The organism is Bacillus sp. AFS015802, assembly GCF_002561455.1.
Taxonomy (GTDB): Bacteria; Bacillota; Bacilli; order Bacillales; family Bacillaceae_B; genus Rossellomorea.
In genome coordinates, this window is sequence record NZ_NTUP01000068.1 from 1 (window position 1) to 57,468 (window position 57,468).

Annotated in this window: 62 protein-coding genes, 1 tRNA gene, 3 pseudogenes and 2 riboswitches; of the genes and pseudogenes, 10 read left to right on the forward strand and 56 right to left on the reverse strand. The window is 43.9% G+C overall.

Features of this window, described 5'->3' with window-relative positions; all coding sequences use genetic code 11:
- Positions 1-245: 245 nt before the first annotated feature.
- The 15 genes from CN378_RS20470 to CN378_RS20540 all read right to left on the reverse strand — a co-directional run bounded on the left by CN378_RS20470 (position 246) and on the right by CN378_RS20540 (position 11,022).
- Positions 246-656, reverse strand: a complete 411-nt coding sequence (locus tag CN378_RS20470) for an Asp23/Gls24 family envelope stress response protein (RefSeq protein ID WP_098354353.1) — start codon at positions 654-656, stop codon at positions 246-248.
- A 23-nt stretch (positions 657-679) separates the two neighbouring features.
- The gene (gene accC / locus CN378_RS20475; RefSeq protein ID WP_098354354.1) at positions 680-2,032 is read right to left on the reverse strand and encodes an acetyl-CoA carboxylase biotin carboxylase subunit; all 1,353 of its coding nucleotides are present in this window, start codon (positions 2,030-2,032) and stop codon (positions 680-682) included.
- Positions 2,033-2,047: 15 nt separating this feature from the next.
- Positions 2,048-2,551 carry an acetyl-CoA carboxylase biotin carboxyl carrier protein gene (gene accB, locus CN378_RS20480; protein ID WP_098354355.1) on the reverse strand — a complete coding sequence of 168 codons (504 nt, stop codon included), beginning with the start codon at positions 2,549-2,551 and terminating at the stop codon, positions 2,048-2,050.
- A 253-nt stretch (positions 2,552-2,804) separates the two neighbouring features.
- Positions 2,805-3,359: a SpoIIIAH-like family protein gene (locus CN378_RS20485; protein ID WP_098354356.1), complete on the reverse strand. Its 555-nt coding sequence runs from the start codon at positions 3,357-3,359 to the stop codon at positions 2,805-2,807.
- A gap of 14 nt (positions 3,360-3,373) precedes the next feature.
- Entirely contained in the window at positions 3,374-4,027 is a 654-nt protein-coding gene (gene spoIIIAG / locus CN378_RS20490) for a stage III sporulation protein AG (protein WP_098354357.1), read from the reverse strand.
- Complete coding sequence (spoIIIAF, locus tag CN378_RS20495) at positions 4,017-4,646, reverse strand: stage III sporulation protein AF (protein ID WP_098354358.1); 630 nt, start codon at positions 4,644-4,646, stop codon at positions 4,017-4,019. The genes spoIIIAG and spoIIIAF overlap by 11 nt, the downstream gene beginning before the upstream one ends.
- A gap of 14 nt (positions 4,647-4,660) precedes the next feature.
- Positions 4,661-5,860, reverse strand: coding sequence for a stage III sporulation protein AE (spoIIIAE, locus tag CN378_RS20500; RefSeq protein WP_098354359.1), 1,200 nt, complete (start codon positions 5,858-5,860; stop codon positions 4,661-4,663).
- Between the two features lie 24 nt (positions 5,861-5,884).
- On the reverse strand, positions 5,885-6,277 hold the full coding sequence (gene spoIIIAD, locus CN378_RS20505) for a stage III sporulation protein AD (RefSeq protein WP_098354360.1): 393 nt from the start codon (positions 6,275-6,277) through the stop codon (positions 5,885-5,887).
- 14 nt (positions 6,278-6,291) lie between these two features.
- Entirely contained in the window at positions 6,292-6,498 is a 207-nt protein-coding gene (gene spoIIIAC / locus CN378_RS20510) for a stage III sporulation protein AC (RefSeq protein ID WP_034758004.1), read from the reverse strand.
- A gap of 54 nt (positions 6,499-6,552) precedes the next feature.
- A complete protein-coding gene (gene spoIIIAB / locus CN378_RS20515) occupies positions 6,553-7,068 on the reverse strand; it encodes a stage III sporulation protein SpoIIIAB (protein WP_098354361.1) in 516 nt (171 codons plus the stop codon).
- Positions 7,069-7,992, reverse strand: a complete 924-nt coding sequence (gene spoIIIAA / locus CN378_RS20520; RefSeq protein WP_098354362.1) for a stage III sporulation protein AA — start codon at positions 7,990-7,992, stop codon at positions 7,069-7,071.
- Positions 7,993-8,250: 258 nt separating this feature from the next.
- Complete coding sequence (efp, locus tag CN378_RS20525; RefSeq protein ID WP_098354363.1) at positions 8,251-8,808, reverse strand: elongation factor P; 558 nt, start codon at positions 8,806-8,808, stop codon at positions 8,251-8,253.
- A 38-nt stretch (positions 8,809-8,846) separates the two neighbouring features.
- Entirely contained in the window at positions 8,847-9,911 is a 1,065-nt protein-coding gene (locus CN378_RS20530; RefSeq protein WP_257141225.1) for a M24 family metallopeptidase, read from the reverse strand.
- Complete coding sequence (gene aroQ / locus CN378_RS20535) at positions 9,901-10,359, reverse strand: type II 3-dehydroquinate dehydratase (RefSeq protein WP_098354365.1); 459 nt, start codon at positions 10,357-10,359, stop codon at positions 9,901-9,903. The genes CN378_RS20530 and aroQ overlap by 11 nt, the downstream gene beginning before the upstream one ends.
- Before the next feature lie 93 nt (positions 10,360-10,452).
- Entirely contained in the window at positions 10,453-11,022 is a 570-nt protein-coding gene (locus CN378_RS20540; RefSeq protein ID WP_098354366.1) for a YqhR family membrane protein, read from the reverse strand.
- 304 nt (positions 11,023-11,326) lie between these two features.
- Between CN378_RS20540 and CN378_RS20545 the strand changes: the two genes are divergently transcribed.
- The gene (locus tag CN378_RS20545; RefSeq protein ID WP_098354367.1) at positions 11,327-11,689 is read left to right on the forward strand and encodes an SA1362 family protein; all 363 of its coding nucleotides are present in this window, start codon (positions 11,327-11,329) and stop codon (positions 11,687-11,689) included.
- A 16-nt stretch (positions 11,690-11,705) separates the two neighbouring features.
- Here CN378_RS20545 and CN378_RS20550 read toward each other — a convergent pair whose 3' ends face one another.
- The 4 genes and pseudogenes from CN378_RS20550 to CN378_RS20565 form a co-directional block, all read right to left on the reverse strand.
- The gene (locus CN378_RS20550) at positions 11,706-12,587 is read right to left on the reverse strand and encodes a patatin-like phospholipase family protein (protein ID WP_098354368.1); all 882 of its coding nucleotides are present in this window, start codon (positions 12,585-12,587) and stop codon (positions 11,706-11,708) included.
- Positions 12,588-12,694: 107 nt separating this feature from the next.
- Positions 12,695-14,470 (reverse strand): annotated as a pseudogene (locus CN378_RS20555) (vitamin B12-dependent ribonucleotide reductase); the annotation flags it as partial.
- Positions 14,471-14,790: 320 nt separating this feature from the next.
- Positions 14,791-15,585 (reverse strand): annotated as a pseudogene (locus CN378_RS20560) (ribonucleotide reductase N-terminal alpha domain-containing protein); the annotation flags it as partial.
- A 349-nt stretch (positions 15,586-15,934) separates the two neighbouring features.
- Complete coding sequence (locus CN378_RS20565) at positions 15,935-16,771, reverse strand: lipoate--protein ligase family protein (protein ID WP_098354371.1); 837 nt, start codon at positions 16,769-16,771, stop codon at positions 15,935-15,937.
- 213 nt (positions 16,772-16,984) lie between these two features.
- On the opposite strand from CN378_RS20565, the gene CN378_RS20570 reads away from it, so the two are divergent.
- Complete coding sequence (locus CN378_RS20570; RefSeq protein WP_098354372.1) at positions 16,985-17,368, forward strand: rhodanese-like domain-containing protein; 384 nt, start codon at positions 16,985-16,987, stop codon at positions 17,366-17,368.
- 241 nt (positions 17,369-17,609) lie between these two features.
- Here the strand turns inward: CN378_RS20570 and gcvPB are convergent, their stop codons facing one another.
- Genes gcvPB through gcvT form a run of 3 tightly spaced genes read right to left on the reverse strand, consistent with a single transcriptional unit; the run spans position 17,610 to position 21,535 of the window.
- Complete coding sequence (gene gcvPB / locus CN378_RS20575; protein ID WP_098354373.1) at positions 17,610-19,073, reverse strand: aminomethyl-transferring glycine dehydrogenase subunit GcvPB; 1,464 nt, start codon at positions 19,071-19,073, stop codon at positions 17,610-17,612.
- Entirely contained in the window at positions 19,066-20,412 is a 1,347-nt protein-coding gene (gene gcvPA, locus CN378_RS20580) for an aminomethyl-transferring glycine dehydrogenase subunit GcvPA (RefSeq protein ID WP_098354374.1), read from the reverse strand. Before gcvPA ends, gcvPB begins: the two co-directional genes overlap by 8 nt.
- Positions 20,413-20,428: 16 nt before the next feature.
- Positions 20,429-21,535, reverse strand: coding sequence for a glycine cleavage system aminomethyltransferase GcvT (gcvT, locus tag CN378_RS20585; protein ID WP_098354442.1), 1,107 nt, complete (start codon positions 21,533-21,535; stop codon positions 20,429-20,431).
- Positions 21,536-21,632: 97 nt separating this feature from the next.
- Positions 21,633-21,712: riboswitch (glycine riboswitch) on the reverse strand.
- A 3-nt stretch (positions 21,713-21,715) separates the two neighbouring features.
- Positions 21,716-21,807: riboswitch (glycine riboswitch) on the reverse strand.
- Between the two features lie 174 nt (positions 21,808-21,981).
- On the opposite strand from gcvT, the gene CN378_RS20590 reads away from it, so the two are divergent.
- Positions 21,982-23,682, forward strand: a complete 1,701-nt coding sequence (locus CN378_RS20590; protein WP_098354375.1) for a DEAD/DEAH box helicase — start codon at positions 21,982-21,984, stop codon at positions 23,680-23,682.
- Positions 23,651-24,442, forward strand: a complete 792-nt coding sequence (locus CN378_RS20595) for a YqhG family protein (RefSeq protein ID WP_098354376.1) — start codon at positions 23,651-23,653, stop codon at positions 24,440-24,442. The genes CN378_RS20590 and CN378_RS20595 overlap by 32 nt, the downstream gene beginning before the upstream one ends.
- An 81-nt stretch (positions 24,443-24,523) precedes the next feature.
- On the opposite strand, the gene CN378_RS20600 is transcribed toward CN378_RS20595, so the two are convergent.
- From CN378_RS20600 to comGA, 8 genes are all read right to left on the reverse strand, one after another.
- The gene (locus tag CN378_RS20600; RefSeq protein WP_098354377.1) at positions 24,524-24,703 is read right to left on the reverse strand and encodes a YqzE family protein; all 180 of its coding nucleotides are present in this window, start codon (positions 24,701-24,703) and stop codon (positions 24,524-24,526) included.
- A 48-nt stretch (positions 24,704-24,751) separates the two neighbouring features.
- Positions 24,752-25,261 (reverse strand): shikimate kinase, encoded by a 510-nt coding sequence (locus CN378_RS20605; protein WP_098354378.1) that lies wholly within the window; start codon positions 25,259-25,261, stop codon positions 24,752-24,754.
- A 3-nt stretch (positions 25,262-25,264) separates the two neighbouring features.
- Positions 25,265-25,633, reverse strand: a complete 369-nt coding sequence (locus CN378_RS20610; protein ID WP_098354379.1) for a hypothetical protein — start codon at positions 25,631-25,633, stop codon at positions 25,265-25,267.
- Positions 25,614-26,129: a competence type IV pilus minor pilin ComGF gene (gene comGF, locus CN378_RS20615; protein ID WP_179885009.1), complete on the reverse strand. Its 516-nt coding sequence runs from the start codon at positions 26,127-26,129 to the stop codon at positions 25,614-25,616. The genes CN378_RS20610 and comGF overlap by 20 nt, the downstream gene beginning before the upstream one ends.
- Before the next feature lie 209 nt (positions 26,130-26,338).
- A complete protein-coding gene (gene comGD, locus CN378_RS20620; RefSeq protein ID WP_098354381.1) occupies positions 26,339-26,776 on the reverse strand; it encodes a competence type IV pilus minor pilin ComGD in 438 nt (145 codons plus the stop codon).
- 4 nt (positions 26,777-26,780) lie between these two features.
- Complete coding sequence (gene comGC, locus CN378_RS20625; protein WP_098354382.1) at positions 26,781-27,089, reverse strand: competence type IV pilus major pilin ComGC; 309 nt, start codon at positions 27,087-27,089, stop codon at positions 26,781-26,783.
- Between the two features lie 28 nt (positions 27,090-27,117).
- Positions 27,118-28,173: a competence type IV pilus assembly protein ComGB gene (comGB, locus tag CN378_RS20630; RefSeq protein ID WP_142323643.1), complete on the reverse strand. Its 1,056-nt coding sequence runs from the start codon at positions 28,171-28,173 to the stop codon at positions 27,118-27,120.
- On the reverse strand, positions 28,127-29,164 hold the full coding sequence (gene comGA / locus CN378_RS20635; RefSeq protein WP_098354384.1) for a competence type IV pilus ATPase ComGA: 1,038 nt from the start codon (positions 29,162-29,164) through the stop codon (positions 28,127-28,129). The genes comGB and comGA overlap by 47 nt, the downstream gene beginning before the upstream one ends.
- Before the next feature lie 232 nt (positions 29,165-29,396).
- Here comGA and CN378_RS20640 point away from each other — a divergent pair.
- Positions 29,397-29,468, forward strand: a tRNA-Gln gene (locus tag CN378_RS20640).
- 101 nt (positions 29,469-29,569) lie between these two features.
- Here CN378_RS20640 and CN378_RS20645 read toward each other — a convergent pair.
- Positions 29,570-29,950, reverse strand: coding sequence for a Spx/MgsR family RNA polymerase-binding regulatory protein (locus tag CN378_RS20645; protein ID WP_098354385.1), 381 nt, complete (start codon positions 29,948-29,950; stop codon positions 29,570-29,572).
- 391 nt (positions 29,951-30,341) lie between these two features.
- Here CN378_RS20645 and CN378_RS20650 point away from each other — a divergent pair, with 391 nt between their 5' ends.
- On the forward strand, positions 30,342-30,587 hold the full coding sequence (locus CN378_RS20650) for a DUF2626 domain-containing protein (RefSeq protein ID WP_034757675.1): 246 nt from the start codon (positions 30,342-30,344) through the stop codon (positions 30,585-30,587).
- Between the two features lie 41 nt (positions 30,588-30,628).
- Here CN378_RS20650 and CN378_RS20655 read toward each other — a convergent pair whose 3' ends face one another.
- Entirely contained in the window at positions 30,629-31,264 is a 636-nt protein-coding gene (locus CN378_RS20655; RefSeq protein WP_098354386.1) for an MBL fold metallo-hydrolase, read from the reverse strand.
- Between the two features lie 204 nt (positions 31,265-31,468).
- Between CN378_RS20655 and CN378_RS20660 the strand changes: the two genes are divergently transcribed.
- Together CN378_RS20660 and CN378_RS20665 are read left to right on the forward strand one after the other, a co-directional pair.
- The gene (locus CN378_RS20660) at positions 31,469-31,642 is read left to right on the forward strand and encodes a DUF2759 domain-containing protein (RefSeq protein ID WP_034757672.1); all 174 of its coding nucleotides are present in this window, start codon (positions 31,469-31,471) and stop codon (positions 31,640-31,642) included.
- Between the two features lie 221 nt (positions 31,643-31,863).
- Positions 31,864-32,217 (forward strand): winged helix-turn-helix transcriptional regulator, encoded by a 354-nt coding sequence (locus CN378_RS20665; protein ID WP_098354387.1) that lies wholly within the window; start codon positions 31,864-31,866, stop codon positions 32,215-32,217.
- Between the two features lie 50 nt (positions 32,218-32,267).
- On the opposite strand, the gene CN378_RS20670 is transcribed toward CN378_RS20665, so the two are convergent.
- From CN378_RS20670 to CN378_RS20700, 7 genes are all read right to left on the reverse strand, one after another.
- Entirely contained in the window at positions 32,268-32,582 is a 315-nt protein-coding gene (locus tag CN378_RS20670) for an MTH1187 family thiamine-binding protein (RefSeq protein ID WP_098354388.1), read from the reverse strand.
- Positions 32,582-33,688, reverse strand: coding sequence for a YqgU-like beta propeller domain-containing protein (locus CN378_RS20675; RefSeq protein WP_098354389.1), 1,107 nt, complete (start codon positions 33,686-33,688; stop codon positions 32,582-32,584). Before CN378_RS20675 ends, CN378_RS20670 begins: the two co-directional genes overlap by 1 nt.
- 244 nt (positions 33,689-33,932) lie before the next feature.
- Positions 33,933-35,129 (reverse strand): M14 family metallopeptidase, encoded by a 1,197-nt coding sequence (locus CN378_RS20680; RefSeq protein WP_098354390.1) that lies wholly within the window; start codon positions 35,127-35,129, stop codon positions 33,933-33,935.
- A gap of 99 nt (positions 35,130-35,228) precedes the next feature.
- Positions 35,229-37,106 carry an LTA synthase family protein gene (locus CN378_RS20685; protein ID WP_098354391.1) on the reverse strand — a complete coding sequence of 626 codons (1,878 nt, stop codon included), beginning with the start codon at positions 37,104-37,106 and terminating at the stop codon, positions 35,229-35,231.
- A 338-nt stretch (positions 37,107-37,444) separates the two neighbouring features.
- Entirely contained in the window at positions 37,445-38,413 is a 969-nt protein-coding gene (locus tag CN378_RS20690; RefSeq protein ID WP_098354392.1) for an ROK family glucokinase, read from the reverse strand.
- A 5-nt stretch (positions 38,414-38,418) separates the two neighbouring features.
- Positions 38,419-38,625, reverse strand: a complete 207-nt coding sequence (locus CN378_RS20695) for a YqgQ family protein (protein WP_098354393.1) — start codon at positions 38,623-38,625, stop codon at positions 38,419-38,421.
- Between the two features lie 123 nt (positions 38,626-38,748).
- A complete protein-coding gene (locus CN378_RS20700) occupies positions 38,749-40,209 on the reverse strand; it encodes a spore germination protein (protein ID WP_098354394.1) in 1,461 nt (486 codons plus the stop codon).
- Positions 40,210-40,350: 141 nt separating this feature from the next.
- On the opposite strand from CN378_RS20700, the gene CN378_RS20705 reads away from it, so the two are divergent.
- Complete coding sequence (locus tag CN378_RS20705) at positions 40,351-41,226, forward strand: hypothetical protein (RefSeq protein WP_098354395.1); 876 nt, start codon at positions 40,351-40,353, stop codon at positions 41,224-41,226.
- Here CN378_RS20705 and CN378_RS20710 read toward each other — a convergent pair.
- The 9 genes from CN378_RS20710 to CN378_RS20750 form a co-directional block, all read right to left on the reverse strand.
- Positions 41,223-42,626: a rhomboid family intramembrane serine protease gene (locus CN378_RS20710; protein ID WP_142323644.1), complete on the reverse strand. Its 1,404-nt coding sequence runs from the start codon at positions 42,624-42,626 to the stop codon at positions 41,223-41,225. The genes CN378_RS20705 and CN378_RS20710 overlap by 4 nt on opposite strands.
- A gap of 292 nt (positions 42,627-42,918) precedes the next feature.
- The gene (locus CN378_RS20715; RefSeq protein WP_098354397.1) at positions 42,919-43,098 is read right to left on the reverse strand and encodes a hypothetical protein; all 180 of its coding nucleotides are present in this window, start codon (positions 43,096-43,098) and stop codon (positions 42,919-42,921) included.
- Positions 43,099-43,178: 80 nt separating this feature from the next.
- A complete protein-coding gene (locus tag CN378_RS20720; RefSeq protein ID WP_098354398.1) occupies positions 43,179-43,964 on the reverse strand; it encodes a DUF92 domain-containing protein in 786 nt (261 codons plus the stop codon).
- Positions 43,954-44,520 (reverse strand): 5-formyltetrahydrofolate cyclo-ligase, encoded by a 567-nt coding sequence (locus CN378_RS20725; protein WP_098354399.1) that lies wholly within the window; start codon positions 44,518-44,520, stop codon positions 43,954-43,956. The genes CN378_RS20720 and CN378_RS20725 overlap by 11 nt, the downstream gene beginning before the upstream one ends.
- Positions 44,521-44,640: 120 nt before the next feature.
- On the reverse strand, positions 44,641-44,790 hold the full coding sequence (gene rpmG / locus CN378_RS20730; protein WP_064091498.1) for a 50S ribosomal protein L33: 150 nt from the start codon (positions 44,788-44,790) through the stop codon (positions 44,641-44,643).
- A 57-nt stretch (positions 44,791-44,847) separates the two neighbouring features.
- Positions 44,848-45,423 carry a hypothetical protein gene (locus tag CN378_RS20735; RefSeq protein ID WP_098354400.1) on the reverse strand — a complete coding sequence of 192 codons (576 nt, stop codon included), beginning with the start codon at positions 45,421-45,423 and terminating at the stop codon, positions 44,848-44,850.
- Positions 45,424-45,429: 6 nt separating this feature from the next.
- Complete coding sequence (locus tag CN378_RS20740) at positions 45,430-46,437, reverse strand: nucleotidyltransferase family protein (protein ID WP_098354401.1); 1,008 nt, start codon at positions 46,435-46,437, stop codon at positions 45,430-45,432.
- The gene (locus tag CN378_RS20745; protein WP_098354402.1) at positions 46,434-48,752 is read right to left on the reverse strand and encodes a glycosyltransferase; all 2,319 of its coding nucleotides are present in this window, start codon (positions 48,750-48,752) and stop codon (positions 46,434-46,436) included. Before CN378_RS20745 ends, CN378_RS20740 begins: the two co-directional genes overlap by 4 nt.
- Entirely contained in the window at positions 48,749-49,453 is a 705-nt protein-coding gene (locus tag CN378_RS20750) for a DUF4912 domain-containing protein (RefSeq protein WP_179885010.1), read from the reverse strand. The genes CN378_RS20745 and CN378_RS20750 overlap by 4 nt, the downstream gene beginning before the upstream one ends.
- A gap of 352 nt (positions 49,454-49,805) precedes the next feature.
- Here CN378_RS20750 and CN378_RS20755 point away from each other — a divergent pair, with 352 nt between their 5' ends.
- Positions 49,806-50,138 carry a hypothetical protein gene (locus CN378_RS20755; RefSeq protein WP_098354404.1) on the forward strand — a complete coding sequence of 111 codons (333 nt, stop codon included), beginning with the start codon at positions 49,806-49,808 and terminating at the stop codon, positions 50,136-50,138.
- Between the two features lie 55 nt (positions 50,139-50,193).
- Here CN378_RS20755 and CN378_RS23460 read toward each other — a convergent pair whose 3' ends face one another.
- The 8 genes and pseudogenes from CN378_RS23460 to CN378_RS20790 all read right to left on the reverse strand — a co-directional run bounded on the left by CN378_RS23460 (position 50,194) and on the right by CN378_RS20790 (position 57,266).
- Positions 50,194-51,141: a methyl-accepting chemotaxis protein gene (locus tag CN378_RS23460; RefSeq protein ID WP_483295107.1), complete on the reverse strand. Its 948-nt coding sequence runs from the start codon at positions 51,139-51,141 to the stop codon at positions 50,194-50,196.
- A pseudogene (locus tag CN378_RS23465) lies at positions 51,133-51,954 on the reverse strand (HAMP domain-containing protein); the annotation flags it as partial. The gene CN378_RS23460 and the pseudogene CN378_RS23465, both read right to left, overlap by 9 nt.
- Before the next feature lie 166 nt (positions 51,955-52,120).
- Positions 52,121-52,780: a phosphate signaling complex protein PhoU gene (phoU, locus tag CN378_RS20765; protein ID WP_098354406.1), complete on the reverse strand. Its 660-nt coding sequence runs from the start codon at positions 52,778-52,780 to the stop codon at positions 52,121-52,123.
- 54 nt (positions 52,781-52,834) lie between these two features.
- A complete protein-coding gene (gene pstB, locus CN378_RS20770; protein WP_098354407.1) occupies positions 52,835-53,608 on the reverse strand; it encodes a phosphate ABC transporter ATP-binding protein PstB in 774 nt (257 codons plus the stop codon).
- Positions 53,609-53,631: 23 nt separating this feature from the next.
- Positions 53,632-54,447, reverse strand: coding sequence for a phosphate ABC transporter ATP-binding protein PstB (gene pstB, locus CN378_RS20775; RefSeq protein WP_098354408.1), 816 nt, complete (start codon positions 54,445-54,447; stop codon positions 53,632-53,634).
- Positions 54,448-54,465: 18 nt separating this feature from the next.
- Positions 54,466-55,353, reverse strand: a complete 888-nt coding sequence (pstA, locus tag CN378_RS20780) for a phosphate ABC transporter permease PstA (protein WP_098354409.1) — start codon at positions 55,351-55,353, stop codon at positions 54,466-54,468.
- The gene (gene pstC, locus CN378_RS20785) at positions 55,353-56,270 is read right to left on the reverse strand and encodes a phosphate ABC transporter permease subunit PstC (RefSeq protein ID WP_098354410.1); all 918 of its coding nucleotides are present in this window, start codon (positions 56,268-56,270) and stop codon (positions 55,353-55,355) included. Before pstC ends, pstA begins: the two co-directional genes overlap by 1 nt.
- Before the next feature lie 84 nt (positions 56,271-56,354).
- Positions 56,355-57,266, reverse strand: a complete 912-nt coding sequence (locus CN378_RS20790; protein ID WP_098354411.1) for a phosphate ABC transporter substrate-binding protein — start codon at positions 57,264-57,266, stop codon at positions 56,355-56,357.
- Positions 57,267-57,468: the final 202 nt, after the last annotated feature.

Consider the following 57,468-nt stretch of genomic DNA (forward strand, 5'->3'; position numbering starts at 1 on the left):
GAGGCGGGTTGGTCAGGCCCCCAGATGATAAGGATCCAGCCGAAAACCCGATAAATCCAGCGGTTTTTACGAAAATTCCAGCCGAAATGACCAGGTATTCAGCCGTTCCAGGAAAAAATCAAGCCGATCCTCTCAAGAATTCAGCCGCTTTGCAATAAATGACAATCTCACCCCCCCCCCCCCCCCGGATCCAAACTAAATCAACGCATAAAAAAGAACGGCCCCCTAAAGGACCGTTCTCCCCATTACATCTCGTCTTCGATTTCAGCTTCGAACTTTTGGTTTTCGAATTGAACGCCTACGATATGAACATTCACTTCCTCTGCTTCAAGAGCCGTCATATTCAATAGTGCTTGACGAATATTGTCCTGGATCTTTTGTGCGACAGTCGGGATCGCTACACCGAACTTCATGATGCAGTATACATCCACGATGATCCCTTCTTCCGCAAGCTCCACTTTTACACCTTTACCGTGGTTTTTCTTTCCGAGACGCTCGACTACACCTGTTGCGAAGTTTCCGCGCATCTGTGATACGCCTTCGACCTCGGAAGCAGCGATTCCTGCAATAACTTCGATGACTTCAGGTGCGATTTCAATCTTCCCAAGGCCGTCTTTACCGTGAGACATCTGTAAAAGGTTTTGATTTTCCGCCATGTTTGGCACCTCCTGAATTCACACTAGGATTTCATTACTTCGTATTTCTCTAGGAATTTCGTATTAAATTCCCCACCTACAAAGGTTTCATGTTCCAATACTTTCAAATGGAATGGAATGGTTGTGTGCACTCCCTCAACCACAAATTCACTCAGGGCACGCCTCATTCTTGAAATGGCCTCTTCCCTCGTCGCTCCATATGTGATCACCTTGGCAATCATACTATCGTAATAAGGAGGGATCATATAACCAGGATATGCGGCCGAATCGATTCTTACGCCAATGCCGCCTGGTGGAAGATACATTTCGATCCTTCCTGCTGAAGGCATGAAATTCTTCTCCGGGTTCTCTGCATTTATGCGGCATTCGATGGCCCAGCCGGTGAACGTCACTTCCTCTTGTGTAAGAGAAAGTTTTTCTCCAGATGCAACCAGGATCTGTTCCTTAATCAAATCGACTCCCGTCACCTGTTCGGTAACTGGATGCTCTACCTGGATACGGGTGTTCATTTCCATAAAATAGAACGATTGATTCACGTGGTCATATATGAATTCTACCGTGCCTGCACCCGTATAATCAACCGCTTGGGCTGCTTTTACCGCTGCTTCCCCCATTTTAACACGGATTTCTTCCGTCAGGGCAGGTGACGGTGTTTCTTCGATCAATTTTTGAAGGCGGCGCTGAATCGTACAGTCCCGCTCACCAAGATGGATCACGTTCCCGAAATTATCAGCGAGAACCTGGATTTCCACATGTCTGAAGTCCTCGATGAACTTTTCAATGTAGACTCCAGGGTTTCCGAATGCGGTCATGGCTTCCTGCTGGGTGATCGTTACCCCTTTGACAAGCTCTTCACTGGTTTTCGCAACGCGGATCCCTTTCCCTCCACCACCGGCAGTGGCTTTGATGATGACAGGGTATCCCATGGACTCTGCAAGCTGCACGGCATCTTCCGCATCCTTTACGATCCCTTTCGAACCTGGAACGATGGGAACACCCGCTTCCCTCATGGTTTCACGTGCCACGTCTTTTGTACCCATCTTCGAGATCGCTTCAGGTGAAGGTCCGATGAAGATGATGTTGCAGTCGCGGCACAGGTCTGCAAAATCAGAGTTTTCAGCGAGGAATCCATACCCCGGGTGAATGGCATCACAATCAGTCAGTTTTGCCACGCTAATGATGTTTGTGAAATTCAGATAGCTGTCTTTCGATGCAGTCGGCCCGATACAATACGCTTCATCCGCTAATTGAACATGAAGGGCTTCTTTATCTGCTTCAGAATAAACGGCTACACTTTCAATGCCTAAATCACGGCATGCACGGATGATCCGTACGGCAATTTCTCCTCGATTGGCGATTAGTACCTTTTTTATCATATCTATACTCGCTCCTTATTCAGGTTTAACCAAGAATAACGGCTGTCCATATTCAACTAATTGACCGTCTTTTACTAAGATTTCTACGATTTCGCCTTTTGCTTCGGCTTCGATTTCATTAAAGAGTTTCATGGCTTCTACGATACATACAACAGAGCTTTCATCGACTTTATCGCCGACTTTCACATAAGGCCCTGATTCCGGAGAAGAAGATTGATAGAACGTCCCTACCATCGGAGACGTGATTTTATGTAGGTTTGCATCCTCCACATTTGCCTGAGGCGCTTCCTTCTCTTCTGCACTAACAGATGGAGCCGCACTGGCAACAGGTGCCTGCTGAACTGCCTGGGCTGCCGGTTTCACCTCTTCGACTGCTTGTACCGCCGGCTGGGCAGGAACGGTTACTCCATTATTCTTCTTTAAGTTAATCTTTGAACCTTCATGCTCGTATGTAAACTCTTCAACACTAGATTGATCTACGAGTTTGATTATTTCGCGAATTTCTTGAATTTTCAACACTGTTGACACCCCTCTTATAGTTTTGAAATTATGACTAGCTACTAATATCATACGATAATACCTCGTATAAATTCAATATGCGATTCCTACCATCCTAAAAAAGCGCATACAACTCTATCTCTATTCTAGACCTTTTTGGGTAAAAAATAAAATAATAGAAAGGGATTTTTGATTTATCTGATAAAACTCCTGCATTCAAACAAAAATATGCCGCCTAAAGGATGTCCTTTAGGCGGCATTTGCCTTATCGTCTTCAGTTTGACGGCTGGAATTCAACAGCCACCGGCTTCATTTGACCGACTTCACTCATCACCAGGCGGATGATTTCGTTTGCATCTGCTTTCGTGTGCTCTTTATCCGATTTCACCGTGATACGGATGTTTTCGCCGTTCGCTCTAACCAGGGCATCCTTATACCCCATTGTTTTGATCATGGTTTCGAGTACAGATTCAGTCATGGCTAACTCACGAAGGTTTTCCATTTGCTCGTAGGCTGCACTCTTCTCTTCTGCCGATACATCGGCATTGGCTACTTTCGTTTCCAGTTCTTCGCGAAGCTGTTCACGTTGATCCAGGACTTCGAGTCGCAGTGCTTCGAACATTTCATTTCCCGCCGCGTCCGTCACCACTTCCATATCTGTGCCTGACATGGTCTCTTTATCCCCACTTTTCGCCTGCTCTTTCCCATCCTTCTCCTGATACGCCATATCCGTCGCTTGTTGCGTCGGGGACGTGATGTAATACACTGAAAGTACGATCACAAGACTCAACATCGTCAATAACCAAACCGTTTGTTTTTTAAGTAACATCTATCATTTCCCCCTTATTGTTTGGGCAGGACCGATACACGGTGACTCGGAACATCAAGCGCCCGGGTGACGGCCTCTATAATCCATTTTTTGATTTGTATGTTATCGGCTCCTTTGGCTACTACAAGGACACCGCTGACTTTAGGTTTTTTCGTTTCCTTCACAATGGGAACTTCCTTATCGCCGCTCCTCACGATGACGACTTCTTCTTCCCGTGATTTATCTTCTACGGACCTTTTCCCGCCATTCTTGTCTTCTTCATCGGTGGATTGGATTTGTGTGGATTCTTTTTTTTCGTATATTTTTGATTCCGTCGCTTCCACATTGACAACCACATACACATCGCTTACCCCGACGATTTGATCTAGGGCTTCTTTCAACTGATTTTCGTATTGATCTTCATATCCCCTCATCGAACCATCCGTTTCCTTTTGACTGGATCCGAAAGTCTCCATTTCTCCGGATGTACCGCCATTTACCGGCGCCGCAACCTCCAAGCCGTCATCACTCTTCCAGAGATCACTGATCAGCATGAACGCGACACCCACCAGCAGTACGATGAGAAAATAGTGCAGCCTTTTCCCTTTTTTATCCTTGGGTGGAGAATTGGCGTCTTCCTTTGACAACCATTCCTTCAAAGTATTTAACGGACCTTTATTAAAGTTCATTCGCTTCCCCAGTCCCCCCTTCAACTGTAATCATTATTTTGTCTGGAGTAAGATTCCATTGCTTGGCAAGTAAGGAGGCCAGTTCGGACGTATCCTCTTCCGCTGTTTTTTTTCCAGTGTCAGACCCCGTATCGATTTCTACGTCTTGGATCGTTTCAATCGTGCTGTCCTTTTCGTTTTCTTTATCCTTGATAATCACAGCCACCCCGGTGATACTTTCCGGGACATTTTCCAGGTCTTCCGCTTGCACCGTTATCTTTTCAATGACTTTACCGTGTTCATCCATCAGCTCCTTTTCTGCTTGTTGTTTCATTTGGACAGCCATCTGTTCTAAAATATATGCACGTTGTGAGGCTTGTATTTCTTTTTTCTTCATTTCTATTTCATTTTCCACCGAATTATTCTTGGTGGGGCCATTTAGATCGATCGAATTCATCACCTCATCGAAATCGGTGGACATTAATTTGAAAAGCGGGGTGAGGATGATGGTGATCAGCAGCAGCCCCGTCACGATCTTCGCGTATTTCTGCATGTTGGAACTGGGAAGAAGCATGTCAATGACAGTGGCCAAAAGAACAAAGATAATGATATTCGTGATCCAATCGGTTAGAAATGACATGACACTGCTCCTTCCTATCGCATCATCATCGTGATATTTCCGGCTGCAATGATGACGGTAAGACTTAAGAAAAACATAAAGGACACGATCGCCAGGGCGGCAAATACATAAATCACACTTTTCGCAATCGTATCCAGGCAGTCGATGACCGGTCCTCCTCCCAGCGGTTGAAGAAGGGCCGCGGCCAGCTTGTAAATGAACGCAATCATCAAGATCTTGATGGCCGGGAAGGCTGCAATGATCAGGACGATTGCGACACCGGCGATCCCCACGGTATTCTTTAACAGGACCGATGCACTGATCACTGTGTCCGTTGCATCCGTGAACATCCTGCCGATGACCGGGACAAAGTTACCCGTCACAAATTTCGCCGTGCGGATCGTTATGCCGTCGGTCACTGCCGCCGTCGCACCCTGTACGGATATCACCCCGAGAAAGACGGTCATGAATGCACCTAACAGCCCGATGCTCCATGTACGTAAGAGCTGCGCCAGCTGAGTCACTTTATAATGGCTTGAAAGGGTGCTCACAATACTCAAGAGGGCGGATAGGAACAAGAGGGGCAGAACGACATTCTGAATGAGCAGACCGCTTGTATTCATCAGGAAGATAATCACTGGATGGAAAAACGCCGCTGACACCACTCCCCCCGAAGCGGCAATCAAGGCGAGCAGGAGGGGAATGAGGGCGATGATGAAATGAACCATGGTGGAGATGGCATCCCGGGTGTAGTCGATTGCCACATGAAAACTATTCAGGGCGATGATGATCAGCACCATGAAAATGATACTGTACGCCACCTTGCTGACGCTTCCCCCTTCGAAAGCATTCTGCAGGGATTGAAGGAACATACTGAATATCGTGAGCATGATCAGGGTGCCCAATAACTTCCCATTCATCACAAGCTCCTGAAAGGCAAACTTGAAAATCCCGCTGAACCACGCCTTGAATGAGAACTCTTTCTCCCCTTTCATGAAATCGATCAGACTCCCTTTTTGACTTTCAGGGAGATAGCCGCCGTATTGATCGACGATGCTGTTCCAGTATCCTGTCAATTCTTCAATCCCCAGCCTGTCCAGCTGAGAGTCAATCATTTCCTGCTGAATGGTTGAATCGGGAGGATGCTGTTCGTCTCCTTCTTCTGCTTGTCCACTGGAGGCGGAGACAAAAAAGATAACGAGTGCTATGACGAGTATTCGATATAATGGCAACATTTTTTCCACCTCTTAACGTTTCGCTTATCCAGTCGGAATCATATTGATGATCGTTTCAATAATGACTGTCAAAATGGGCACCGCCATGGCCAAAATCAAAATCTTCCCGGCAAGCTCCACTTTCGCCGCAAGGGCTCCCTGTCCGGCATCTTTCGTAATGTGAGAAGCGAATTCCGCTATGTAGGCGATGCCGATGATTTTAAGGATGGTTTCCACATAGACCATATTCACATTTGCGTTGGCAGCAAGTTTTTCAATCATATGGATGATGGAGTAGATTTGATCGATAAGAAATAAAAAAATCGAACAACCAGTAAATACAATGAGCAGGAAGGCAAAATTAGGCTTTTGTTCTTTTACAATTAAGGCGAGGAAGGTCGCCACCAGCGCTATTCCTACAATTTGGATGATTTCAATCGCGGACGCCCCCTCTATCCTTGATATAAGAAGACCGATTTAATCTTCTGGAACAAATCATCGACTATCGAAGCCACCATGAACAAGATATAAATGAATCCGAATAATGTGACCCACTGGGCATATTCCTTTTTCCCCACCTGATCTAAAATCGTATGCAGGAAAGCCACCACAATCCCTACCCCTGCAATCTTGAAAATAATATCGACGTCAATTCCCATATGTGTTTCCCTCCTGGTTTCTAAGCGCTCATCCCCCATGCGGGAGTGTTCAAATCAAAGCAATAGGATGATCAATAAAAGCCCTGATAGAAAGCCTAAACTCTTTGTCATCTTTTCGTATTTCCGCTGTTTTTCTACGGCTTCCACTTCTTCCCTTTCCAGGTGCTTAAGAGCAAGCTGGATGTGTTTTTGCTGCGTGATCATGTCGTGTCTGCCAAGGTTTTCCCCGAATTGCTTCAGGATTTCATACTCACCGGCCTTAAAAGCCGTTAATTTCCAGATGTCATCCAGGCTCTCATCCCATGCTTTCTTCACTGAAATCTCCTGCTCAGTCAATTTCTTCGAGAATGTTTCAAAAAACCAGGAAACAGGCTTTTGCAGCTGCTTGGAAATTTTCCTTGTCGCTTCATGCAAAGGGGTATGGCTGTAAGTGATCTCAGCTTCCAGCGACTGAAGTGCCACCTTTAACAACCGAAGCTGCCTCGGTCGTTCCGTCAAATATTTTGAGGCCTCGAACCCTGCCCAGGAAGTAGAAAGGAGAATAAATACAGCACCGATAAGTTTAATCATTTATGTCACACTCACTTTTTTCAGAAGAGATTGCCCATGCTCGTTCCACACTTCATGGACCTTACCAGGTTCATCCCCTCTCCTCAGTTCCACGAATCGCTCGATTGTTTTAAGACTCACAATGTCTTTGATCACAGGTCTCTTACTGACCTCGCTCAAAGTGGCTCCATGCGTCGTCATCACGAGGGTGATACCGGCATTCACTGCCTCCTGGATGGCTTGACCATCTTCCATCCTTCCGATTTCATCCACAATCAGGACATCGGGACTCATTGAGCGGATCAGCATCATCATGCCCTCAGCCTTTGGACAGGCATCCAGCACGTCCACTCTCGGCCCGAACATCAGCTGGGGGATCCCGTTCACACAACCGGCAATCTCAGATCGTTCATCGACGATCCCCACCTTATAAGGGGGAATATTCCTTTCAGGGATCCCCGTCGAAATCATCCTGGCGAGATCCCGGAGCAGTGTCGTCTTCCCGGTCTGGGGTGAGCCGATCATCATCGTATGCTTCCAGCCATCCTCATAAACATACGGTAGTATCGACTGTGCTATGCCAAGCTTTTGTCTGGCGATCCGGATGTTGAAAGAAGAGAGATTCCGGATTCCCTTCACGGCACCGCCTTCTATTATCACCTTCCCGGCAAGCCCGACACGATGCCCGCCTTCAATGGTGATATAGCCTCTCTTCAATTCTTCTTCCAATGTATAAAATGAATGGCGTGATAACTTGTTAATGAGCTGTTCACTGTCTTCCTCTGTCACGGTATAGGGCAGAAAATATGGCTTCCCCCGTGCCGTAACCTCCAATACGCGGTTGGTACGAACCCTGATTTCTTCTATCCGGTCAATCAGATCTTGTGGAAGGGACAGGACTTTGTCAGTTATAGTGCTGGGGAGTATGGCTAGAACTTCTTGCATATTGAGTACCTCCTAATCTGGTTCCACTTCAGGAATTTTGACGATCAAATTAATCTTTCGTACATGCTTCCCGATAATACAATGTATTCTAGTGAAATAAGATTATGACAGTAGAGTTGGAAGATTTGAGGGAGGGATTTAAACACTTTGAATCGCGGTGCAGGGGATGGAGGGGTAAGGGGATAAGAGAGGCACACCGAATTCCCGGCAATAAAAAAAGCCTGAACGAGAGTCATCCCGTTCAGGCTTATCCATTATTTATCCACGCGATACGTAAGATCCGTCCGTGGTATTGATGATTAATGTATCCCCTTCGTTTACGAAGAATGGTACGTTAACCACGAGTCCTGTTTCAACAGTAGCCGGCTTTGAACCACCGGAAGCAGTATCACCTTTGATTCCTGGTTCAGTTTCCGTCACTTTCAGTTCAACTGAGTTCGGAAGTTCCACCCCAAGGGTTTCTCCCCCGTACATCATGATGGATACTTCCATATTTTCTTTCAAGTATTTCAATTCATATTCGATGGAAGTAGCAGGAAGCTCAATTTGATCGTAGCTTTCATTATCCATAAATACATGCATGTCCCCATTTGCATACAGGTACTGCATTTTACGGTTATCAATTTGTGCTTTTCCTACTTTTTCACCTGCACGGAATGTTTTCTCCTGAATGGCACCTGTGCGAAGGTTACGGAGTTTAGAGCGGACGAAAGCTGCCCCTTTACCGGGTTTAACGTGTTGGAAATCGATTACTCTCCAAATGCCGTTGTCGACTTCAATCGTTAAGCCTGTACGAAAATCATTTACTGAAATCATGTTTATTCCTCCTATTGTCTAGTAGGCCTTGTTCAGGACTAAAATGGTAGAATGATTAGATCTTTTGTTGAGTGTGTAAGGGTTTCATTCGAATCTTCCGTAATGAGTGTATCATCCTCGATACGTACGCCGCCAACACCCGGTACATAGACACCTGGTTCAACCGTTACAATCATTCTAGGCTCAAGAACCACATCAGAGCGTGTGGAGAGTCCTGGTCCCTCGTGTACTTCGAGACCGATCCCATGTCCTAATGTATGGCCGAAGTACTCACCATAACCTTTTTCCGTTATGTAATCGCGTGCGATCGCATCCGCTTCTTTACCAGTCATGCCCGGCTTGATTTGTTCCATTGCAAGTAGCTGTGATTGAAGGACTACATCGTAGATCTCCTTCAATTTCTCGCTTGGTTCCCCTACAGATAAGGTGCGTGTCATGTCGGAGCAATATCCTTTATAGTATGCACCATAATCCAACGTTACAAAATCACCTTTTTCAATGACTTTATCACTTGCCACCCCATGAGGAAGTGCAGAACGATTACCAGAGGCTACGATGATATCAAAAGATGATGACGTCGCTCCTGCTTTTCTCATGAAGAATTCTAATTCGTTGGAAACTTCTAACTCTGTCACACCCGGTTTGATAAAATCTAAAATATGCTTAAATGCTGCATCGGCAATATCCGCCGCATCCTTAATTATATTAAGCTCTTCAGGTGTCTTAATCAAGCGTAACTTTTCCACAAGGCCTGATACAGGCACCAATTCCGCTTCCACTGCATCCCGGTAGCTTTCGTATGCACTGTAAGTCATGTCGTTCTTTTCAAAACCGAGTTTTTGTATGCCCAGGCTTTTAGCCTGTTTCGCTACTTCTTCATGAATCGGCCCCTTGTGCTGGACGATTTCATAATCAGCCGCCTGTTCTGTCGCCTGCTCTATGTATCTGAAATCTGTAATGAACAGGGCCTTCTCTTTTGAAATCAGCACGACACCGGATGAACCCGTAAAGTTTGTCATGTAGCGGCGATTATAAGTACTCGTCAATAAAATTCCATCAAGTTCATTTTCTGAAAAGCTTTCACGTAATCGTTCAATTTTCAATGTCATCCACTCCCTTAATATTCTTTATAATGGCTTGCAGGGCTAAATTGTAGCCAAATAGACCGAACCCGACTATCTGCCCAATGGTTTCAGGGGCAATCACAGACTGATGCCTAAACTCTTCCCGCGCATGAATATTGGATATATGCACTTCCACCACAGGGACGGAGATGGATGCCACTGCGTCTCTAATGGCATAGCTGTAATGGGTAAACGCACCGGGGTTCATGATGATCCCCCCATAACCTTCATCCTCTGCTTTGTGGATGATATCAATCATATCCCCTTCATGATTGGACTGGGCTGAAACCAACTGGAAGCCTTCTTCTTCTGCTTGCTTTCTTACGTTTTCCTCTAATTGAGACAAAGTGATATGGCCATAGATATCAGGTTCACGCTTCCCTAACCTGTTTAAATTGGGACCGTTTAGCAGTAAGATTTTCACCATATGTAAACTCCTAAAAAAAAGAATGTTCATCATGAACATTCTAACATAAACCATTTACCTATACCTACATAATTGTCTGATAAATAGCATTTCTTAATGAGAAACTTCGCCTGATTTTTCCTTTTCATCCTGATGCCTTAATTCATTTTCTTCATATGAAATTGAGTAACCTATAAATACCCCATATAGAATATACAAACAAAAGGTGGTGATCAAGGTGTGATAATCAATCGCTGTAAACGATTTAATGCTCGGGAAAAGCGGATTAAGCAAAAGGAAAAAAGCCAGGTATAAGGCAATTCCGTACGCTGCACCTACCCACATGGACTTGAATTTCCGCAACAGGCCATAATAAATGAGGGCCACACCGATCGATATGACACCGTAGGCGACGATGGATAGAACGACCCCAATCCATTTATCCGCCCAATTTCCTACTGCCCAAGGTTCGAATATGATATTCGGTTCAATTTTCGTAAAGGAAAAGAAGTGACAAATGTACGCGATTGAACTCCATAGCATACCCCCAATAAAGCCCGTCACGACGACCATCGCCATAAAGGAAAGCGGTTTTTCACTTTGATTCTGTTCCAACCGGGGATTTTCTTTGCTTTCTTCCGATCCATTCTGGACTTTCTCATGTTGCCCTTTTTGTTCTGCCATCTGTAACACCTCCATTCGTAGTATGTCCCATCGAGTGAAACACTTGCATGGAATTGCCGATTTTTGATTTGGAACGCTGGAGAGCGGATAAGAAATCTGTTATTATGATGGCTCCCTCTAGTGCTTTTCTTCAATATTTAGTAAAATAGATAGTATCTTTCAAAGTTTCAGAAAAATAATTGGTGAACGTCACATAATTCCCCTTATAAAAATTACACATATGCGGTTAAAAATCAGGGTATTTGTCTAGAATAATAGTATAGTGATTATTTAAAACGGCAAGTCATGTAAGGAGGTGGCTTTGTTGAACGCTCGTAATATCTTTGTTTTCACACTCATATTGTTGGCTATCATCGGGCTCGGGACGTCCCTGTTCGGTAATCCTTTAGGGCTCGCAAGACAATTGCTCGTAACGGCAGCCGTCATCGGAATCATCTATTTCATTTATAGAAGATGGTTCAGCGGAAGGCGGTCTGGTAACAGCAATGAACAGAGAGCGTTTGTTAAAGCAGCCAAGCAATCAAAGAAGCGGCATAAGAAGAAATCCACAAGTAAGCCTCAGGTATCGAATATGTCCAAAAAACGTCCGATACGAAAGAAATCCAATGCCAAATTAACCGTAATCGAAGGAAAAAAGAATAAAAAAAACAATCGAGCTTCATTTTAGGAGCCCGATTGTTTTTTTAATGTGGCCATTTTTGCAAAAAGGCCTCCGCCTTTGATTTACCGTATAGGATAAGTTCCGTTTTCCTTTCAGGAGTCAGCTCGAATTCGGTCGTGAGCACTCCTTTGGTGGGGACGAAAATGATATTCTTTTCATGTTTTCTGGAAATATACCTTGAATCGTGGGCATCTTTCATGGTCGTAAAAAGCGCTTCGTATAAATCAATGGCATTTTTGATTTGTTTTTTCGGCTTCGCCAACAGATCATGACTCAGTTTCACTCCGATGACCGGCCTTACCTTCTTCACGTTCTCCCTGTCAAAGAGCCACATGGGAAAATTACTGAGCACGCCTCCATCAACCATAAGACTCACCCCTTCCAATGAGCGTAACTTAACGGGTTCAAAAAAGTAAGGAAGGCTCGCACTCATCCGGATCGCCCGTGCAACAGGAAAAGTTTCTTTCGCTATTCCGTACTTCTCCAGGTCATCGGGGAGGACCAGCAATCTCCCGTTTGACAGATCTGACGCAATGACACGGAGGGATTGAGGAGGTAAATCGGCAAACGTATAGATCCCTCTCGCTTTCAACCTTTCTTCCAGCCAGCTTTCAAGTGCCTTTCCTTTGTATAACCCTAAACGATAGTAAACGCGAAACCACTTTAAGATAGGAAGGGAAATGATTGCGTTTGAATCCAGCAGTTTTTTCAAATCAACATCATCCATGATTTTGAGCAGTTCACCGCTTGTATACCCTGCAGCGATAAAAGCGGCAATCACAGCCCCTGCACTGGTTCCCGCCAGCCTCTTGAAGGTGTATCCCTTCTCCTCTATCGCTTGATATGCTCCAATCAGGGCGAACCCCTTTATGCCTCCACCGGAAAACACGCCATCGATGTCCACAGGCTCCACTCCTCTTAGGTGTATTACTACATCTTTAATTCACCAGAAAGGATTTTAGACTAAAAAAAATAGGAGGGGAACCAGTCCCCTCCTACTCATCTAAAAAATTATAGTCCACACTTCAGCTGAGCGCCGCAGTTCGTACAAGTATTGCAGCCACCCATATCTTTTACCGTTCCTTTACGGCAGACAGGGCAGGTATTGCCCACTTCCGAACCGATGGTCACGTCAGTTGAACGTACGTCCTGGATCGTATCCAGTAATACAATCGGCTTTTTGGATGTTGGAATTTCGTGTTGATCCTGTTCATTCTCATCATCAAAGCTGTTTTCTTCTGCTTTAAGGGTCAGAACTTGAGAATCACGGCTGCCGTCGACGTACACGGTACCTCCCTTGGCTCCCCCTTTATAAAGGCGCTCATACACTTTTTCCACCTGTTCCACCGTGTAACCACGAGGGGCATTGACGGTTTTCGAAATGGAACTGTCGATCCAGTTCTGGATGACACATTGAACATCTGCATGCGCTTGTGGCGCAAGGCTCATAGAAGATACAAACCATTCTGGAAGGTTGTCGGCGTCTGCTTCCGGATTTCTCTTTAAGTAATCCTCTACAATATCCGCTTTCACTTCGATAAATTTACCAAGACGGCCGCTTCTGTAATATGTGAAAGAGAAGTAAGGCTCGAGACCTGTAGATACACCAACCATCGTACCTGTTGAACCTGTTGGAGCAACGGTTAACAAGTGGGAGTTGCGAATTCCGTACTGTTGGATGTCATCCCGTACATCTTCAGGCATTTTCTTCATGAAACCTGTTTCCACAAACGCTTTTCGTAAAGCCTTCGTTTCTTCGTCGGTGCTTCCAGTAAGGAATGGGAAGCTTCCCTTTTCCTTGGATAATTCAACGGATGCACGATAAGCGGTGGTTGCGATTGCTTCAAACACCTCATCCACAAGCTGGTTTCCTTCTACTGAACCGTATTCTTTTTCACAGTAGATCAATAAGTCAGCAAGACCCATTACGCCGAGGCCGACACGTCGCTCACCCAGCGCCTGCTTCTTGTTTTCATCCAGGAAGTATGGTGTCGCATCGATGACGTTGTCCTGCATGCGAACACCGACTTCAACGGTACGTTTCAGCTTTTCGAAATCAACGGTTTTCGTCTCTTTATCCGCGAATTGGGCAAGATTGACGGCTGCCAGGTTACACACGGAATATGGAGCAAGGGGCTGCTCGCCACATGGATTCGTTGCGACGACCTTTTGTCCGTACGCTTTCGCATTCGTCATATCATTCGCGTTATCAATGAAGAAGATTCCAGGTTCGGCTGAGTACGTTGCACACACATTGATCAGGTTCCAAAGCTCTTTCGCCTTGATCTTGCGGTAGGTACGGACCTTGTAGCCGAGCTTTTCCCACTCGCGGACGTCCCCTACGTTGTGCCATTCTTCATTATAGTAAGCCATTTGCTCTTCATTGTAACTTTCCACATCCGGGAAGCGCAGCTCATACTCACGATCGTTTTCCACGGCTTCCATAAAATCGCTGGTCAGGCAGACGGAGATATTCGCCCCTGTCAAAAACTCAGGATTATGGACACTGTAAGTTCCGCCGGTGCGCAGCTTTTCTTCCGCATTCTTAAGGATCTTCGCATCAAATCCACCATAGCCGGGGATTTGTCTGTAATTCAGGATCCCTTGATACATCGCTTCCTCCTGTTCAGTCAGAGGAGTGAATTTCAGCTTCTCCTGAGCCGCCTTTTTGATGGTTTCATCTTCTGTGTTTTCAAGAAGGTAGCGCAGGATACGCGGGTTTTGCATTTTAGAAATAATGAATTCAATAATATCGGGATGCCAATCTGAAAGCATGATCATCTGAGCCAATATGTTACGTTGATTCGTTACATCAACTCTCTAAGTCGCCTTAGAGTTCAGACCATATCTTACACTCATTTGAGTGTCCTCGCACTTCGGAGTCACTCGACTCCTACTCTACTCGCTTCCGCCAGATGCAGCGTGCTTTCGATGGTCGTTGAACCTTCTCCATTACAGAGGAGCTTGGCTGCTGATTGTCTTTATCCACTTACTGTTTTTAAGCATTCACGTTTGCCGTTTCCGGCTGCGTTGTAGCCAGTAAGTCATTTAAAGAGTTTCCAGCAATTCACGAGGTTTATTTATAGACGAGGCACTTATGCTGTTTTACCACGTCTTGAACCGCCCTGCTCAACCAAGTGAGTCAGTTTCGCGATGTCATCCAGCCAGGAAACGGAACCTGATGATTTACCGTTGACACCTTTTGCTAGAGTATTGCGTGGACGAAGGGTCGATCCGTTCGTTCCGACTCCACCGCCGCGGCTCATGATCTCCATCACCTGCTTGCGGTGTTCTGAGATACCTTCGCGGGAATCCTGTACGAATGGCATCACATAACAGTTGAAGTAGGTTACGTCCGTCCCTGCACCAGCTCCGTAAAGAACACGTCCGGCAGGAACAAAGTGCAGGTTCACCAGTTCATGGTAGAATTTTTCAAACCAAACCTGTCTCTTTTCAGGAGTTTCTTCCACTTCTGCCAAGCCTGTTGCGTTACGCTTCGCAATTTGTTCATAGTAGACTTCCAGTGGTTTTTCAATGACATCAAGTGTCCTTGAGACAATCCCTGTCTCCATTTCCTCCGGCTTGTCGATGGCACTTCTGTATTCTTCTTCGATCCAAACATCTGCTTTTTTCGTTTCCCAATCGATGCTTGTGATGTAACCTAATCCCCTTGCAGGGAATTTCGGATCTTCTTTGATGGTGAGGACCACGAAGTCACCTTGTGATAGAGTGATCTTTGCCGTGTCTTTGAAAGAATAACGATCAATCATGACAAGGCGGGATACACCTTTGTGTGTAGTATTCATATCCGGGGTAATGGGGTGTACTTGAGGAAACAATCCAATATCCTTATTTAATCTCTCGGTGTTTAATTTCATTGTGTTTTTCGACGCAACAGTCATAAAGACAACTCCTTCTATCTCAAATGTTTCGGTTTATGTTTTTTCGATGATGTTTTATATCAATTATTAAGATATCATAGCCATTCTGGAAAAGCAATAAATAAACACAACATATTGTGTGCGAAAATTTATTAAGCACACCATATATTGTGTTTCAGGTCAATAGGTCATTTGTTTGTCAAACGGATAATAAGCCAATAAAAATAGAAAACAGGAGAAAATAATAGAAAATCATATAATACTCCAACCATTTCTATTAATTTAGAACTTGATATAATATAAAGTCGTGAAATCATTGGTAAAATAGGAAAAAAGCGACAACCATCGCTTTTTTTCTACAAAAAATTTTTTAACGTTTAAAGTTCCAATCATCTGATTCATAACGCGATTTGGCAAGCTCCACCACATATTGTGTTTCCTCTTCAGAAAGCTCATATGGTTCAAGGTCGATATTCAACCCTTCCTCAAACCCTTTCTTGAACGCTTCCTTGGCCATATCCATGGTGACCGTCTCAGGACTGATTTCGTTCATGGCAACAGCCTTGCTTTTAAATGCGCGCTGCATACGCTCTTTTACCCTGTCAGAGGGATACTTAAACAGACTGAATAATTTATCTTCGTCAAGGTCCAGCAGGATGGATCCGTGCTGAAGGATGACACCTTTTTGTCTGGTCTGTGCACTGCCTGCCACTTTTCGGCCTTCAACGACTAACTCATACCAGCTCGGTGCGTCAAAACAAACGGCAGACCGCGGGTTTTTCAATCCTTCCCGTTCTTCTGCTGTTTTCGGAACGGCAAAGTAGGCTTCGAGACCGAGTGCTTGGAACCCCTTCAGGATTCCTTCCGAGATGACACGGTACGCTTCCGTTACGGTTTTAGGCATTTCAGGGTGATCTTCTGAAACGATGACGCTGTAAGTCAATTCATGTTCATGCAGTACTCCTCTGCCCCCCGTCGGACGCCTTACAAACCCAAGACCGTGTTCTTTGACGGCGTCGAGATTGATTTCTTTTTCTACTTTTTGAAAGTATCCGACCGAGAGGGTCGCCGGGTCCCACCCGTAAAACCGGATCGTCGGAGGGATCTTCCCCGCACTGTGCCAATCGAGCAATGCCTCATCAAGGGCCATATTATAAGAAGGGGAGCAATTCCCAGAGTCAATGAATCTCCACGTTTCCTTTTTCATGCATCATACCTCATTTATATCTTCTGTTTTGAAATATTGTTATGTAATCAAACTACTTCTTTCGAGTCCGTTACTAGTCTATCAAATCCAATCCAAAAAACAAAGAAAAACAGATTGGAAAGTCTTTGCTGTAAAATAAAAAATATGTTTTGATTCTCAGGGCTTTCATGAATATAATAGAAGATAGCGCATTTGTAGAAAGGAGCATGAATGATGGAAGGATTATATATTCTTTTAGTCGTACTGGGTGGAATCATTGTTTATTCACTTTTTACGTTCTTCTATCAAAAGAGAATTGTGAATACACTGAATGAAGAAGAATTTCGAGCAGGATATCGTAAAGCTCAATTGATAGATGTTCGTGAAGCGAATGAATTTGAAAACGGTCACGTCCTTGGTGCACGGAATATCCCATTGTCACAGATCAAAATGAGACAAAAGGAAATCCGTTCGGATCAGCCCGTATACCTTTATTGCCAAAGCGGACTCCGCAGCGGGAGAGCAGCTCAAATGCTGCACAAGAAAGGTTACCGCGACCTTCACCAGTTGCAGGGCGGCTTTAAAAAGTGGACAGGCAAAGTGAAGCATAAAAAATGATGTAAGAAGATCGCCTTTTGGGCGATCTTTTTTTGGTTGGTGGAAGTAGTCGGTTAGGCTGGCGAAAGGGAGTGTGCTAGTGATGTGGGTAACCTCGATTTGATTGTGATTAAATGTAATATAGCTGGATTAACGGGGAAAACGGCTGGTTTATCGCCAACATCGGCAGGATTCCTCGCGAAAATCAGTCAAATAAAATCCCCACAGCGAATCGCTGCGGGGACTTCCCAATTTACACTCTTCAGCTTTCTTTTGTATACCGAAGAACCGGTTTTCTCGCTGCCAGTGTTTCGTCCATTCGCTTCACAATAGTCGTGTGCGGGGCTTCCTGGACGATTTCCGGAGTTTCTTCAGCTTCTTTCGCAATTTGGATCATGGCATCGATGAAGGAATCGAGGGTTTCTTTCGATTCTGTTTCCGTCGGTTCGATCATCATGCACTCTTCCACGTTCAATGGGAAGTAGATGGTTGGCGGATGATACCCGAAGTCGAGCAGGCGCTTCGCAATATCCAATGTACGGACACCCAGCTTCTTCTGACGTCTTCCACTGATGACGAATTCATGCTTACAATGACGATCGAATGGCAGGTCAAAGTGAGGCGCAAGTCGACGCATCATGTAGTTGGCATTCAGCACGGCATTTTCCGTCACGGCTCTCAAGCCATCAGGCCCCATCGTCCGGATGTACGTATACGCACGGACATTGATTCCGAAGTTTCCGTAGTAAGGTTTTACACGGCCGATTGAATCAGGACGGTTGTAATCGAATTCGAATGTATCGCCATTTTTCACGAGAACCGGTTTTGGAAGGTATTTAATCAAATCTTCCTTCACTCCGACAGGACCGCTTCCCGGACCGCCGCCTCCGTGAGGACCGGTGAACGTCTTATGAAGATTCAAATGCACCACGTCAAATCCCATATCTCCCGGTCTCGCTTTTGATAATACAGCATTCAGATTGGCACCGTCATAATACAGCTTTCCGCCTGCTTCATGAATGATCGCGGCCATTTCCAGGATATTCTCTTCAAATAAGCCGAGGGTGTTCGGGTTTGTCAGCATCAGGGCAGCCGTATCATCTCCGACTACACGCTTCAGATCTTCCAAATCGACAAGGCCATTTTCATTCGACTTGACCGTCACGGTTTCAAAGCCGGCAACCGTTGCACTGGCAGGATTCGTTCCATGAGCTGAATCCGGTACGATCACCTTCGTACGGTGAGAGTCACCATTTGCCTCATGATACGCACGGATCATCATGAGACCCGTCCATTCTCCATGAGCTCCTGCTGCAGGCTGCAGGGTCACTTCATCCATGCCTGTGATCTCTTTCAAATGCTCCTGAAGATCATACATCAATTCGAGAGCACCTTGAACGCTTTCAGCCTCCTGAAGCGGGTTGATATGGGCAAACCCATTCAATCGTGCAACGTTCTCATTCACTTTTGGATTATACTTCATCGTACAGGATCCAAGCGGGTAGAACCCTGAATCCACACCATGGTTACGTTTGGATAATGCCGTGTAATGGCGCATGATATCAAGTTCCGAAACCTCCGGAAGCTCCGGTGATTCTGTACGGATATAGTCGGAAGGAATGAGATCAGACAATTCCACCTGAGGTACATCCATTTCAGGCAGGCTATAGCCTGTGCGGCCTTCTTTAGATAATTCAAAAATAAGAGGTTGATCTTGCTTATTCATGACAATCCCCCAATTCTGCTACGAATGCGTCGATTTCTTCTTTGCTGCGGAGTTCTGTGACAGCCACCAGCATATGCTGTGCCAAGCTGTCATCCATTAGTCCAAGATCATATCCACCAATCATCTCTTTTCCCAGAAGCTTTTGATTGATTTCTTTGACCGGCTTATTTACCTTTACGACAAACTCATTGAATGACGGCCCTTCAAATGCGATGGAGAATCCTTTCGCTTTAAAGGCCTCCTTTGCGTAGTGTGCTTTTTGGATATTCTGCACGGCCATCTCTTTGACACCCTGTTTTCCGAGGGCTGTCATGGCGACGGATGCAGCAAGTGCATTCAATGCCTGATTGGAACAAATATTCGAAGTGGCTTTGTCACGACGGATATGCTGCTCACGGGCCTGGAGGGTCAACACAAATCCACGGATTCCATCTTCATCGACGGTTTGACCGACAAGACGGCCCGGTACCTTGCGCATAAGCTTCTTGTTCACGGCAAAGTATCCACAGTGAGGTCCACCGAAGGCACTTGGGATCCCAAATGGCTGTGCATCACCGATGACGATATCTGCCCCTAATTTTCCTGGAGGTGTCAGTGCCCCGAGTGCAAGCGGGTTTGACGAAACCACGAACATCGCTTTTTCAGCATGTGTCACTTCTTCTATTGCCTTCAGTTCTTCCACACGGCCGAAGAAGTTTGGATATTGAACGATGACCGCTGCAATGTCATCACTCATTAAATTCTTCAGTTCTTCTACGTCGGTTACACCATCAGTGTGGGGGATTTCCACCACTTCGATATATTGACCTTTTGCATAAGAGCGCAGGACATCACGAGATTCAGGATGGACTGTACTGGAAACCAAAACCTTTTTACGGCGGGTCTGGCCTGCACTCAGCATAGCGGCTTCTGCCAGTGCCGTCCCTCCATCGTACATGGAGGAATTCGCCACATCCATGCCTGTCAGTTCACAGATCATCGTTTGGAATTCGAAGATGGCTTGAAGCTCCCCTTGAGAAATCTCAGGTTGATACGGCGTATAAGCTGTATAGAACTCTGAGCGTGATAATACATGATCGACGATGATCGGCATGTAATGGTCATACACTCCTGCTCCTAAAAAGGATGCGTGACTTTTTAAGTCAGCGTTCTTCGCTGCCATTTTGGTCAGTTCTTTGACCAATTCCGTTTCTGACTTCGCTTCTTTGATCTTATAATCCCCTTTGAAACGAACCTTTTCAGGGATATCTTCAAATAGATCGTTAACGCTGTCTACTCCTATTTGTTCTAACATTTCCCTTTGATCCTGCTCTGTCATCGGTAAATAACGATGCTTCATGACCGTCATTCCTCCCCTATTTCTTTGGTCTTTTATAAAAAGGTGTCGCTACCACTTTCGCTTTTAACTTTTTTCCTCTGATTTCAACCAGCACTTCTGTTTCCAATGAGGTGAATTCTTTTTTTAGCAGGGCCAATCCCACATTTTTCTTTAATGTCGGTGATTGTGTACCCGTTGTGACTTCCCCTATTTCTTCCTCACCGGAAAAGACTTTATATCCATGACGGGGGATGCCGCGATCGATCATTTCAATGCCTATGATTTTTCGCGTGGCGCCCTCCTCCTTTTGTTGCTTCAATACGTCCTGACCGATGAAAGGAATCTCTTTATTCACTTTTACGGCGAAACCGATCCCAGCTTCGATCGGTGTGATCGATTGGGATAATTCCTGGCCGTAAAGGGCCAGATTCGCTTCAAAACGCAGTGTATCACGGGCACCGAGTCCGCACGGAAGGACGCCGTGATCCTTACCCGCTTCCAAAATGGCCTTCCAGATTGCCGCTGCATCCTTTGCATCACAGTAAATCTCAAATCCGTCTTCCCCTGTATAGCCTGTGCGTGAGACAAGAGCATGTTTGCCATCTATATTCATTTCAGTCTGGAATTTAAAAAATCCGATATCGCTTAACGAATGTTCGTTTGTAAGTAGTTGCAAAACCTGTTGGGCAAGTGGACCTTGAAGTGCCAATTGCGCCATATGTTCAGAGATGTTATTGAGTTCCACTCCATCGGTCTGATGTTCTTTCAGCCACTTGAAATCTTTATCTATATTTGCTGCATTCACAACAAGCAAATAATCATTGTCTTTTATTTTATATATCAACAAGTCGTCGACCGTCCCACCGTTTTCGTAGCACATGGCCGTATACTGTGCGCCTCCGTCTTTTACTTTGGAGACATCGTTTGTCATCATTTTCTGCAAGTAGTCAAGAGCCCCTTCACCCTTCACTTCAATTTCTCCCATATGAGAAACATCGAATAGTCCTGCCCGGGTTCTTACCGCTTCATGTTCTTCTTTGATGCTTGAGAATTGCACTGGTAAAGCCCAGCCACCGAAGTCGATGGTCTTTCCTCCATACTCTTTGTACACTTCGTATAAAGGTGTTTGTTTTAACTCTGACATGACTTTTCCCCCTTCAAATTCCTTGTTTGCATAATCCTTAACCACGTTTGATCCCATGAAAAAAGGACAGAAAAACCCCTTTTCATAAAGAAGGTTTCTCTGTCCTTGCACCTGAAAGTTTACCGAAGAACGGCTTTCCCCTTTGGTGGTTTCCTGTGTCGGAAACACTCTCCAGAGCTGCGTCCAACAAGAGTCTTTTTGCCTGAGAGATTCACACATTAACGTGCTTGCTCCTTCGGCGCTGTATGCACAGTCTCTCCCCTTGTCATCATTCGCCAATATTCCTTGAAACAATTGGTCATACTAGAAATATACAAAAGAAATGTTGTAAATGTGAACGTTCGGATTTTCGTGTTTTTCTAACAATTGAAAATCTATTTTCATCCTACCATTAAATACGAGTTTTGAGCAATCATTTTTATCAGAAATAAGGAGATGTTTTTCAGATGAATGTTGAGGTTATATTTGATGAAGAGTGGGGAGAAGGTCTTGAAAGTTTAATCGAAAACGATGGACCCTGGGGGAACTGGGAGCTCTATAAACTCGCGATCGAATTTGAGCACCATCTTGCAATTCCGAACTTTGAAGGGCTGCAGGCTCCAAAACATTTGGCAAATGTCACTCCTCTCCCTCACCAGCTGGAGGCAGCGAAGCAGGTGGTGGAAACGATGAACGGAAAAGCGATTCTTGCAGATGAGGTGGGACTTGGAAAAACGATCGAAGCCGGATTGATATTAAAAGAGTACATGATTAGGGGACTGGTGAAAAAAGTATTGATCCTCGTTCCCGCTTCCCTCGTTTCTCAATGGGCTTATGAATTGAATAGTAAGTTCTTCATTCCCGCCGTCCCCCAGCGGAAGAGCTATGTATGGGATCAATGTGACATCGTGGTATCTTCCATGGACACTGCGAAAAGGAGCCCTCACCGGGAGAAGGTATATGAGCAGGATTATGATCTGGTTATTATTGACGAAGCTCACAAACTGAAAAATCATAAAACAAAAAACTATGAATTTGTCCAGAATCTAAAGAAAAAGTTCTGCCTGCTGCTGACTGCCACCCCCATCCAAAATCGGGTGGAGGAAATCTTTCATCTTGTTTCCCTCCTGAAACCCGGGCATCTTGGGAATGAATCGGGATTTACAGACAGGTATAAAAAAGGGGATCGCTCTCTCCAGGAGGACGAGCATTTAAAGAACCTCATTAACAAGGTGATGATCCGTAACAGGCGGGGCGATACAGGCATCGAATGGACGAAACGCCATGTAAAGACGGTGTTGATTGATTTCAACGAGGCGGAAAGAGAGTTATATGACGGGATCGAGCTCCTCAGGGGAAGATACGATGATTGGTCGAATTCGAGCTCCTTCTCCCTTTTGACTCTTCAGAGGGAGGCCTGCAGTTCACGTGAAGCTGTCTTCTACACGCTGAAGAACATGCTGGAAAAGAAGGAATCCCCAACACCCGCATTTGAACAGGTAATCGGTACACTGATGAAAAAAGTGGAAAATGTGACGATGAACTCCAAGGCCCAGAAAGCGCTGGAAATCGTACAATCCATAAATGATAAAGTGATCATTTTCACTGAATACCGTGCGACCCAGCTCTATCTGCAATGGTTTTTAAAGCAGCATGGCATCAGTTCGGTCCCGTTCAGGGGAGGATTCAAACGGGGTAAAAAAGACTGGATGAGGGAATTATTCCAGAAGCATGCACAGGTGTTGATTGCGACAGAAGCCGGCGGGGAAGGAATCAACCTTCAGTTCTGTCACCATGTGATCAATTTTGATCTCCCCTGGAACCCTATGAGACTGGAGCAGCGCATCGGACGCGTCCACCGTCTCGGACAGACAGAAGATGTTCACATCTATAACTTTGCTACGAAAAACACAGTCGAAGAGCATATACTGAAACTCCTTTATGAGAAAATCAATCTATTTGAACGTGTGATTGGACAATTGGACGAAATTCTGACCCGCCTGGATTTCAGGGACTTCGAAGAACACGTCACAGATATCCTCTCTTCGTCCCGTACAGAAGGTGAAATGAAGATCAAAATGGAGAATTTAACGAGCATGATTCAATTTGCTGAACAGTTAAAGGAGGAGAAATCCAATGCAGCAGCACGAAATTCATCGATTTCTTGAGAGATATTTCCTCGCAAACGGGTGTGACATGGTTGCGAACGGGAATGGCTATATGACTGTACAGCTTACCATCGATTTGGACAAGGAATTGATGAACCGCCCTTTTTATTGGCATTATCTTGAGAAGACCGGTGGTACACCGAACCCGATGACGTTATCCCTCGTTACCAATCCAGAGCAGGCCCCGGAAGAGGTGAAAGGTGAACCGATTCACTTCGGTTCACCCCGGTTACACCAGATCTTTCATTCAACACGGAATCTGGCAGGATATATCCGATTGTATGAAAAACGGTATACACCGAGCACGCAGCAGACCCCTCTGCACCCGTGGCTCGGACTGAATATGAAAATATCGTATCAATCCAATCGAAAGAAAGACAGTATCAGAAGCATGGGACTGAACTTGATCAACGGAGTCATTGCAGAGGACTTTCATTCGTCCTTATTGTCCAAAAATCTGACCCCGAAGATTCCTGACTTCTGTTTCACCTTGACACCGATCATCAAACCGAAAAGTGGAGTGAACCGGATTCAGACCTTCCTCTATGAAGAAATCAAAAGAGAGCCTGTTGAGTGGGCGGAACAGGCGGTAAAGACATGGGATGAGGATCTCGAATTACTCAACCATTTTTATGGCGACCAGGAAGAAAAACCTGAATCTTATTACATGGAACAGCAGGCGTTGAAGGAACAGTACGAACCGAAGATCACCATCGAGGTCATCAACGGAGGGATTTTCTACCTGCAACAGCCACACTGAGGATTCATGGGGACGTTTGAGACACGTCCCTCCTTTCCTTAAAAACAAAAAAAGACCGCCATTTAAGGCAGCCCTGATTGACTATTTATTTTTTTTGAACAGGATCATAAAAGCATAAGGAATGATGCCGAACCACCTGAATAGAAATGGTTCCCGCTCGTTTTTCCTCTGCTTCTTTAATGTTTTACGTTCAAGAGGTGATTTTTCATAATGTTGGACAAATGTTTGTGTTATGAACTTAACATAATCATTTACTGACATAAAAGCACCACCTTCCGCTTTTATCAGTATCCCCTCACACGTCTGGATTTATACCCATTTCCCTTCAAAATACGGTAAAATCTCTTGGACGACTTCTTCCACTGATTTATCCTCTGTATGAATGGTCACCGAGCTTCCGCTTTCATACAGGGGAAACCGGCGCTCGAACAGGTTCATCAACTGGTCTTTTGAATTTTTTTGAACCAGTGGACGCTCCTTATCCCCTTCCAGCCTTCCCCACAAAGCATCAAAAGGACATGTTAAATGAAACACGAATCCATTCCCCTGCAAAAATGCCCGGTTCTCCTCTCTCTCCACCACTCCTCCTCCAGTAGTGATAATCGCATTTTCATTCCCCAATTCAAGGAGCACCCTTTTTTCGAGATCCCTGAAATACGATTCACCATGCTGATGAAAAATATCTTTTATCGTTTTTTTCTCTCGATCCTCAATGAAATGATCCAGATCAATGACCGGAAGATTCAGTACTTCCCCAAGATGTTTGCCAATCGTCGTCTTTCCTACACCCATAAAGCCAACTAAGAAAATCGGTTCCATATTCTACTCCCACCGTATGATTTGTTTTGTTTCCTTATTATACACAACCGTCACAGGAAGAAAAACCTTCTCCTCCCGTTTGAATGTCACTTCTAATTGCACCTCTTGTGGTGTAAGCATCCGGCTTGAAGTCATAACCTCACCAAAATTGGTCCTTACTTGCCCCGCGGTCAGGGATTTACGCTGCACTTCCAATAAGATGGCGTGCGATACGCTTATGTTCCTCTCCTGAATGCTCTTCATATTTGAAAGGTACCGATACTTACTTATAAAAAGATCCTTTGATGCAAATGCTAAAAACAGGACAATCATCAGTAGAAATAACGTATACGGCAGGATGAATCCTCTGTTGCTAAGGAGAGGTATACCCATCCACCGCAGAAGGATAAAAGAAGTCGCCTTCCACTTTTTCGCCACCTGCAAATTCCAATTCCATATGCACGCCTTGATTAATGGAAGAGAATGTAAATTGACTAACTTCCTGAAGTACGATTTCATGCCCTCTATTGTTCACCCGCCTTCGAATGGACTGATTATACTTTTCATACAGGATTGTTTCCCCTTCAACCACAAAAGAAATCTGTTGAGGCATTACCACCACGGCATCCGCCTCCCTCAATTCTTTCCTTATACTTTCGCTAAATAAATTCCATTCATAGTAACGGGGAGGAACCAACTCATGCTTAATGATAAAAAAGCCTTTCATCACAAAAGGAAGACTGAAGGAAATCATACAAAACAAACTAAAGTTCAACAGGGCTTCAATCAAAGTGAATCCCCGTTCATCCTTCCTTTGATATACATACCTTTTGGGTATCGTAACGCACACATGCCTCATGATCCCCTCCATCTTTCCAAATGAGCTCATACCTGACCCCCTTATACATTCTTGCATGATCAACAAATTCATGTGTAACGACCGCCTTCTCCACACCTTCCCTCAGAAATTTCAGCGCTTCCACTTCACTCTGGAGCTGTTTAAGTTGGTAAGCATAATGAATGAGAAAGGGGATAAATATGACGCATAGCATGAGGATACAACTGAAAGCAACAAGTGTTTCAGGTAGTGAAAAACCGTTAGGATTCTTGTACATAAAATCGCCCCTGGCCTATTTGGAACATCAGATACAGGGTGACGTTTCCCATTTTAAAATTCACCCTGCCGAATTGGTTAGTATTTCCATCAGGATAAAAGGTGATCTCGTCCAGGCTGTTGGTAGAAGCAATCTGAAAGCCCACAGGAAGATCTCTTGATACAATCATTTGTCTCGCTTCCGTTTTGGCAACATATTTATTTGTTATTGGATAAAAAGTTAGGAAGATAGGTGTTTGATGATTGATACTGTAGCTTTGGATTTGGTAGAGGTCCGATTCGAGTTGGGAAATGAACAGGTCCTTTTCGGTGTGACCTTTCAACGGGATAAGAGAAAAACCTACCCACGATAGAAGAATCGTAGAAATCAATAAGACGATGAGCATTTCAATGAGGGTATATCCCGCTTCACCCCTTCCCACTCCCTTAATTAGAAGTCACCACCTTCCCGGCAGTATCGATGGTGATGGCCCTTCCGTCAGGACATGCTTTATATTCATCGTTTAGATATCCACCGGTTACAAGGGCATCGATCGTCACTGGATCTGTATTCCCATCCATTTTATATGCTTCAATCTGCCCTTCCACCATATGAACGAATGCTTCACACCCCTTTGAATTGATGGAATTACTCTGATTAGTCACGTTTGGGATCGTAATGAAAAGCAATACGGAAATGACGAGCAAAACGATCATCATCTCGATTAGAGTGAAACCTTTTTCATTTTTAAGCATATTGTTCCTCCCGGGTTTGGATTGTCTTCTAGATTCCCTGCATCATCTGAAAAAGCGGCATCATGATGGAGAAATAAATCGCCATGATGAATAGACCGACAAACGTAAAGATGGCAGGCTGGACATACTTGAGCCATGCATGTGTCTTATCCTCTAATTCCTGAAAGCAGATATCGCTGAAAATGCGAAGCTCCTCTGCCAATTTTCCATTCGTTTGACCGTGATGGACAACGAATGACAGCTCTTCCTTAAAAAGGGGGAGGGATGTAAAACATTCGGGAAACGGACTCCCCCCTTTTAATTTTTTGATGCAGTGACTGGAAATGTACTGTAAGGTCGGACGGAAGGATTGACTTTCGATGATGAGGAGCGATTCTGTAATGGACACTCCACTTGTAAGGAGAAAGCTCAATTCCCTTGAAAAAAAGTGGGTGTGACCAAGCTTCATATACGTTGAAAGGAACGGAAACCGGCAGAAGAAGAGTGAGAGCTTCACAGGGGAAAGTTTCTTTTTAAAAAGGAAAAAGACGGTGGTGATGAACAGGAGTAACAGTAAACCTCCACTGAAAATCATTGGGAAGTTTTCGATGAAGTGTAAAAGGTACGTTAGCTTTGCTGATGGTTCATAGCCCATTGAGGAATATAGGGACTGGAATCTTGGAAATAACACTTTGCGAAGCAATACCATCATCATGATGGAAATGAAGATCAGCATTAATGGATATTGAAAGACTTTTTGTAACTGCTGCTGATTTTTCCTCCTTTTTATGAGGTAGTTCCCGGCTTCAGACAGTGTGTGCCCCATCTGACCATGATGTTCGGCGAAGTAAATCTGTGCGCTGACATGCCCGGGAATGTTTAATTGTTTATTCATTACTGTAGAGATGGACTCCCCTTTTTGGAGCGATGAGATCAACCTCTTTTTTAATTTGATGGTTTTCTTTTGTTTTGGGAGCAAAAGAAAGTCGATGGCTTCTGTAAAGGTATAGCCTTTTTGAAGCAGATCCCCAAGCCTTTTCAGAAATTTGCCTTGATCATCACTTTTCTTCGTGAACCCATTTCCTATATTCATGTTCTGAAACAAATCCGAGTGCCACCCCCTTACTGATTAAAGCTTGGAGTGTATGGTACTGATGGTTGACCCTCTCACCCTTTGCCTCCTTCAGAACTTCCTTCAGGGCACTGCCCGTAACAATTTCGTATACGGATGCCCTGTTACGATTTTGCCCCCTGAGGCACTGACCTCCACACTCCCGTTTGCAGATGGGACACTGAAGCTTCAACAATCGCTGAGCAGATACAGCGAGCAGCGTCTGCTCGATATCATGCCACTCGATCCCTAATTCCATCAAGCGGTAAATGGCACCTTTAGCATCCCTCGTATGCATGGTGGAAATGACAAGATGACCTGTTAAGCTGGCCCTTATTGCGATTTCTGCCGTCTCCCGGTCCCGGATCTCCCCCACCATGATGATATCCGGGTCATGTCTCAGTATCGCTTTTAAGCCGGTTGAATACGTAATCCCCGCTTTTTCATTTACCTGGATCTGCACCATTTCGTCTTGCTGCTTCTCGACGGGGTCCTCCAGGGTGATGACATTCCGGTTCAATGCGACAGAGCAATGATGAACAAGGGAATACAACGTAGTGGTCTTACCACTGCCTGTTGGTCCCGTGAACAGGATGAGCCCGTGGGAATACATTAGAAGGGCGAGCAGTTTTTTGGCTGATGAAGGGTATAACGACATTTTCTCAATGGGAATCTGGTATTTTTGAGGGAGTATCCGGATGACAAGACTTTCTTTCAGGTGGGTCGTCGGCAGGGTTGAAATTCTGAGAGATAGCGGGGTGTTTTTGACGGTAAGGCTGAAGGAGCCACTTTGGGGCTTTCGTTTTTCTCCGATATCCATGGCGGCCATGAACTTCAAATGGGCGATCAAGCGCTCCGCCTGTTCAACATCGATGGTCTGGAACGGAACCAATGCCCCGAGCTTTCTGAATTGAATCAAGTAATCTTTTGTTTTGGGGATTAAATGAACATCTGTTGCATCATTGCTAAAAGCTTCTCCAATCATCACTTCCGATAGGGATTCTACAGAGTGGAATATGGATGTGCACCACCTTTCTGATTTCTTAAGTAAAGATATACGACATTTATTGGCAAAATCCTTCTTTTTTCTTTAATATTTTTAAAAAAGTAAAGTGCGGCACATACATCGGTCCAGATTGCTTAGAACGAAAACTTTTTAAAATACATGAATAGTTCCACAAGATTGATCCATACTATATGTTGTAAAGACGATTCAATGGGCTATAGCCAAGCGGTAAGGCATCGCACTTTGACTGCGACATGCGTTGGTTCGAATCCAGCTAGCCCAGTATTAAAAGGGGAAGGGCTTTGCCCAGAGGCGACATCACATGACCAATTGAAAAAGGCAGGCACTCGAAATTCAAGTGCCTGCCTTTTTCAATTCAGTCATTTAGCTGCTTTTCTTCAATGCTCTGTTTTTGTTTGCCAGACTTTGAAGTCCTTCCGGATTGTAGCCGACCACGAGTTTTTTTCCGTCTGTCAGAAGCGGTCTGCGAAGGAGCTTCGGTTCATCGATGATCAATTTAATCACTTCAGACAGTGGCAGATCGTTCACGTCTTTTCCCAGGTCCTTGAAGGTTTGGCTTCTTGTGGCAAGGATTTCATCGAGGCCATCCGTTGTGAGGGTCAATAGTTCCATTAGTTCTTTATGTGTAGGAGTCTCTCTAAATAGGTGTCTTTCATCAAAATCGACGGAATGTGCGGTTAACCACTTCTTGGCTTTGCGGCAAGAGGTACAGCTTGGATAAGTAAAAAATGTCAGGTTATTCACTTTCTTGACCTCCTTAAATTTAACTTTCATGTTTATCATTTGTTAAACACATTGTATATCATATGTATAACTTTTGTACAGTAATTTCCCTTGGTAATTTGTGAACATTTTTTTACGGTAAATCAATCAAGCTTTTACACCCCTTCCGTTCATTTCCTTTTGGATGTAAAACTGCTCTAAAACACGTAAATTTGTCGCCAGTTTTATAAACATGTTTAGCCCCTCTTACTCCGTGGAAGAAAATAACAAGAGGAATATGGGGATAAATAAAAGTTTCACGGTTAGTTAGCGTGTAATCGTCACAAACTAACTTCAAACACATATTTACTTTTATGGTAGTATTCATTTATAATATTTAGTGATGGACTTAGGGTGCAAAGGAGGGTTACATATGGATCGTATGTTTAGAGTTCTTGGGTTTTGGACTGGTATTTTTGCGGTTATGTTCTATCTTGGTGATATGACCACGACATCATTAATCTTTTTAGGCCAAACCGGATTCTTCATTATGCTTAGCTATTTAAAACTGTCCGAACGCATGTATATTTATGTTTTCGGTGCTTACTTAACAGTGTTCTTTGCAGGTTTTACTTATTGGACGACCTTTATGATGACTCCTGGTGCAGGAGGACACTAAAAGAAATCCCTTCAGCTTGTAGCTGAAGGGATTTTTTTGTTTTAGAAACCATTTAAGAATGGATTGGAATCCATCTCCACTTCAATCGATGTTTCTGGACCGTGCCCCGGGAGAACCGTCGTATCTTCAGGCAGAGTCAACAGCTTATCATGGATACTGGCTAAGAGCTCTTTATGATTTCCCCCCGGTAGATCTGATCGACCGATACTCCCCATAAATAGTGTATCCCCGGCTAATACGATTCCTCTTTCTTGTACATAATAAGAAAGACTGCCGGGTGAATGACCCGGGGTTTCAAATAATTGAAGCTGAAAGTCCCCGATATTGAGGTTTTTTTCATTGGTCAGTATGTAGTCGGCAGGCTTCAATCTGACGAGCTCGCCCATCATGAACAATTGTGATCCGTTCAAGGAAGGATCCAGCAGCCACTGAGCCTCTTTTTCATGTACATATAGCGGGATGTTAAAGTGTTCCCTCATTTGATCAACCGCTCCGATATGATCAAAATGCGCATGAGTGAGGAGAATGGCCAACGGAGACAACGACTGGTTTTCCAACCATTGAATCAGTTTCTCTCCTTCCCCGCCTGGATCGATGACCAGGCATTCATTATGTGTGTTCCACAGGATATAACAGTTGGTTTGCAAAGGGCCTAAGGGAATCTGTTTCCACTGCAACGTTTCCACCTCCATTTGTGATACTATCATTGTATCAGAACTTATATCAGCATTAAAATATAGGAGGCGGGGCAGACAAAGAAGTGTCAAACATTTGACCTCGACAAACGGATGAAAAACCTATAAAATGTTAATGAGTGCATTTATGTACATAATGTTACAAAAGAATCAGTAAAACGCATTTTAATGAAAGGGGTCATATAAATGGGTCTTGTAATTATTACTTCACTGGTTACATTGTTAGCTTTATTCGCAGTAGTAAGCACTTTCAAAAACAAGAATGCAATGGGAATCCTATTCTCACTGGCGACATTAGGTGTTTTTGGATGGTTTACAATTATGACTGTCCTTCACTCTGGATACCCAGGTGGTCATTAATTAAAAAGGTTTCACATGAAAAAGCCTTCCATAGCGCTATGGAAGGCTTTTTCATGTGAAATTGTTTCTGTTTATTTCCACAGGCACTAAAAAGTACCCTATGGACCTTCCCGGTGTGTACGTTATAATGATAGTGAAATTTAACATTAAGCTACTGGGATATTCCCCAACCCCGTAGCCGATTCTATAGATAATGAAATCCTTGATGAGGAGGATATACAATGAAAAAATACAATATACCGGTCGAAGCGTCCCTGGAAGTGATCGGAGGCAAATGGAAGGTCGTCATCCTCTGTCATTTGATTAAAAGCAAACGGAGAACCAGTGAATTGAAACGATTGATGCCTGGAATCACCCAGAAAATGCTGACCCAGCAATTGAGGGAGCTTGAAGCCGATGGAGTCATCAACAGGATCATTTATAATCAGGTCCCTCCAAAGGTGGAATACGAACTGACAGAGTACGGATGGTCATTGAAAGAACCTTTGGACATGTTATGTGCATGGGGGGAGCAGCATATCGAAAAAACGTATCCTGACAAAAGTGAAGTCCTGTTGGAAAGTGAAGAAGCATGAGGGTCATCAAAAAGAGCGGGCATCCATCCAGATGCCCGCTCTTTTTGCCTTTATTTTTCCAATCTCTTCTGAACGGAAGAAAGTTTCCCTTCCATCGTCGATTTCTTATCCCTGCGGTCATCAATTCTGATATTGGTTGCGACACGCTGGATGCCTTGCTGGAAAGGGGATTCATGAATGTCTTGTATCACTTGGAACAGAACGGGGAGTTCCCCTTCTATGATGGTATTCATGGGAGTAAGCTGAAAACGGATTTTCCCTTCCTCTTCATATCCTTTAAGAATCGCTTGCAGATCCGCAACATACGAACTTACACTGGGTGATTCCGTTCCGATAGGTATAACTGTTACATCGACAATTGCCATTACATATCTGCCCCTTCTTGTTTTAGTAGCTGAATGATGCTTGATTTTTTCAAGTTGATTCCTTTTTCAAGCTGATTTCCATATAAGCAGGACTCTCCATCAGGCGAACATTGTATGGGTTCTAATGGAAGATCTTCAAACAGGATCTTTTCCTTTCCGGAAACCGTATCCCATTCCTTTAGAGAGAACGTCCCTGAGTACGTATCAAAGGACCCTTTCTCATTGGCAACGAAGGTTATCAGCCGATCATCCTTTTCTATCATATCATAAAATGGGATGAGCCAATCAGAGTAGCGGCTCAGGAGTTCCACTGTGAATTCCGAGCGGATCTTGCCGTTTGAATGAATGAACTGATACGTAAACGGTCCCTCTTCTTGTCCCGGGGAAATCGATAATAAAGCATCATGGAACTGATTGAAATGCACACTATCCCCTACGATCATCTTTTTCTCGTCATCAAGGATATTTTGAGAGATCAGGGGCGCTGATACACTCACCGCTTCCGTGTTCCAATCCTGATAAAGAACGGAGGATTCCGATTGCCACTGAACGAATGGCTGCGCAACTTCAATGGGATCCATGGACCCATTCTTTAAATCTATGTCAAAGACCTGAAAGCTCCAATCTTCGCTGAAGCTTGTCATCAATAAAGCATCATCATTGAACGGATTCCATGAATATGTTAAATCGTAGGATGGCACGTCTTCCTGGAACTGCACCTTTCCTGCTCTGTCTATGACGGTCAACTGGGCAGAATAGGACACTGGTGACGAGTGGATGAGTATTTTTTTCTTATCCGGGGAAATGCTTGCGCTCACGTAGGAAGGTTCCACTTCATACATTTTTTTACTGCTTCCGTCGTACACATTATAGACATAAAAGGACGCCACTCCCTCCTCATTCCTGACGGTCAGGATTTCGGAATTTGAAAGCCAGCCGACATTTTCTATAAATCCATCGGAAGGAAGGATATTGGCTTTCAACTCTTTCTTTTCAGCCTTCACTTTCTCTGAGGGGGAACTTTTCAATTCGTCCGACTGACATGCAGACAACCATAGAAAACACATCGCGATCACCATGATCACGCTCATTTTTTTCATTTTCATACTCTTCCCCCTCCTCTTTTAATTCCATATTAATTAGTACGTTTCAAACATAAAAATGTTTCAAATTTATTAAGAAAACATTACAAAAATTCAAAAAAGTGATGACCAGATGTTCATGAACACATCTTTTGGATCACCACAATCGGTTATTATTCTTTAGGATGATGATTTATTTTACTCCTGAATTTCATTTTCTACAATAGTTATTTATGGAACCTGCAAAAAGATTTTTCGAGTGTTTTCTTCATTCATACCATCGATAAATCGATACGAGAAATATACCAAGGACGTCCTGGTAGATTTCATTGAATTGCGATAGGGGTAAGGGGTTGATCCCTTTCCCTAACTCAAGGGTGAATCCCGATTTTCTGAATTCTTTAATGAACCAGTCTTTGTAGCCTGCATAGCTGTCAATGTACCTGACAGATTCATATCCGCTTACCCTGCTAAAATCCGCTGCTAGCTTGGCTGCTTCCGGCGGCTCCAACCCTTCATACCCCCAATAAAACTCTTTCCCCTGGGTATGAAGGGCGAGAAGGCGGTCGAAATTCTCTTGCCGGGCAAGTGTTGCCATGGCGATGGTTTCAGGCTCTGAAAGGGGTTTATATCCTGGGAAATCCCGGGGAGCTGGTACTTTTTCCTCTTTCCTCTCCTTCTCGACCTCCCATTTGGCTGGAAACTGATTATTCAGATCCACTCCTCTTATATTGGCTTTCCAACCCGTGAAGTCGGTACTTCCCCGATTGATGGCAATACATTCTTTTCGTTTATCACTCGGAGGACCATTTAATACAAGGTCCACCCCATCCGGATTCACCATCGGTACGAACGAGACCGACACCTCCCCATAGATCGGAAGGGTATGGATCCCTCTTATGGGGGAGAGATTGGTCAAGGAAAGTAAATAATCATTGATGAACGTCATGAGGGCGGAACTGGTGATCCACTCATTGGCATGGAAAGAGGCATTCAAATGAACCTTCTTCTTTCCAGTGCCTATCCGGATTTCCAAGAGGTCCTTTCCGAGCACACTTTCACCTATCGACCTTATTTTTATAAAGGGATAGATTTCTTTTAATCCTTGAAGATCTTCTTCAAAACGTTGCGAATTGTAAGCCTGTTTTCCACTCACGAGAGGGAAAACTATCCTGGACGGCAGGGACAGGGTTGAACCTATTTCAAGCTTATTCACCTCGACCCCTTCATTCAGGAGAAGTAGTGCATCGACGCCGATGTTTCGATTTTGGGCAAGGGACCAGAATGAATCCCCTTTTTTGACAGTGTAGTCAACTTTTCTAAAGCCGGGAAGCTCGATTTCTGTCCCGATCTTCAATCTATCGGGGTCAACGGAAGGATTTGAATCGATGATTAATTGGATCGGGATATAAAACAGCTGGCTGTAGTACCATATCGTATCGCCACTGCGCACTCTCACTTTCATGATGGAACCTCCCCATTCATATGTCCTTACTTACATGTATGAATGGTTCAAAAATTCATGACAAAAAAAGCCTGCGAAAGATTTCGCAGGCTTTTTCATCTAGGATTCATCGTTATCCCGGTATTCAGTTTCCCCATAAAAACGAAGGAGATCTCCATAGATGATCTTATCGGAGTATTCCAGTTCATTATTTACACGTTCTTTGTATGGTTCACAATGCTTCATGTCCGTTTTCTCTTCGGTTTCTTTATTCCAGCATTTCTCTCCCGCATACACATAATCTTTCGTGATGAACCGGCCGTCCCGGAGTATCGCCAGGTCTTCATGATCATCAGAGAAAAGGTCGGAACCAAACTGAATGTCCTTCTTCGTCTCGATTCCAAGAAGGTGCATGATCGTCGGTTTCAAGTCAATTTGGCCGGATACCTTGGAAATCGTTTTCCCTTCCTGGCCAGGGATGTGGATGATCATCGGTACCTGTTGAAGCTGTGTGCTTACAAACGGTGTGATGTCCTTACCAAGATATTGGCTCATTGCTTTATTGTGGTTTTCTGAAATCCCATAGTGATCTCCATACATCACGATAACAGAATTGTCATATAATCCTGATTCCTTTAAGTCGGTGATGAAGTTCTTCACCGCTTCATCCATGTAACGGACGGTCTGGAAATAGCGGTTCACGGTACCATCGTTGGACGTATAAGGATCGATCAATTTATCTTCTTCGTCCAGCGTGAAAGGATAATGGTTCGTTAAGGTAATCATTTTCGTACTGAATGGTTGAGGCATTTCTTTCATATGCTCTACAGACTGCTCGAAGAACGGGATATCTTTCATCCCCCAGTTCACAGAGTTTTCTTCCGTCACATCGTAATCAGGCAATGAATAAAAACGCTCATATCCCAAAGAGTCATACATGATGTCACGATTCCAGAAGCTTTTATTATTTGCGTGCATAGCCGTTGTGTAGTACCCATTTTCCCCAAGCTTTTCCGTCATGGATTCAAACTCATTCCCTGAATGGGTGAAGAAAACCGCTCCACGATTCAATGGATAAAGAGAGTTGTCCAGTATGAACTCTGAATCAGACGTCTTCCCTTGCTGGGTTTGATGGTAAAATTGATCAAAATAGTAGCTTTCACCAATAAAGTCATTCAGGAACGGGGTGATCTCCTGACCGTTCACTTCACTATTGATGACAAAATTCTGCAATGACTCGAGGGACACAATGATTAAGTTTTTGTCTTTGGCCACGCCGAACATCTTTTTATCAGGCTCGATGTAACTCGCTCTGACATAGTTGTCGATATCCGCCAGTTCACTTCCATCGGCCAGCGCTCTCTGTGCAGAAGACTTGGACTGAAGGAAGAGATCGTATACATGATAGTTGTATGTTCCGATATTCTTCACCAGCATTTCACGATCGAATGTCCGGGTCAGTAATTGCGGCCTTTCCGATTCCGCAAGACCCAGGTTAAAGAAAACCAGTGCTGTCGCAACGAGGAAATAAGCGCGTCGATTGGCTCTCGTATAATTCTGTAATGAAAACCACGATGGCTTCAACTTAATGATGAGGATCAACACGATCACATCGGCGAAATAAAATAGATCCTTCCAGCTCATGATCGCGCTGGCGCTTGTACCTAAATCAGAGAAATTGCTCGTTTGAAAAAGGACAGGCAATGTCAAAAAGTCATCGAAGAATCGATAGAATACGACGTTCCCATATAGGATAAACGAGAGGATGAAGCTTGCAGTGATTATATATCGGGTGCGTGATCTATCCTTCTTAAGAAGCAATCCTATTCCGAAGATGAAAAGTAAGAAACTTAGTGGGTTAATGAATAGAATCAGTTCCTGGAGTGTGTTTTCTATCTTTATATCAAAACTAGTCTTATAGACAATATACGTCTTAATCCAAAGGAGCAATGCCGCGATGATGATGAGCGGTACCTTTGGTATCTTTTTTATATTCATTCAATCAACCTCCTTGCTACAAACGGTTCCTTCGTATGTAACACTTTCGTCATGTAAGTGGTAAAAAAAGGTAATAAACTCGTGCAACCTTGCCCTATCTTAATACTTTTTTTACAAAACGTCAAACCTGGCTTTATACTGCATGTGTATAATGGTTTAGTTGTATTCTCTTACCCATCCTATTAGACGATTGAAACCATGAAAAGTTTCAAAAAAAGACGATTATTTAAAAACGGTCCTATGGTCCTTAGGCGTTTTAGACTACTATTTCAATACGTAAAAAGAGAACCCTCCTTATAAGAAGGTTCCCTTTCGATTTCTATTTATATTGCTTCGGTTCAGATTTTGTTCTTGACCAACCACGCAGCCCCAATCACACCGGCATCATTCCCAAGTGTCGCGATACTCAAATTTGTTGAGGTGCGGACAGTCGGAAATGAAAACTGTTTGAAAAATTTCACGACAGGGTTTAACAAGATGTCCCCTGCTTTCGATACTCCCCCACCGATCACGATTTTTTCAGGATTCAGCCCATTTCCGAGGTTCGCAAGGGATAAACCGAGGTAGAAGGCTAATTGGTCAACGACTGCCAGGGCCAGTCCATCGTCATTCCTCGCTGCATCAAAGATATCCTTGGCACTGATGGTGCCATTGGAGTCCCTCACCGCCCTGAGAGAAGACTCTTCTTCAGTAGCATCGAGTTTTTCATTTGCGAGGCGAACGACACCGGTAGCTGATGCAACGGTTTCCAAACAGCCCGTCTTACCGCAATTACATTGGTATCCGCCTTCCGGAACGACCGTGATATGGCCGATTTCCCCGCCTGCACCTTTCACCCCGTGAACGATATCGCCGTTGGTGATCACGCCGCCACCGACACCTGTCCCCAATGTGACACATACGATATCCTTCGCACCGTCTCCTGCACCCTTCCACATTTCACCCAAAGCCGCACAGTTTGCATCATTGTCAATGACTGCGTGCAATCCGGTTTCGACTTCCAGTAAATCTTTTAAAGGTGTGTTATTCTCCCAACCTAAATTGACCGCTTCGTAAATGATCCCTTTACCCGTATCGACCGGTCCCGGTGCACCCATGCCGATGCCAACCAATTTATCCTTCGTCTGATCCAGTTCCTCAAGCTTTTTATCAATCGCTTTGGCGATATTCACAATGATATGTTTCCCGTTTTCAGATTTATCAGTGGGGATTTCCCATTTATGTAGAAGCTCTCCATATTTATTCAAGAACGCAATCTTTGTTGTCGTTCCACCTAAATCCACTCCAACTAACCATTTGTCTGCCATTTTTATCACCTGTCCTGTTTTTCTTTTTCCATTTCTATTTCATGACGCAGCAAAAACAAAGCTGTCTGAAAATCCCGGGTATCGACCAGCTGGGATTGATAGAGTTCCTTTAATTCGCCTTCCATTAGTTGCAGGTCGGAAAGCCGATGCCCAACATAGATAATCGTTCCATACCTTTTTAGTAACTGTTGGATATCATAGATCGTTTTCATGCCATACACCTGCTTTCTATTCTTCACTCTAAAGTATAAGTGATAATCGTTTTCTTCTCAATCATTGACTCAAAAACAAAAAGAGATTTCCTTGAAGGAAGATCCTTTAAGGAAATCTCGATTCTATCGATCAGGGTCTTTCGGATGAAGAAATCGCGGACGCCTGTTCTTAAGCGGCATAGGAGAACGAAGAAATACGTCCCTGAATGCCCTGAAATTGAATGGTATAAATGGCCACATATATGGAATGCCAAAAGAGTTCATTCTTGAAAGCATGATGATCCACAAAAATACGCCTATGACAAACCCGTAAACTCCAAATAACGCCGTACATATCAATAAGAAGATTCTAACCAGGCGATTGGCCAGACTCATTTCATAACTCGGTGTAGAGAACGTACCGATTGCCGCTATCGCCAGATAAAGGATTACTTCATTAATTAATAGCCCCACTTCCACCGCTACCTGCCCGATCATCAATGCAGCAACAAGACCCAGAGCGGTTGCCAGAGAAGACGGCGTGTGAATGGCTGCCATCCTTAAAATATCTATCCCGATTTCAATGATTAAAAATTGAAGGAACAATGGAACTTCTCCTACGTCATCCGGTCCCACATACTTAAGGGCCTCCGGCAGGAGTTCGGGATGAATCGCAAATAAATAATATAGTGGCAGCAAAAAGATCGACGACCATACGGCAATGAACCTTACGAACCGGAGATAAGCTCCTACAGAAGGTTTATTTCTGTACTCCTCGGCATGCTGAAGATGATGCCAAAAGGTGGTCGGGGTGATCATGACACTCGGGGAGCCATCTACCATAATAAGGACATGCCCCTCGTAAAGATGTGCTGCCGCTGTATCAGGCCGTTCCGTATACCTCACCAAAGGAAAGGGATTCCAATGACGCCCGGCAATGAACTCCTCGAGCGTCTTCTCACCCATCGCAAGTCCGTCGGTATCGATCTTTGAAAGCGCATCCTTGATTTTATGCACCAGGTTCGGATCGGCGATATCTTCTATATAACTGACCACGATATCGGTCTTGGATCTTCTCCCTATTTGCATATATTCCATGCGAAGAGAGGGATCGCGAACCCTCCTTCTCGTCAATGCGGTATTGAATACAATCGTCTCTACATACCCGTCTCTTGAACCCCTTACTACCCGCTCAATGTCCGGCTCCTGTGGCCCCCTGACCGGATAGGTCCTTGCATCGATCATAATGACTTTATCGATCCCATCCACCACGAGGGCTGTCGGACCTGCCAACACCAGATCGATGACCTGATTCAAGTCATCTACTTGTTCAATCTCTATATAAGGAATGTACGTTTTCAAGAGCTTTTCTAAAGTATCTTCTTCCAGCTGTTCAGGACTTAGTCCAGATAAGAGCTTCATTAAATAATGCATAATATCATCTTTAACGAAACCATCCACTAAGAACATGGCCATTTTTCTCTCAGCATACTCAAGATCCAATTGAATGACATCAAAGCTTTTGTCCACTGCTAAGGTATCCCTTAAATAATTGGTGTTTTCTTCAATCTGAGTAGAGACAGGCTTTTTCTTTTCATTTGACATTAGCCTTCACTCCCAATACCTTTACATGAATTTCCATCTTTACCATCCTAGACAAAGAAGCCTGAAATCATACATCCTATCATATTCATTTATGCCTCCTCATACGATGTAATAAATGGACAAACCACTGGAGTGAACGCAATGAAACATAGGCTGAAAGAAGCAATGCCCTTTCTGGTGATCATGTGTATAGTGGCTCTCGGGATTCAATTCATCTACAAACCACAGACGAGGGAAAGCATCATTTTCTTTCCGATAAATGAAAATGTAACCTACGAATCGGCCACTACGATTCTGATGCTTGAACCGGAAAAGAAGAATGATCATTATGAGGTGAATTGGAAAGTCTCTTCAAAGCTTGATACACCCGCTTATTTACGTCAGGATGTCGGTTTTTTATATATGAACGGGAGATTGAAGGGGCTTATGAATGAATGGGAGCAGGACACGGATCAAATTGTAGAGGAATCAACGATAAAGGGGAAAGAGAGCAGCACCATTCAAGCTGTATCATTCCACTATTCAGAAATACATGAATCGGACACCGAGTTCACCAGTGCCCAGAAAATGTCCGAAGATACGCTGTACGTGATCGACTCGAATTTCAGCCCCCTGAATGCTTTCAGGAAGCCCGGGACCGATGCAGAAAAAGAATGGAAAAACATACTGGATAAAGTGACGACCCAGCAACTCGACTACTTATGGGAAAAGGCCATCGCCTCCATGGATATTCCGGTAGAGGAGTATACTTCCATACCACTGACCGGGCTTCCGATGCTGGATGGACGACCATTGGAAGGGTTCACCCCCGGGGAATGGGAACGCATGATCGGGAATCTATGGGAGGGGCTGTACAAAAACTATTATTTAGGGATTAAAAAAGAGGACGGCTCTATAGTCGAACCCATAGACAGTGCCATCCCCCTCATATTAGTGAAAAAAGACAAACAGGAAGTCCTTGTGCTGCTCATCGATCAAAATGGCGAACCGTCCTTACTCCGACAGCTGCTATCTTAAGTATTCCCCTGTAATTCTTTATAAAGCTTCTCATAATTTTCATCCTGCCTATTTAATTCATAGGCTTTTTTTGCATGAATGAGGGCCTCCTCCCTATCTCCAGAATCGATCAGGATCAATGCGAGATTATAATGGGCTTCATGGAACCCTTCATCTTCTTCGATAGCGGCCATCAGATGCTTTTTCGCTGGTGCCAATTTATTCTGCTTGATTTCAGCATACGAAAGGTAGAAGAACGTTTGTGCATTTGGTGATCCTTCTTCCACCACAGGGATAAGAATCTTCTCGGCTTCCTCCCATTTCTGATCCGATATTTTTTCCTGTGCAACCCCGTTTACGGTATCGACGTCCCAGGAAGTTGAATCCGTTCCGATTCCTTGCCAGACAAGTGCACCTGTCAAGGCGATACTTCCGAGAAGGAATAAAATCTGACGCAGAGGACGGAACGCATTGGGAAGACTGACGATCCCTGCCGCCAGGAACCCTCCGATAAGCCCTCCGATATGTCCGGCGTTGTCAATGCCGGGTAGGCTGAATCCCAGGACCAGATTCAAGAGGATGACCGCAATGATATTGGTCCCCATGGTGCGGAAGAAGACATTTGGATGCAATACACCGAAGTATAACAGAGCGCCGAAACAGCCAAAGATCGCCCCGCTTGCTCCTGCTGAGAGATTGGAGGTAAACAGGAAGCTTGCGAGCGTGCCGGCGATGCCCGACAGCATATAAATGAGAACGAACCGGATCCTGCCGAACATCTTCTCCACGGCCATTCCAAGATAATAAAGGGCAAGTGTGTTCATTAAGAGATGCAATAATCCAATATGCAGGAAGATCGGGGTCACGAGGCGCCACCACTCCCCTTCAATCATAAGGGGGTTATACTTGGCCCCGAAGCGGATGAGCGTTTGTGGATCCTTACTCCCTCCGTTCAATTCAAGAATAAGGAACATGATGACCTGGACGGCAATGAAGAAATAGGTAAAAAACGGCTTTCCTCTCTCAAACAGCTGCCTCTCTTTCTGCATCTGTTTGGATGAAGACGTCATGGTCATGTTTCTGATCCACTCGACATTGGCCTCGAGTACTTCAGTCGGCAGCTCCCATTCCTCTTCATTGAAAAAAGGATCCTTCTTTAGCTCTTCAACGCTTTGATCACCATGAAGGAGGATGGGCTGAATGGTCGTCTTATGATGGGTCATCACGTCCTGAAAAAGACCCGGGTCACCATCGACAGGCGGAAAGGTTGATATATAGAGATTCTTTACGTGAAGGCGCCTTTTCCCAAGGGATTTCCGTACCTTCTCCCCATTCACGGAGGTCAATTCCAAATCCCTTTTGACCCAATTGCCCCAATCCAGGTCTTTACGGACAATCCGGATGATGTTGCCCTCTTTCATCCTCGAGTTCTCCAACCATATTTCATCCTGCCCGGGGGAAAGATCAAGGATCCGATAGTGTTTATATTCCACTAAATAGTGTGCTATTTTCCAAAACAAATAATTATAGCGTAAATCCACATCATCCACTACTTTCTTTTTAACTCTTTTAACATACGAAACGGAGTTGTATCAAAGAACCGGCTTTATAATAAAAGACGTGTCTCCCCCTACTATACCGAACCTGTTTTTATTGTGTAAACAAAAAAGACTGTCAAAAAGGCTATGGCCCTCCTGCAGTCTTTTCTTCAGGTCAAGAACGAAATGCGCCCTGTATGAATTTCGAGCGGATACCGGGTATTCCCATTGCGGCTTTCACCGCAAATTTGCGAATGAGAAAATTCCCCAAAAACAGGTTTAACAAACGATATCGGTTCGGAACCAGAAAGAGAACCAAACCGCCCAACACTAACCATTTTGTCCATCCGTTCATCATGATCCCTCCTGCACATAGTTTGGATCATTTTGAATCAGCTTATCCACTATTTCAAATAAACCTTCCACTTTTTTTATTCATGTCCAGCAGATGATGAGGATGATCACTCCCGCCATAAGGCTTGAAGAAGCATTAACAAGCTCATTATTCATCCAGAACCCCTTCGTCCTTTCAGTCGGCTCTCCACAGTGGACGGTTGACTCCGTATTCAGCCCGCATACTCTGCATCTGTAATCCAATTGGACATATGCCCCAAGCCATGTATCCAGGAGGTTTCCGAGAAATCCAGAAAGAGTGATCAATATAAACAGAGTGGAATCCATCCCATCCACTATAAAAATCGACGAAAGGGAAATAACGGCAGATCCCATGATGGCCGCCACTGTACCAATAGGGGAAACGGCTCCTGATGTGCCTTTGGGAACTCGTTTAAGGGATCTTACGGAAAAAGGCAACTTACGACTGAGAGGACCGATTTCAGAGGCCCACGTATCCGAATTTGCACCTGCGATCGAGGCGGCAAAAGCAAATGTCCATGCATCTTCCCCCGTCAGACTGAAGAGCAGGGCGAATAGGGCTGCAGGGCCGCCGTTTGCAAGGACCTGCTGCCAATCCCTTATGGACGTCTTCGCCAGCCGTTCCTCTATCCCAAGCTTAGCCTTCTTAAACAGATGGGACCAAATGCTTGATGAAAGGAAAAATACCCCCAATACAAACAAGCCCCGGAAATCATACGCGTTGCCGATGACGAGGCCAATCACTACCGCCATCACAGCCCCGGATGAGCTTAAATTATGGGTTTTCCATCCTCCCAGTGCAATGGCAAAAATAAAGAGGACAAGAAAGAAAAATTCAGTGGTCACAGTTGATCCGTCTCTTTTCCGTCAAAATGGTTGAGACCCTCATATCAAACGATTCAATCGGCAGGGAATCGACGATTTGTTCTTCAAATGCAAGGGACAGCACCGTGCCTGAGAAGGCAGAAAGCAGTCGATCATAATATCCCCCGCCAAAACCAAGGCGGTAACCCCTGATGGTGTAGGCTAAACCCGGAACGATCATTAATTCAATACAATCGTTACGTACAGTCGTGGTCTTTTCGGAATCGGGTTCGTATAGATTGAAATAAGATTGTTCCAATTGCTGAAAATCACACAGTTCATAAAAGATCAATTGGCGCTTCTGGGGGAGACATTTTGGGACCACGACTGTTTTCCCTTCTTCCCAGCCTCTCTTAATGATATTCCAGGTGTTGACTTCAGGAGGATTGGAAACCGTAATCGCGATCGTGCGGCTGCCCTTCCACTCGGGAGAATGAAAGAGTCGTTGCTCTATCTCAAAACATTTTTGCTGAAATGCAATATGGTCGATGGATTTCAATGCTTGCAGCTGAGATTTCCGACGTTCTTTTTTAGACATACGATCCCTCCATACTTACAATATTGATACTATTTTAATGGATTTTATATGTAAATGCATATGTAGAACCAACTTATTAACCCAAAGCATAAAAAAAAGCAGCGGATAAAATCCGGCTGCTTATTTCGTTTCGCGGTGAAGAGTCACACGCTTTAATTTCGGGCAATATTTTTTTAGCTCTAAGCGGTCTGGGTTGTTACGTTTGTTCTTAGTAGTAATATAGTTACGCTCACCAGTTTCTGTGCAAGCTAAAGTAATGTTTACACGCATTATTATTTCCCTCCAAACATATACATCATCTACTATTCATACGACTTTTCTATAATATCACTTTTCTCCGGGAAATGCTAGTCCGTTTTTTATTCTATCACTTAAATTTGAAACTTCTTCTTCCATCGCGCCTTCAATGGCATATATTTTCCCATGTTTCACTTCAAAGGGCTTGAAAGAGAAGTCTAACATATACACCATCATATGACTTCCATTGGTAATCGGGTAGTAGTATAAGCTCCCATTCGTCAGGGATTTCTTCCAGAGCTTCAGCCCTTTTAAATTTAGTGGATAGATGGTTTTCTTTACAGATTCAGCACAGGAAACAATATTGGTGATGGCAACGTTCTTACCACTATAATTCCAGAATGTGTCCTTCGACAGGGACAGGACCCCCACGCCATCTTCCTTGCAGGCGAGCCACTCGATTAAAAAGAATACCTTTAACTGACGGGATTCTTTTGACGTATTCTCCATTTCAAATACGCAGGATCCGCCCCACCCCTCGACCTCTTCTTTCACTCTTACTACTATATCCGTAAGTGAGGCCTCAGAGTGGATCGGAACATATTCATTTTTCCTGCTCCAGGCTATTCCTTGGATACTGAACGTACGATTCGGATTCTCCATCATTAGCCTCTACACCTTTTGCCAGATTTTTATTTTCTTTCCGTAATACCTTGCAAGCTCCCTTGCCAGATTTCGCCTGTCCGCCTTGGAATATATGATGAATCCCCTGTTTGGATCACTGACGATTTTCGTCCGTCCTCCATCTCTATGATCAAAAATGATCTCTTTCTGACTGGAGGAAGAAGGAACCGTCTCGAGCAGTTTGGCAAGGACCATCGGTTTCTTTCCATTTGGACAAGCCACCTGCAGCCTGGTGATGAAAGGTTCCATAAAGTCCTTGGAATGGTGAAGGCCATTCTTCAAAGAGGGAGGGGAGAATTGTCCCCTCATGAGATCGTCCCTTGCACACTTGTATTCTTCCGGATTGCCGATGTCTCTCCAATAGGCACTGGTCTTGAACACGTAAACCTCTTCATCGTTCAGAAGGAGCTCAGGGATGAAATCCTTCCCAAAATCCCTAGCCCCTATGTGTGCATAGCGATCAAGGAGACGTGGATCGAGCATATATACACCCGTATTGACTTCATTTCCCGCCCACTCTTCAGGCTTCTCAATGAAATCGACCAATTTGCGGGTTTCGTCAGTATGACAGATCCCGTATTCCTTGGGATTCGCTACTTCTTTTGAGACGACGGTCATGACCGCCCGTTTCTCATAATGGAATTCAATGACCTGATCAATCGGAATATTGGTAAAAGCATCCCCGCTCAGAACGAGGAACGGTTCACGGAGCCTGTGACGGGCAAGGAATATGCCACCGGCTGTACCGAGTGGTGTTTTTTCCTCAAGATAGGTGATATTTACATTGAACCGTTTTCCATCTCCGAAGTAATCCTTGATTGTTTCACTTTTATAACATGTGGTGATCAGAATATCTTTAATTCCATATGATCTTAGGAGATTGATGCTATATTCGAGTATTGGCTTGTTCAGAATCGGGACCATAGGCTTCGCAATGGACATCGTATAAGGCCTTAACCGCTTGCCTTCTCCACCTGCCAATATGACCGCCTTCATCTTTTTATGCCTTCCACTTTCGACTGAAGGAGCACATCGTCGTATACATGAATGGTCTGGTCTGCGATCCGGTCCCAGCTAAACATGGACTGTGCCATTTTGAAGCCCAGTTTTCCCAACTGTTCGGATTTTTGGGGATCTTCAATCAATGAAACCAATTGGTTATAAAGACTTTGTTCCTGATTGGGTTCAAATAATAACCCGGTTTGTTCATGTTTCACAATGGACTTCAGGCCGCCTGTATTGGAAGCGACCACTCCTTTACGGAACGCCATAGCCTCCAGGGCCACGATCCCGAACGGTTCGTACAGACTCGGGAAGATGACGGCCAGACATTTCTTCAGATAGTCGTTCCGCTCCCTATCTGATATATATCCCACAAACGATACGATATCAGAAAGATCTTCGCCTATGACCATCTGACGATAATGCTCGAGCATCGGGCCCTTCCCCGCTACAACAAAGGAGATGTTATATCCCTCTTCCTTCAACCTTGAAGCGACCCGGATGATGGTATCGAACCCTTTCTCATGAACCATCCTGCCGATGGAAAAGAAGTACGGTGCCGATGGTTTCACAGAGTCGTATGGGGAGGACTGATCCAGCTTTTCCAGTTCCACACCGTTTGGTATGACGGCGATGGGTGCGTCAATCGTAAATAAACTCTTGATCTCCTCTTTCATATGCTCACTGCAAACAATGAGATGATCAGTTGCACCGATGAGGAGCTGCTCTTCCCCGTGGATCTTATGCTGTAAATCCGTATAAATCCCCTGATTCCTTCCGTGTTCAGTCGCATGGATCGTAGTGATAAGAGGAAGCGCGTAATATTCCTTCAGCTTCATCGCTGACGTCGATACGATCCAATCATGTGCATGAATATGGGTGATTCTTTCATCCCTAATCAAGTCATGGGCGTAATGAATGAAAGCCTGATTCAAATCGAATACCCATTTAAAGAAATCCTCTTCATATGGATGCAAAGGATGCACCCGATGGATTGTGACGCCTTCCATTTTCTCCAATGGAAGGGCATCATTTGCTTTGGCGGTAAGCACATGCACATGCTTCCCTTTTTTCACCAGATTGTTGGCCAGATCATACACATGCCTTGAGAGTCCTCCCACGATATTAGGCGGGTATTCCCAGGAAAGAATCAGGACTGAATCATGCTTCTCTACCACGTCACCCTTCATTTCCGCGGAGAGCTTCTCAAGTACCCTGTCAGATGGAAAAGGAAGGAGACCCTTACGATGAAGAAGGAGGTGTCCGTCCTTTTGGCCATCCATGATTTGGTCAAGCAGCTGATCGAAGTGGATAGTCGATAGTCCATCCTCACCATGAAAACCAGCCATGGATGATACCCACTCTCTCATGAGCTGATGAATCCACTCTGCTTCGACGCCAGAAGTCAACACAGTCTCCAGCTGCTCTTCCATGCGATGGACCATCCGAATATGTTTAATGGCTGAATCTGATAGAATCGGGGATTGCCCCTCCATTCCAAGATACCCGAATCCCACTCTTGAAAGGGCGGTTGGTTTATCCATCATGTCTGTCAACGCATGACGGGGTCCTCCACTATCAAGCTTCTTTAATGCCTCGTAATCTGCAAGGTCTTTTACAAAGACCATTGAAAGGGGAAGACCAGTTTCTGCTTCCATTCTGCCCTCAGATACAGGAAGCAGCTTCAGTCCCCTCGGTGTCCTGATTACACCACTGTCATATTCCTTTTCACTATGTTCATAAGAGAAGGAAGAAATGAAGGTGAAATCGATTCCTTGTTGAGTGAGATAAAGATCGATGCCCGGCAAATAGGCGGCTTGTGGCAGCCAGAAAGATTCAGGGGCTTTTTGCACATATTCCTTGTATAATAATGTACTCACCCGCACCTGGTATTCTATGGCACTTGGAGTGCGGTAATGGGTGATTGGAAAAGGGCTTACCGTCGTAGGGATGAGGATGACTTTCCCTTCCATTTCAAGCTGCTTGTAGGCTTGTACGAGATTCATGTCATAGGTCGACCACTGTGAGTAGATGAGCTGCCACCTATGCCTATCCTGAGATCCCGCCTGCAGAAGATGATGTTGAATGATGGTTTGGGCCCTCTCTCTAAACTCCTCGCTCATAAAAAGTGAAAACAGGAGAGGATTCAACACGACCGGAATGGATACACCATCATTCCGCTCCAGGAAATCAATCAATTCACTATTCTCTATAAGTAATTCAGTAAGCTTATCTTCCTTTTCATAACAGTGTGAGAAATCCAGGTCATTACATTTTGGATAAACCATGATTTCTGAAAGATCCTTCATGCCTTTTCCCCCCCATTCATGACATAATACGAATACGTGCTCACATGCTCGACCCACTTCGGCTCCTTGATTAATCCCTGTTCGTATTCCACTAGCTCCTTCAACCTGTGAGCCTCCTGATGATGAGAGGTCCTCGGTGTATGAAGGACATTGGAACGGGCGAATGCCACAAAGTCACCTGAAGGCAATCGCAAGCCGATTTCCATGCAGTAGCTCCGGTTTTCTTTTAATCCGTTTACAAACCAATCGCTTTCTGTATACGGAACATAAGAATCCGAATGATGATGCTGATTATGCCCGTTAAATGAAATCGAGGTAACATCATATAATCGAAGCACAAATGGTCCGGAATCGCTGTCCATCTTAAAATGGTCTTTCACATGCCGGATCCATTCATGTGAGATGCTCCAGTAGCAATAGATCCTGGAAGGAGTAGAAAACGTGATTGACAACTCGGCGGCACGAGGGCCTTTAGCATTGCGCTTTGGCATCCTCCTGCCGAAAGAAGCTCTTCCGACACGTTTCTTCTGTGTCGCGGGTTTCATCAATTCGACAGCCGGGGAGGTTTCCCCCCCTGACTCCAACGCTTTCTGATACTTCACCCATTGATACTGAACCTTTCCGACGGTTGTATTCAATTCTTTGGCAATCTTCCTGAATGACACTCCCTGTTCCTTTAACTTGATAATTTCTGTGATCAAAGCCATTCCTCCTAAAGACTAAACATATATTATATAAATTCAATCTAAATATTATGACAATTATTCTTAAATTTATCGTAACACCGTATTGAAAAACCTACAATAAACGCATTTTGTCGTATCTTGTTACACGCAGTGATGAAAGGATTTCATCTGCATTTTTTTTATGATTTATGATGCTGAAATGATAATAAAGCGATTACATTTTAGCAGCGACATTTTTCACTGCTCATCTTGTCACGATATTCGACAAAATATTGGATTTTCCTACACATTTATCCTCGTATTATATAGAGTTGGAACATGATCTGTGCTATAAATAAAGAAGAAGAATACAGCTTGGGGTGATACAGTGACTTACCTATTCATTGGATTAGTAAGCTTCTCTATCCTATTACTTGTCATTTCGTTTTTCCAACGGGATCGGTATCGCGATATTGAAAAAGACATGGAAGAATTATCGATGAATGTCCTGCAGGAGCATTATAAATTGAAGAAGAGAATAAGCGTATTGGAAGAAGAACTGATGTTGGATGGTGAGATAACATTTCAAAAGAATCCTGTTAACGAAATCCTTAAAAATCAAGTTATTTCTCTATATAAGCAGGGTGTGAATGTGGATCAGATTACAAAGCAGTCAGCATTGTCCAAACAAGAAGTCCTTTCCGTCATTAAAAACTCTTAAGGGGGATAAAATGAAAAAGCGGCCAACTCCATGTACTCCGGAGTCAGCCGTTTTTTTACATCTTAAATGTTTTAACCAAATCAGAAAGCTGATCTGCTTTTTCGATTAGATCATCCGATTGCCCGTACAACGTTTCAATCAAGCCATTTTGTTCCTGAACAGAAGAATTGATGGTAATCGTCCCATTGTTAAACTCCTGGCCGACTGCAGAAACACTTTGAAATGCCCCTTGTATATGATTCATGTATTCTTTCAATAACTCCAGGCTACTTGAGATATCCGTAATATTCCGATCCATACCAGAGACTTGTTCCTTCATCTCCTTGAAATGATCTCCCGTTTTTTGAATGTATTCCTTTCCGATACCAAGCTCTTGATACCCGTCTTTCAAAGAACTGGAAACTTCATTGGATATATGTTGGACATTCATCACGCTATGGTTCATTTCAAGCAATGAGGAATCTACGTCTTGTGCCAACTTTCGGACTTCATTCGCAACAACAGAAAATCCTTTACCAGCTTCTCCCGCCCTTGCAGCTTCAATTGAAGCATTGAGTGAAAGTAAATTGGTCTGATCGGCAATTTTCTTTATGATTTTTGTCAGGTTGCTGATATCGGTTGCGCTTCCCTCTAACTTATCCAGAAGATCATATGTTTTTTTTATTTTCTTATACACCATTTCAATTTGGTTTGTCGTGGAATTCATGGATGCGAATCCTTTTACTGTGATCCCTTGCATGTAGGTAGAGAGCTCTGACAGGGAATACCCATTCCTTTCTACTTGAGTGACCTGATCATGGAAGGTCTGATACTGATTATTCAGTTGATGAGAAGCTGCCACTTGATCATCGGAACTGATCGATAACCGATACATGGAATCAGATACCTGGTGACTGGAGGCATTGATGGAATCAGCAAGAGATTTTATGTGCTGGCTATTGCTTTGGACCGTAGAAGATCCGTCTTTGATCGCGAAAACCAGCTCCCTTAAACGCTCTACCATATGGCTGATAGAGTCGTTTAACTGACCTATCTCATCCTTGCTCCTGGTAGGGGGGACCGATTGGGTTAAATCACCCTGTGCGACAGCTTTGGTAACAGTAAGGATGCTCCCGATGCTCCTATTTATCTTGTTTGAAACAAGCGTGACGATGAATCCACTTGCAACCAAGGAAAGAAGTACAAAACCACTCAACCAGAAAAAGAGGGAGTTCATATTATTTTCAGTTGTTTTCATAACAGAGACTTGTTGCTCGAGGGTGCGCTCTCTTATCTTTAATAATAATTGATTATTTTCGTCCCTAAGAACACTTATTTGTTTCCGTGCATCTGTATAAATATCTTCATCTAAGCGAACGACGGCTGGAGCGATTTCTTTGATGAACAGTTCATCGATCGTGTGATTATTTTGAGAGAATGTTCGAATAAGGTCTTGATCTTCCTTGTCCAGATCTTTCAGGATATCATTTGTCTTCTCGTTCAGCTCTACCCTTAATTTACGATATTCTTTCACATCTTCATCATTTAAAAATGTTATGTAATCGGCAATCCGAATATCCTTGGCATTTATAAGCCTGCTTAACTCTGTGACTTCTACAGAGTGTTCCCCTGTATCTTTCATGAATCGCATATCCTGCATCAAATGATTCAAACTGAAGAGCGCCAGGCCCACACATGCAATAAACAGCACGGCATTCAATAGAAACGTGTAGGCAAGTTTCTTTTTTATGGAATGATGATACGACATCCGGGATAAAAATCGATTCTCTTTCATTCTTAATACATATTTCCTAAAAGGAATAGATGGCTTCAACATTGGATCCTCCTATATGTAAAACTTTGTGTCTATTAAGAATATGTACCAAAATACCCATTTTTTCTATAGTTTCGCCATTATCTTAATATAATCTTTACAAAGGGAAGCCAATGCCGTTAATTGAAAAAAAGCGTCCCTTCATCTTATGAAGAGACGCCATAAAACTTTAGTTATTTAAATCAAAACGTTCGCCAGTCACTAAGAAAATGACATTTTCACAGATGTTTGTCACATGATCCGCTACGCGCTCAATATATCTGCATGTAAAGGCGAGCTGGGTAATCTGACTGATTTCATTTGGATAGTTCGGAATGTACGTCATGAGTTCTTTTACTAGTTGGCCGTATAATTCGTCTACCTCATCATCACGATCCGCAACCTTTTTCGCCATGGCAGCATCCTCGCTATAAAAAGCGGTAAGTGCTTCTTCAAGCATTTCTTCAGCAATGGAGAGCATTTTTGGGATCTCTTCTATCGGTTTGATCAATTTCTGATTCCCGATATGCAAGGTGGATTTGGCGATATTTGTGGCCATATCCCCAATACGTTCAATCTCCGAGCAAATCCTTAAAGCAGAGATGATCTTCCGCAAGTCTGTTGCCACGGGGGATTCTTTTGCAATTAATATGATTGCGAGATTATTGATTTCATTATCATACTGATTGATTACATGATCCTTTTTGATGATTTCCTCTGCCTTTGCAATGTCCTGTGTCTTTAAGGCAACTACAGACTCTTTCAATGATGTTTTGGCAAGATCAGCCATGTCGAAAAGCTTGTCTTTTAACTCTTTTAAATTATTATCGAAATTTCTTCTTATCGCCATACTTATTCCCCTTTGTTAAGTAATGATGAAGAACCGTTTTTCAATCTAAGCGTATTATCCAAATCGGCCCGACACATAATCTTCCGTTCTTTTGTCAGTAGGATTAGAGAATATTTTATCCGTTTCGTCTAATTCAATCAAGTCACCCAATAAGAAGAAGGCTGTTTTATCCGAAACCCTTGCTGCCTGCTGCATGTTATGAGTCACAATCACAATCGTATAGTCTTTTTTAAGCTCACCGATGAGCTCCTCAATTTTCACAGTGGAAATGGGATCCAGCGCTGATGTCGGTTCGTCCATCAGAAGGATTTCAGGTTTGGTCGCGAGTGCCCTGGCAATGCACAGACGCTGTTGCTGACCACCGGAAAGACCCATGGCAGGGGCATCTAACCGATCCTTTACTTCATCCCACAACGCCACACTCTTCAAAGTGGATTCTACAATTTCATCAAGCTCTTTCTTCTTTTTGACTCCATGAACTTTCGGTCCGAACGTAATATTATTATAAATGCTTTGCGGGAAAGGATTACCCTTTTGGAATACCATTCCGACTTTTTTCCTCAATTCGACTAAATCAACCTTATCTGAGAGAATATTCGTCCCATCATAGTTGATTTCACCGGACATTTTTATCCCCGGAACCGAACGATTCATTAAGTTCAATGTTTTGACGAATGTTGATTTCCCGCATCCTGATGGTCCAATGATGGCCGTAACCTCTTTATCATAAATAGGAAATGTAATATTTTTTAATGCATAATTATTGCCATACCATAAATTTAAGTCGTTTACGTTAAATGCCGTTTTTTTCGTTGTTGCTACTGACACGCGAAACCCCTCCAACTAAATGATCAACTGAAACGCCCTGAAATATAGTCTTCCGTTCTCTTTTCTGATGGATTTGTGAAGATCTTTTCTGTTTGGTCATACTCCACTAAATCGCCATTATAAAAGAATGCGGTCTTGTCAGAGACACGTGACGCCTGCCCCATGTTATGTGTCACAACCACAATCGTGTACTCTTTTTTTAGATCGGTGATCAATTCTTCAATCTTCGCATTTGAAATCGGGTCCAGTGCCGAAGATGGTTCATCCAATAACATGACCGTCGGTTTCATTGCAATCGTCCTTGCGATACATAACCGTTGCTGCTGCCCACCTGATAATGAGAGTGCTGAAGTATGAAGGCGGTCTTTAACTTCATCCCAAAGTGCCGCTTTTGTCAAGCTTTCTTCTACCATTTCATTCAGCACACTCTTCTTTTTGATTCCAGAAAATTTAAGTGCATGCACAATGTTTTCATAAATGGACTTACTAAATGGATTCGGCTTTTGGAAAACCATCCCGATTTCTTTACGAAGGGCCACGACATCAATGTCCTTACCTAGAAGATTCACATCTTCATACATGATCTTCCCTTCTGCACGGGCGATTGGCACTAAATCATTCATGCGATTAATGGTTCGTAAAAAGGTTGATTTTCCGCAACCTGAAGGACCGATCAAAGCTGTTACTGCATTTTTCTCGATTTCCATATTGATATTTTTAACTGCGTGATTATCACCGTAATAGAAGTCTAAGTTCTGAACATCGATGATGGTCTCTTTCTTGATTTGATCAGCTACTCTTGAAGAGCTCTTCTGTTTCGTTTCTAATTGAACCGACATGTACTATCACACCTTCTATTATTTTGTTGCTGTCATTTTATTATGAATGTAGCTTCCAATGAATCGTGCACCCAGGTTAAAAATCAAGACAGAAAGGATCAGAACAGCTGATGCACCGGCTGCTTTTTCGTCTACATCAGGAATCAAACCTTGAGTATTGACAGACCAAATGTGTACAGCCAGGGTTTCAGCCGGTCTAAAAAGATTCAACGGTGATGTAGGTGAAAATGGATTCCAATCCATATAGTTTAGTCTTGGAGTGGACAGACCTGCCGTAAATAACAACGCTGCCGCCTCTCCGAATACACGGCCTGATGCTAAGATTGCACCCGTTAAAATGGAAGGGAATGCTCCAGGAATCAGGACTGTCTTCACTGTGTGCCAGTTTGTGATTCCTAATGCCAGACTTGCTTCTTTCAATTCACGGGGTACATTTCTAATGGCATCTTCACTTACACGAACCAATACTGGCAGGTTAAATACCGTAAGTGCCAAGGCTCCGCCTATAATGGTATATCCCCAACCTGTTGTATTAACAAACACCAATAATCCAAACATTCCAATGACGATAGATGGTAATGAGGCCAACACTTCAATACATGAACGGATGGTATTCGTTATTTTACCCGGTTTTGCATATTCAGCCATGTATATACCTCCGCCAACACCGAGCGGAACCGTTATGATCATCGTAATGATCAGGATGTAGAATGAATTGAATAACTGATCCCGTATTCCTCCACCGGCACGAACCGCACTCGATGGGGTTGTCAGGAAATCCCACGTCACATATGGGAGACCTTTAACTAATATATAAGAAAATAGAGCAACTAACAGCGCAATGATGATCGTTGCTATACCAATGAAAAAACCTGTAGCGATCTTGTCTGCTCTCTTACTATTCATTAGATTTTCCTCCTAGAAGATAAGTAGCGGATTAATAAGATAAATACGAAAGACATAATCAATAGAATGAGGCCCATCGACCATAGCGTGTTGTTCTCTACGCTTCCATAAGTAGTATGTCCCATATTTAACGTGATGATCGTTGTCAACGTTGCCGATGCATCGACGATACTTTGAGGGAGATCTCTCGTATTCCCGATCACCATTTGAACCGCTAAAGCTTCACCGAAGGCTCTCGCCATCCCTAATACCACGGCGGTCAATAATGTAGGCAGTGCCGCAGGGATTAATACTTTTCGAATCGTCTGCCATCTCGTTGCCCCCAATGCATATGATCCATCGCGAAGGCTTTTCGGCAATGAACTCATGGCATCTGTGGCAATGGTTGTGATGGTAGGCAGGATCATCACGGATAATACGATCATCCCGGCAAGTAGTGAAAAGCCGATACCGGACGTATTATCACGAATAAAAGGAACCAATACTGTAAGCCCTATAAATCCATAAACAACGGAAGGAATTCCGACAAGGAGTTCTACAATCGGCTGCATGATTTTTCTTCCCCATGATGGCGCAATGTCCGTCATAAAGATAGCCGCTCCGATACCAAGCGGTGCTGCAACTAATGCAGAAAGAATAGTAACAGCAAAGGATCCAAAAATGAACGGAAGAGCACCATACATTGCGTTCTCCCCTGTAGGATTCCAATCTGGACTGGTTAAGAACTCAATTGGACTTACACCATTTTTAATAAATGACTGCAACCCTTTTGAAGTTAAGAAAATAGTAATAGATAGTGTTGCTACAATCATGATGACTGCACTTAATGTCACTAAGAACCTTCCCTTAATTTCACCGTTCATCCAAGATCTATTGCTTTTGATCAGCCTCTTTGAGGCAGGTAGCTTGTTTTCCATAACCGTAAACACCCCTAAATACGAGATAATAGGGTAAATGCCCTTACGCATCTACCCTATCAATTTATTTAATTACATCTTGATTTATTTCTTTGTTTGTTTCCCTTCAGCATCACGTTCTACTTCCATCTTTGTAGAAGGAATGTAACCTTGATCTTTCAGTAATCCAGTTTGAACTTCTTCACTCATCATGTAGTCAAGGAATGTTTTAGCTAAACCTTCCGCTTCACCTTTAGTGTAAGAGTGTTGATAAGCCCAGATTGGGAAATCACCTTTTTGTACGTTTTCGTCAGTTGGTTTCACACCATCAATTGCAAGTGGAGTGACACTGTCATCTGTGAAGTAAGAGAAAGCAAGGTAACCGATGGCTCCATCTGTTTCGCTGATGATTTTCTTAACAGTGTTTGAAGAGTCTTCAGTGATTCCTTCAGCAGGAGTCTCTCCATCAAGACCGAATTTCACGAATGTAGCGCGAGTACCAGAAGAATCAGGACGGTTTACAAGAGTGATCTTTTGATCTTTACCACCAAGCTCTTTCCAGTTTTTGATTTCACCAGTGAATACTTTTTTTAGATCTTCTTTAGAAATGTCTTCAATACCAACATTAGGATTAACTGCAGCCGTCATACCTACAACCGCTACTTTATGGTCAACTAACTCGTCCGCCGGGATTCCTTCTTTTTCTTCAGCGAATACATCCGAGTTACCGATTTGAACTGATCCTTCAGAAACTTGGGATAATCCAGTACCAGAACCTCCAGCGTTCACTTGGATATCTGCATCCGGATTTTCAGCCATGAATTCTTCAGCTGCTGCTGCAACAAGTGGTTGCATTGCAGAAGAACCTGAAACTACGATTGAACCAGAAGCTGTTTCTGAACCTTCTTTGTCGTCTCCAGCATTTTCATCTGTGCTGCTTCCATTCCCACATGCAGCGGCAAATGCTACAAGCGTTGCGATGATTAAAAGCAGTCCGTATTTCTTGAAGTTCTTCATTCTTTAATTCCCCCTAAAATATTGGTTGTTTTGTCCTACGAGTACTAGATTAATAGATGAGTGTTAATTGTGTTTTAATCGATTGTAAAGGTTTTGTAAATTCGACATTTTTCTTCATGATTCCGCGGTTCATAAAAGCCTAAAACCCTTATTAACACTAGTATTGTTCAATGTTCAAGAATTTATGTATCCTCCAGATAAA

Bases quoted from the DNA above. Each gene is read 5' to 3' on its own strand.
- CN378_RS20540 (WP_098354366.1), bottom strand. From the start codon at position 11,022: ATGGCAGAACAAAAAGGGCAACATGAGAAAGTCCAGAATGGATCGGAA.
- CN378_RS20610 (WP_098354379.1), bottom strand. From the start codon at position 25,633: ATGGGTATACCTCTCCTTAGCAACAGAGGATTCATCCTGCCGTATACG.
- aroQ (WP_098354365.1), bottom strand. From the start codon at position 10,359: ATGGTGAAAATCTTACTGCTAAACGGTCCCAATTTAAACAGGTTAGGG.
- spoIIIAB (WP_098354361.1), bottom strand. From the start codon at position 7,068: ATGATTAAACTTATCGGTGCTGTATTTATTCTCCTTTCTACTTCCTGG.
- CN378_RS20565 (WP_098354371.1), bottom strand. From the start codon at position 16,771: ATGAAAAAGGAAACGTGGAGATTCATTGACTCTGGGAATTGCTCCCCT.
- CN378_RS20605 (WP_098354378.1), bottom strand. From the start codon at position 25,261: ATGGAACCGATTTTCTTAGTTGGCTTTATGGGTGTAGGAAAGACGACG.
- rpmG (WP_064091498.1), bottom strand. From the start codon at position 44,790: ATGCGTGTAAACATTACTTTAGCTTGCACAGAAACTGGTGAGCGTAAC.
- CN378_RS20745 (WP_098354402.1), bottom strand. From the start codon at position 48,752: ATGAAGGATCTTTCAGAAATCATGGTTTATCCAAAATGTAATGACCTG.
- gcvPB (WP_098354373.1), bottom strand. From the start codon at position 19,073: ATGAATAAGCAAGATCAACCTCTTATTTTTGAATTATCTAAAGAAGGC.
- CN378_RS20715 (WP_098354397.1), bottom strand. From the start codon at position 43,098: ATGAACGGATGGACAAAATGGTTAGTGTTGGGCGGTTTGGTTCTCTTT.
- CN378_RS20725 (WP_098354399.1), bottom strand. From the start codon at position 44,520: ATGTCTAAAAAAGAACGTCGGAAATCTCAGCTGCAAGCATTGAAATCC.
- CN378_RS20700 (WP_098354394.1), bottom strand. From the start codon at position 40,209: ATGTCAAATGAAAAGAAAAAGCCTGTCTCTACTCAGATTGAAGAAAAC.
- gcvT (WP_098354442.1), bottom strand. From the start codon at position 21,535: ATGTCAGAGTTAAAACAAACACCTTTATACGAAGTGTACAAAGAGTAT.
- CN378_RS20705 (WP_098354395.1), top strand. From the start codon at position 40,351: ATGAAACATAGGCTGAAAGAAGCAATGCCCTTTCTGGTGATCATGTGT.
- CN378_RS20685 (WP_098354391.1), bottom strand. From the start codon at position 37,106: ATGAATATAAAAAAGATACCAAAGGTACCGCTCATCATCATCGCGGCA.
- pstA (WP_098354409.1), bottom strand. From the start codon at position 55,353: ATGAATAGTAAGAGAGCAGACAAGATCGCTACAGGTTTTTTCATTGGT.
- spoIIIAF (WP_098354358.1), bottom strand. From the start codon at position 4,646: ATGTCATTTCTAACCGATTGGATCACGAATATCATTATCTTTGTTCTT.
- comGA (WP_098354384.1), bottom strand. From the start codon at position 29,164: ATGATTGGAGAAGCTTTTAGCAATGATGCAACAGATGTTCATTTAATC.
- spoIIIAE (WP_098354359.1), bottom strand. From the start codon at position 5,860: ATGTTGCCATTATATCGAATACTCGTCATAGCACTCGTTATCTTTTTT.
- CN378_RS20665 (WP_098354387.1), top strand. From the start codon at position 31,864: ATGAAAAAATACAATATACCGGTCGAAGCGTCCCTGGAAGTGATCGGA.
- spoIIIAG (WP_098354357.1), bottom strand. From the start codon at position 4,027: ATGAACTTTAATAAAGGTCCGTTAAATACTTTGAAGGAATGGTTGTCA.
- CN378_RS20675 (WP_098354389.1), bottom strand. From the start codon at position 33,688: ATGAAAATGAAAAAAATGAGCGTGATCATGGTGATCGCGATGTGTTTT.
- CN378_RS20600 (WP_098354377.1), bottom strand. From the start codon at position 24,703: ATGTCAGTAAATGATTATGTTAAGTTCATAACACAAACATTTGTCCAA.
- gcvPA (WP_098354374.1), bottom strand. From the start codon at position 20,412: ATGAAGCATCGTTATTTACCGATGACAGAGCAGGATCAAAGGGAAATG.
- CN378_RS20470 (WP_098354353.1), bottom strand. From the start codon at position 656: ATGGCGGAAAATCAAAACCTTTTACAGATGTCTCACGGTAAAGACGGC.
- accC (WP_098354354.1), bottom strand. From the start codon at position 2,032: ATGATAAAAAAGGTACTAATCGCCAATCGAGGAGAAATTGCCGTACGG.
- CN378_RS20680 (WP_098354390.1), bottom strand. From the start codon at position 35,129: ATGAAAGTGAGAGTGCGCAGTGGCGATACGATATGGTACTACAGCCAG.
- CN378_RS20695 (WP_098354393.1), bottom strand. From the start codon at position 38,625: ATGAAAACGATCTATGATATCCAACAGTTACTAAAAAGGTATGGAACG.
- CN378_RS20595 (WP_098354376.1), top strand. From the start codon at position 23,651: ATGCAGCAGCACGAAATTCATCGATTTCTTGAGAGATATTTCCTCGCA.
- CN378_RS20670 (WP_098354388.1), bottom strand. From the start codon at position 32,582: ATGGCAATTGTCGATGTAACAGTTATACCTATCGGAACGGAATCACCC.
- pstB (WP_098354408.1), bottom strand. From the start codon at position 54,447: ATGTCGGTTCAATTAGAAACGAAACAGAAGAGCTCTTCAAGAGTAGCT.
- CN378_RS20590 (WP_098354375.1), top strand. From the start codon at position 21,982: ATGAATGTTGAGGTTATATTTGATGAAGAGTGGGGAGAAGGTCTTGAA.
- spoIIIAC (WP_034758004.1), bottom strand. From the start codon at position 6,498: ATGGGAATTGACGTCGATATTATTTTCAAGATTGCAGGGGTAGGGATT.
- CN378_RS20690 (WP_098354392.1), bottom strand. From the start codon at position 38,413: ATGGCAGACAAATGGTTAGTTGGAGTGGATTTAGGTGGAACGACAACA.
- CN378_RS20485 (WP_098354356.1), bottom strand. From the start codon at position 3,359: ATGTTACTTAAAAAACAAACGGTTTGGTTATTGACGATGTTGAGTCTT.
- phoU (WP_098354406.1), bottom strand. From the start codon at position 52,780: ATGGCGATAAGAAGAAATTTCGATAATAATTTAAAAGAGTTAAAAGAC.
- CN378_RS20570 (WP_098354372.1), top strand. From the start codon at position 16,985: ATGGAAGGATTATATATTCTTTTAGTCGTACTGGGTGGAATCATTGTT.
- CN378_RS20650 (WP_034757675.1), top strand. From the start codon at position 30,342: ATGGATCGTATGTTTAGAGTTCTTGGGTTTTGGACTGGTATTTTTGCG.
- efp (WP_098354363.1), bottom strand. From the start codon at position 8,808: ATGATTTCAGTAAATGATTTTCGTACAGGCTTAACGATTGAAGTCGAC.
- CN378_RS20740 (WP_098354401.1), bottom strand. From the start codon at position 46,437: ATGAAGGCGGTCATATTGGCAGGTGGAGAAGGCAAGCGGTTAAGGCCT.
- spoIIIAA (WP_098354362.1), bottom strand. From the start codon at position 7,992: ATGCAAGAAGTTCTAGCCATACTCCCCAGCACTATAACTGACAAAGTC.
- pstC (WP_098354410.1), bottom strand. From the start codon at position 56,270: ATGGAAAACAAGCTACCTGCCTCAAAGAGGCTGATCAAAAGCAATAGA.
- CN378_RS20710 (WP_142323644.1), bottom strand. From the start codon at position 42,626: ATGAAAGAGGGCAACATCATCCGGATTGTCCGTAAAGACCTGGATTGG.
- CN378_RS23460 (WP_483295107.1), bottom strand. From the start codon at position 51,141: ATGGTAGAGCGTTTAAGGGAGCTGGTTTTCGCGATCAAAGACGGATCT.
- CN378_RS20790 (WP_098354411.1), bottom strand. From the start codon at position 57,266: ATGAAGAACTTCAAGAAATACGGACTGCTTTTAATCATCGCAACGCTT.
- comGF (WP_179885009.1), bottom strand. From the start codon at position 26,129: ATGAGCTCATTTGGAAAGATGGAGGGGATCATGAGGCATGTGTGCGTT.
- CN378_RS20660 (WP_034757672.1), top strand. From the start codon at position 31,469: ATGGGTCTTGTAATTATTACTTCACTGGTTACATTGTTAGCTTTATTC.
- comGC (WP_098354382.1), bottom strand. From the start codon at position 27,089: ATGCTTAAAAATGAAAAAGGTTTCACTCTAATCGAGATGATGATCGTT.
- CN378_RS20735 (WP_098354400.1), bottom strand. From the start codon at position 45,423: ATGATGGAGAATCCGAATCGTACGTTCAGTATCCAAGGAATAGCCTGG.